59 protein-coding genes, 1 tRNA gene and 1 pseudogene (1 of these 61 cut by a window edge) are annotated in these 55489 nt (G+C 59.2%); 33 read left to right on the forward strand and 28 right to left on the reverse strand.

Features of this window, described 5'->3' with window-relative positions:
• Positions 1-348 (reverse strand): annotated as a pseudogene (locus JK202_RS12240) (hypothetical protein); the annotation flags it as partial.
• 177 nt (positions 349-525) lie between these two features.
• Between JK202_RS12240 and JK202_RS12245 the strand changes: the two are divergent.
• Positions 526-1203, forward strand: a complete 678-nt coding sequence (locus tag JK202_RS12245) for an ATP-dependent Clp protease proteolytic subunit (protein WP_211561465.1) — start codon at positions 526-528, stop codon at positions 1201-1203.
• Between the two features lie 55 nt (positions 1204-1258).
• Positions 1259-2233 (forward strand): ferritin-like domain-containing protein, encoded by a 975-nt coding sequence (locus JK202_RS12250; protein WP_211561466.1) that lies wholly within the window; start codon positions 1259-1261, stop codon positions 2231-2233.
• 66 nt (positions 2234-2299) lie between these two features.
• Here JK202_RS12250 and recA read toward each other — a convergent pair whose 3' ends face one another.
• From recA to JK202_RS12290, 8 genes are all read right to left on the reverse strand, one after another.
• Positions 2300-3337 (reverse strand): recombinase RecA, encoded by a 1038-nt coding sequence (gene recA / locus JK202_RS12255; RefSeq protein WP_211561467.1) that lies wholly within the window; start codon positions 3335-3337, stop codon positions 2300-2302.
• Between the two features lie 204 nt (positions 3338-3541).
• On the reverse strand, positions 3542-4618 hold the full coding sequence (locus JK202_RS12260) for a flagellar biosynthesis protein FlhB (protein ID WP_211561468.1): 1077 nt from the start codon (positions 4616-4618) through the stop codon (positions 3542-3544).
• Between the two features lie 3 nt (positions 4619-4621).
• Positions 4622-5476: a flagellar biosynthetic protein FliR gene (locus JK202_RS12265; RefSeq protein WP_211561470.1), complete on the reverse strand. Its 855-nt coding sequence runs from the start codon at positions 5474-5476 to the stop codon at positions 4622-4624.
• Between the two features lie 73 nt (positions 5477-5549).
• Entirely contained in the window at positions 5550-5822 is a 273-nt protein-coding gene (locus JK202_RS12270) for a flagellar biosynthetic protein FliQ (RefSeq protein ID WP_211561472.1), read from the reverse strand.
• Between the two features lie 2 nt (positions 5823-5824).
• Positions 5825-6172, reverse strand: coding sequence for a flagellar hook-basal body complex protein FliE (gene fliE / locus JK202_RS12275; RefSeq protein ID WP_211561474.1), 348 nt, complete (start codon positions 6170-6172; stop codon positions 5825-5827).
• Between the two features lie 5 nt (positions 6173-6177).
• Complete coding sequence (gene flgC / locus JK202_RS12280; protein WP_211561475.1) at positions 6178-6585, reverse strand: flagellar basal body rod protein FlgC; 408 nt, start codon at positions 6583-6585, stop codon at positions 6178-6180.
• A gap of 12 nt (positions 6586-6597) precedes the next feature.
• Entirely contained in the window at positions 6598-6990 is a 393-nt protein-coding gene (locus JK202_RS12285) for a flagellar basal body protein (protein WP_211561477.1), read from the reverse strand.
• 124 nt (positions 6991-7114) lie between these two features.
• A complete protein-coding gene (locus JK202_RS12290) occupies positions 7115-8035 on the reverse strand; it encodes a GIY-YIG nuclease family protein (RefSeq protein ID WP_211561479.1) in 921 nt (306 codons plus the stop codon).
• Between the two features lie 170 nt (positions 8036-8205).
• Between JK202_RS12290 and JK202_RS12295 the strand changes: the two genes are divergently transcribed.
• Together JK202_RS12295 and fliP are read left to right on the forward strand one after the other, a co-directional pair.
• Positions 8206-8511 (forward strand): flagellar biosynthetic protein FliO, encoded by a 306-nt coding sequence (locus JK202_RS12295; protein WP_211561481.1) that lies wholly within the window; start codon positions 8206-8208, stop codon positions 8509-8511.
• 14 nt (positions 8512-8525) lie between these two features.
• Positions 8526-9275, forward strand: a complete 750-nt coding sequence (gene fliP / locus JK202_RS12300; protein ID WP_211561567.1) for a flagellar type III secretion system pore protein FliP — start codon at positions 8526-8528, stop codon at positions 9273-9275.
• A 52-nt stretch (positions 9276-9327) separates the two neighbouring features.
• Here fliP and JK202_RS12305 read toward each other — a convergent pair whose 3' ends face one another.
• On the reverse strand, positions 9328-10746 hold the full coding sequence (locus JK202_RS12305; RefSeq protein ID WP_211561483.1) for a gamma-glutamyltransferase: 1419 nt from the start codon (positions 10744-10746) through the stop codon (positions 9328-9330).
• A 232-nt stretch (positions 10747-10978) separates the two neighbouring features.
• Here JK202_RS12305 and JK202_RS12310 point away from each other — a divergent pair, with 232 nt between their 5' ends.
• Positions 10979-11737, forward strand: coding sequence for a DsbA family protein (locus JK202_RS12310; protein WP_249200038.1), 759 nt, complete (start codon positions 10979-10981; stop codon positions 11735-11737).
• A 20-nt stretch (positions 11738-11757) separates the two neighbouring features.
• Here the strand turns inward: JK202_RS12310 and JK202_RS12315 are convergent, their stop codons facing one another.
• Positions 11758-12108 carry a hypothetical protein gene (locus tag JK202_RS12315; protein ID WP_211561493.1) on the reverse strand — a complete coding sequence of 117 codons (351 nt, stop codon included), beginning with the start codon at positions 12106-12108 and terminating at the stop codon, positions 11758-11760.
• A gap of 130 nt (positions 12109-12238) precedes the next feature.
• Between JK202_RS12315 and folP the strand changes: the two genes are divergently transcribed.
• The 7 genes from folP to JK202_RS12350 all read left to right on the forward strand — a co-directional run bounded on the left by folP (position 12239) and on the right by JK202_RS12350 (position 17821).
• On the forward strand, positions 12239-13036 hold the full coding sequence (gene folP / locus JK202_RS12320; RefSeq protein ID WP_249200040.1) for a dihydropteroate synthase: 798 nt from the start codon (positions 12239-12241) through the stop codon (positions 13034-13036).
• On the forward strand, positions 13033-13932 hold the full coding sequence (folK, locus tag JK202_RS12325; RefSeq protein ID WP_211561495.1) for a 2-amino-4-hydroxy-6-hydroxymethyldihydropteridine diphosphokinase: 900 nt from the start codon (positions 13033-13035) through the stop codon (positions 13930-13932). The genes folP and folK overlap by 4 nt, the downstream gene beginning before the upstream one ends.
• Complete coding sequence (gene folE, locus JK202_RS12330; RefSeq protein WP_080691937.1) at positions 13929-14603, forward strand: GTP cyclohydrolase I FolE; 675 nt, start codon at positions 13929-13931, stop codon at positions 14601-14603. The genes folK and folE overlap by 4 nt, the downstream gene beginning before the upstream one ends.
• 119 nt (positions 14604-14722) lie before the next feature.
• Positions 14723-15265: an Rrf2 family transcriptional regulator gene (locus tag JK202_RS12335; RefSeq protein ID WP_211561496.1), complete on the forward strand. Its 543-nt coding sequence runs from the start codon at positions 14723-14725 to the stop codon at positions 15263-15265.
• A 36-nt stretch (positions 15266-15301) separates the two neighbouring features.
• The gene (locus JK202_RS12340) at positions 15302-15691 is read left to right on the forward strand and encodes a cupin domain-containing protein (RefSeq protein WP_211561498.1); all 390 of its coding nucleotides are present in this window, start codon (positions 15302-15304) and stop codon (positions 15689-15691) included.
• Between the two features lie 19 nt (positions 15692-15710).
• Positions 15711-16619: an NAD(P)-dependent oxidoreductase gene (locus tag JK202_RS12345; RefSeq protein ID WP_211561500.1), complete on the forward strand. Its 909-nt coding sequence runs from the start codon at positions 15711-15713 to the stop codon at positions 16617-16619.
• A gap of 170 nt (positions 16620-16789) precedes the next feature.
• A complete protein-coding gene (locus JK202_RS12350; protein WP_211561501.1) occupies positions 16790-17821 on the forward strand; it encodes a fatty acid desaturase in 1032 nt (343 codons plus the stop codon).
• A gap of 43 nt (positions 17822-17864) precedes the next feature.
• Here the strand turns inward: JK202_RS12350 and JK202_RS12355 are convergent, their stop codons facing one another.
• Positions 17865-18707, reverse strand: coding sequence for an SDR family oxidoreductase (locus tag JK202_RS12355; RefSeq protein WP_211561502.1), 843 nt, complete (start codon positions 18705-18707; stop codon positions 17865-17867).
• Between the two features lie 105 nt (positions 18708-18812).
• Here JK202_RS12355 and JK202_RS12360 point away from each other — a divergent pair, with 105 nt between their 5' ends.
• Positions 18813-19424 (forward strand): CatB-related O-acetyltransferase, encoded by a 612-nt coding sequence (locus tag JK202_RS12360; protein WP_211561503.1) that lies wholly within the window; start codon positions 18813-18815, stop codon positions 19422-19424.
• 185 nt (positions 19425-19609) lie between these two features.
• The gene (locus tag JK202_RS12365; protein ID WP_211561504.1) at positions 19610-20509 is read left to right on the forward strand and encodes a fructose bisphosphate aldolase; all 900 of its coding nucleotides are present in this window, start codon (positions 19610-19612) and stop codon (positions 20507-20509) included.
• Positions 20510-20524: 15 nt separating this feature from the next.
• On the opposite strand, the gene JK202_RS12370 is transcribed toward JK202_RS12365, so the two are convergent.
• From JK202_RS12370 to queE, 3 genes are read right to left on the reverse strand one after another with little or no spacing between them, the layout of a single operon-like run.
• The gene (locus tag JK202_RS12370) at positions 20525-21052 is read right to left on the reverse strand and encodes a 6-carboxytetrahydropterin synthase (RefSeq protein WP_211561505.1); all 528 of its coding nucleotides are present in this window, start codon (positions 21050-21052) and stop codon (positions 20525-20527) included.
• Complete coding sequence (gene queC / locus JK202_RS12375) at positions 21049-21780, reverse strand: 7-cyano-7-deazaguanine synthase QueC (protein ID WP_211561507.1); 732 nt, start codon at positions 21778-21780, stop codon at positions 21049-21051. Before queC ends, JK202_RS12370 begins: the two co-directional genes overlap by 4 nt.
• 2 nt (positions 21781-21782) lie before the next feature.
• The gene (queE, locus tag JK202_RS12380) at positions 21783-22424 is read right to left on the reverse strand and encodes a 7-carboxy-7-deazaguanine synthase (RefSeq protein ID WP_211561510.1); all 642 of its coding nucleotides are present in this window, start codon (positions 22422-22424) and stop codon (positions 21783-21785) included.
• A gap of 133 nt (positions 22425-22557) precedes the next feature.
• Here queE and JK202_RS12385 point away from each other — a divergent pair, with 133 nt between their 5' ends.
• A complete protein-coding gene (locus JK202_RS12385; protein ID WP_211561511.1) occupies positions 22558-23397 on the forward strand; it encodes an ABC transporter permease in 840 nt (279 codons plus the stop codon).
• A 4-nt stretch (positions 23398-23401) separates the two neighbouring features.
• Entirely contained in the window at positions 23402-24172 is a 771-nt protein-coding gene (locus tag JK202_RS12390; protein ID WP_211561512.1) for an ABC transporter ATP-binding protein, read from the forward strand.
• 8 nt (positions 24173-24180) lie between these two features.
• Here the strand turns inward: JK202_RS12390 and JK202_RS12395 are convergent, their stop codons facing one another.
• Together JK202_RS12395 and JK202_RS12400 are read right to left on the reverse strand one after the other, a co-directional pair.
• Positions 24181-24531 carry a DUF3147 family protein gene (locus JK202_RS12395; protein WP_211561513.1) on the reverse strand — a complete coding sequence of 117 codons (351 nt, stop codon included), beginning with the start codon at positions 24529-24531 and terminating at the stop codon, positions 24181-24183.
• Between the two features lie 72 nt (positions 24532-24603).
• Positions 24604-24680 (reverse strand) — tRNA-Asp (locus JK202_RS12400).
• Between the two features lie 203 nt (positions 24681-24883).
• Between JK202_RS12400 and JK202_RS12405 the strand changes: the two genes are divergently transcribed.
• The 10 genes from JK202_RS12405 to JK202_RS12450 all read left to right on the forward strand — a co-directional run bounded on the left by JK202_RS12405 (position 24884) and on the right by JK202_RS12450 (position 33135).
• Positions 24884-25813: a retroviral-like aspartic protease family protein gene (locus JK202_RS12405; RefSeq protein WP_211561514.1), complete on the forward strand. Its 930-nt coding sequence runs from the start codon at positions 24884-24886 to the stop codon at positions 25811-25813.
• A gap of 116 nt (positions 25814-25929) precedes the next feature.
• Positions 25930-27402, forward strand: coding sequence for a methyl-accepting chemotaxis protein (locus tag JK202_RS12410; RefSeq protein ID WP_211561516.1), 1473 nt, complete (start codon positions 25930-25932; stop codon positions 27400-27402).
• Positions 27402-27671, forward strand: a complete 270-nt coding sequence (locus JK202_RS12415) for an STAS domain-containing protein (RefSeq protein WP_211561518.1) — start codon at positions 27402-27404, stop codon at positions 27669-27671. The genes JK202_RS12410 and JK202_RS12415 overlap by 1 nt, the downstream gene beginning before the upstream one ends.
• A complete protein-coding gene (locus JK202_RS12420) occupies positions 27668-28027 on the forward strand; it encodes a response regulator (RefSeq protein ID WP_211561519.1) in 360 nt (119 codons plus the stop codon). Before JK202_RS12415 ends, JK202_RS12420 begins: the two co-directional genes overlap by 4 nt.
• Positions 28028-28050: 23 nt before the next feature.
• Positions 28051-30075 carry a chemotaxis protein CheA gene (locus JK202_RS12425; RefSeq protein ID WP_249200045.1) on the forward strand — a complete coding sequence of 675 codons (2025 nt, stop codon included), beginning with the start codon at positions 28051-28053 and terminating at the stop codon, positions 30073-30075.
• A 2-nt stretch (positions 30076-30077) separates the two neighbouring features.
• Positions 30078-30500 carry a chemotaxis protein CheW gene (locus JK202_RS12430; protein ID WP_211561521.1) on the forward strand — a complete coding sequence of 141 codons (423 nt, stop codon included), beginning with the start codon at positions 30078-30080 and terminating at the stop codon, positions 30498-30500.
• Entirely contained in the window at positions 30497-31354 is an 858-nt protein-coding gene (locus tag JK202_RS12435; RefSeq protein ID WP_211561524.1) for a protein-glutamate O-methyltransferase CheR, read from the forward strand. Before JK202_RS12430 ends, JK202_RS12435 begins: the two co-directional genes overlap by 4 nt.
• Complete coding sequence (locus tag JK202_RS12440; protein ID WP_211561528.1) at positions 31351-32412, forward strand: chemotaxis response regulator protein-glutamate methylesterase; 1062 nt, start codon at positions 31351-31353, stop codon at positions 32410-32412. Before JK202_RS12435 ends, JK202_RS12440 begins: the two co-directional genes overlap by 4 nt.
• Positions 32409-32804 carry a response regulator gene (locus JK202_RS12445; protein ID WP_211561529.1) on the forward strand — a complete coding sequence of 132 codons (396 nt, stop codon included), beginning with the start codon at positions 32409-32411 and terminating at the stop codon, positions 32802-32804. The genes JK202_RS12440 and JK202_RS12445 overlap by 4 nt, the downstream gene beginning before the upstream one ends.
• Before the next feature lies 1 nt (position 32805).
• Positions 32806-33135: a hypothetical protein gene (locus tag JK202_RS12450; RefSeq protein WP_211561531.1), complete on the forward strand. Its 330-nt coding sequence runs from the start codon at positions 32806-32808 to the stop codon at positions 33133-33135.
• 18 nt (positions 33136-33153) lie between these two features.
• On the opposite strand, the gene JK202_RS12455 is transcribed toward JK202_RS12450, so the two are convergent.
• From JK202_RS12455 to JK202_RS12465, 3 genes are read right to left on the reverse strand one after another with little or no spacing between them, the layout of a single operon-like run.
• Positions 33154-33534 carry a hypothetical protein gene (locus JK202_RS12455; protein ID WP_211561569.1) on the reverse strand — a complete coding sequence of 127 codons (381 nt, stop codon included), beginning with the start codon at positions 33532-33534 and terminating at the stop codon, positions 33154-33156.
• A 47-nt stretch (positions 33535-33581) separates the two neighbouring features.
• Complete coding sequence (locus JK202_RS12460; protein WP_211561532.1) at positions 33582-34538, reverse strand: 4-(cytidine 5'-diphospho)-2-C-methyl-D-erythritol kinase; 957 nt, start codon at positions 34536-34538, stop codon at positions 33582-33584.
• Positions 34535-36310, reverse strand: a complete 1776-nt coding sequence (locus JK202_RS12465) for a tetratricopeptide repeat protein (protein ID WP_211561534.1) — start codon at positions 36308-36310, stop codon at positions 34535-34537. Before JK202_RS12465 ends, JK202_RS12460 begins: the two co-directional genes overlap by 4 nt.
• Before the next feature lie 99 nt (positions 36311-36409).
• Between JK202_RS12465 and JK202_RS12470 the strand changes: the two genes are divergently transcribed.
• Both JK202_RS12470 and JK202_RS12475 read left to right on the forward strand, forming a co-directional pair.
• Positions 36410-37252 (forward strand): uracil-DNA glycosylase, encoded by an 843-nt coding sequence (locus JK202_RS12470; protein WP_211561536.1) that lies wholly within the window; start codon positions 36410-36412, stop codon positions 37250-37252.
• 182 nt (positions 37253-37434) lie between these two features.
• Entirely contained in the window at positions 37435-39399 is a 1965-nt protein-coding gene (locus JK202_RS12475) for a transglycosylase SLT domain-containing protein (RefSeq protein WP_211561538.1), read from the forward strand.
• A gap of 133 nt (positions 39400-39532) precedes the next feature.
• On the opposite strand, the gene JK202_RS12480 is transcribed toward JK202_RS12475, so the two are convergent.
• Together JK202_RS12480 and JK202_RS12485 are read right to left on the reverse strand one after the other, a co-directional pair.
• Positions 39533-41365 carry a Hint domain-containing protein gene (locus tag JK202_RS12480; RefSeq protein ID WP_211561540.1) on the reverse strand — a complete coding sequence of 611 codons (1833 nt, stop codon included), beginning with the start codon at positions 41363-41365 and terminating at the stop codon, positions 39533-39535.
• A 448-nt stretch (positions 41366-41813) separates the two neighbouring features.
• Complete coding sequence (locus tag JK202_RS12485; RefSeq protein ID WP_211561541.1) at positions 41814-42392, reverse strand: YqaA family protein; 579 nt, start codon at positions 42390-42392, stop codon at positions 41814-41816.
• A gap of 145 nt (positions 42393-42537) precedes the next feature.
• Between JK202_RS12485 and JK202_RS12490 the strand changes: the two genes are divergently transcribed.
• Positions 42538-43086: a cytochrome b gene (locus tag JK202_RS12490; RefSeq protein WP_211561542.1), complete on the forward strand. Its 549-nt coding sequence runs from the start codon at positions 42538-42540 to the stop codon at positions 43084-43086.
• Positions 43087-43161: 75 nt separating this feature from the next.
• On the opposite strand, the gene JK202_RS12495 is transcribed toward JK202_RS12490, so the two are convergent.
• From JK202_RS12495 to ccmA, 3 genes are all read right to left on the reverse strand, one after another.
• A complete protein-coding gene (locus JK202_RS12495; RefSeq protein WP_211561543.1) occupies positions 43162-46476 on the reverse strand; it encodes a S41 family peptidase in 3315 nt (1104 codons plus the stop codon).
• 103 nt (positions 46477-46579) lie between these two features.
• Positions 46580-47245, reverse strand: a complete 666-nt coding sequence (gene ccmB, locus JK202_RS12500; protein WP_211561544.1) for a heme exporter protein CcmB — start codon at positions 47243-47245, stop codon at positions 46580-46582.
• The gene (gene ccmA, locus JK202_RS12505; protein ID WP_211561545.1) at positions 47242-47877 is read right to left on the reverse strand and encodes a heme ABC exporter ATP-binding protein CcmA; all 636 of its coding nucleotides are present in this window, start codon (positions 47875-47877) and stop codon (positions 47242-47244) included. Before ccmA ends, ccmB begins: the two co-directional genes overlap by 4 nt.
• Before the next feature lie 201 nt (positions 47878-48078).
• Between ccmA and JK202_RS12510 the strand changes: the two genes are divergently transcribed.
• Both JK202_RS12510 and JK202_RS12515 read left to right on the forward strand, forming a co-directional pair.
• On the forward strand, positions 48079-48873 hold the full coding sequence (locus tag JK202_RS12510) for an amino acid ABC transporter ATP-binding protein (RefSeq protein WP_408872157.1): 795 nt from the start codon (positions 48079-48081) through the stop codon (positions 48871-48873).
• Positions 48873-50405 carry an ABC transporter substrate-binding protein/permease gene (locus tag JK202_RS12515; protein ID WP_211561546.1) on the forward strand — a complete coding sequence of 511 codons (1533 nt, stop codon included), beginning with the start codon at positions 48873-48875 and terminating at the stop codon, positions 50403-50405. The genes JK202_RS12510 and JK202_RS12515 overlap by 1 nt, the downstream gene beginning before the upstream one ends.
• Before the next feature lie 18 nt (positions 50406-50423).
• On the opposite strand, the gene JK202_RS12520 is transcribed toward JK202_RS12515, so the two are convergent.
• From JK202_RS12520 to JK202_RS12530, 3 genes are read right to left on the reverse strand one after another with little or no spacing between them, the layout of a single operon-like run.
• Entirely contained in the window at positions 50424-51368 is a 945-nt protein-coding gene (locus JK202_RS12520) for a hypothetical protein (RefSeq protein WP_211561548.1), read from the reverse strand.
• A gap of 3 nt (positions 51369-51371) precedes the next feature.
• A complete protein-coding gene (locus tag JK202_RS12525; protein WP_211561574.1) occupies positions 51372-52625 on the reverse strand; it encodes an AAA family ATPase in 1254 nt (417 codons plus the stop codon).
• Between the two features lie 32 nt (positions 52626-52657).
• Positions 52658-53269 (reverse strand): hypothetical protein, encoded by a 612-nt coding sequence (locus JK202_RS12530; RefSeq protein ID WP_211561549.1) that lies wholly within the window; start codon positions 53267-53269, stop codon positions 52658-52660.
• Positions 53270-53485: 216 nt separating this feature from the next.
• Between JK202_RS12530 and rimP the strand changes: the two genes are divergently transcribed.
• Both rimP and nusA read left to right on the forward strand, forming a co-directional pair.
• Positions 53486-54097, forward strand: coding sequence for a ribosome maturation factor RimP (gene rimP, locus JK202_RS12535; RefSeq protein WP_211561551.1), 612 nt, complete (start codon positions 53486-53488; stop codon positions 54095-54097).
• Between the two features lie 34 nt (positions 54098-54131).
• Positions 54132-55489, forward strand: partial view of a transcription termination factor NusA gene (nusA, locus tag JK202_RS12540; RefSeq protein ID WP_211561553.1) — the 5' portion only. Its footprint extends 196 nt past the window's final position; 1358 of the gene's 1554 nt are visible here — the first part of the coding sequence; the start codon lies at positions 54132-54134; its stop codon lies off the right edge, out of view.

The following is a 55489-nucleotide window of genomic DNA, read 5'->3' on the forward strand; positions in this document are numbered from 1 at the left end:
GGCCGGGGCGGGTTTGGGCGGCGGCGGGATGGTCGGCAGGGCGCCCTGGGCGGCACTTTCGCGCTGGGCGAGGTTCCGTTGTGCTTCAAGCTGGGTCGTCAGGGACAGGCGTGCTTCGGGTGTCGGCAGGTCCGGGGCCTTCGTCGGAGTGCGGCCGACATGAGGGTAACGCAGGTTTTCGCCCGGCGGGGGCGCACGCAGTTTCGCAATTTCGCCGCCTTCAAAGCCATGCCACCAGCCGGTTACGGTATCCGTCGCGTCCTGGTGCTGGCAGGATGCCAGCAGCGGGGCGGTCATCAGCAGGAGGAATGGGATTTTTCCCGTAATCCTGCGTGTTGCCGCTGTCATGGGCTGCGTGCTGTTCCCTGGGACCACTGTGCCGTTCCTGCCGTCTGTAAAATGTCCAAACGCGGCGGAGACTAGCGGTTCGTGAGTGGGATGGCGAGAGTTCCTGTCGGGCCTGATCAGAAGTCCGATCCGAAGGAGGACTTGGCACCGACGAAAACGAAGCGCAGGATAGGGGGTATGAAGATGCATGCTGGATCTGGAAACGATATGGATATCACCAGAATGACCCCGACCCGCCTGGACGACGAGCCGGATGCTCCGGAGCCCGAAACCCGCGAGGAAGACAACAAGACGCTGAACAGCCCGATCAGCGAGCTTGAAGGCCGCCTGTTCGATCAGCGGAAAGTTCTGATTTTCGGCGGTATCAACGACAAGATCGCCCGTGATGTCACCGGTCGCCTGCTGGCGCTGGCGGGAACGTCCGACAAGCCGATCGATGTGTATGTGAATTCGCCGGGCGGTCATGTGGAGAGTGGCGACACCATCCATGACATGATCCGCTTTGTGGATTCGATTGCCCCGATCAACATGATCGGAACCGGCTGGGTCGCTTCTGCCGGTGCGCTGATCTATGCAGCCGGCCGTCCGGAGCGTCGCGTCTGCCTGCCGAACACGCGCTTCCTGCTGCATCAGCCGATGGGTGGCGTTCGTGGTCCGGCAACGGATATCGACATCGAGGCCCGCGAAATCATCAAGATGCGCGAGCGTCTGAACCGGATTTTCGCGAAAGAGACCGGGCAGACCTATGAGAAGGTCGCCAAGGATACGGACCGCAACTACTGGATGTCGGCCAATGAAGCCATTGCGTATGGCCTCGTGAACCGCGTCATCCATTCGGCAACCGACCTCAAGTAAAAACTGCAAGCTCCAAGGGGCACGGCGTGCCTTCAGGCACGCCGCGAAGACCATTATGAAAAGCCTGGCTGAAATCTATTCCCATCTTCCCGACGCACCGTCGGAGAAGACGCTTGAGCGCGTTGATTACGAAGCGCGCCACTGGAGCAGCCCGATCCAGGGCCCGCTCAAGCCTGGTACGGAAGAGCACAAGCAGGCTGTCGCAGCGATGTTCCGCGAGACGTTCAATCCGTACAAGCCGTCTGTCATCGACTGGCCCGAGCTGGATCCGGAGACGCTGCATCGCATCACGTCCCTGCCGATCTGGGATATTGCGGTCCAGACCGAAGGCAAGGCGCGTCTGCGCATGGCCGCTTATGCGGACATGATTACTGACCCGGACATGAAGGATGCGCTTTCGCGTAATGCGTGGGAAGAGAACCGGCACAAGGAGGTTCTGTCCAAGCTGGTTGCGGCCTACAATATTCCGATGGCGCCGGAGCCTCCGTACATTACGCCCAAAGATACGGAATGGGCCTATCTGGTTACGGGTTTTTCGGAATGTGTGGACAGCTTCTTTGCGTTCGGACTGTTCGCCCTTGCCGAGCGCGCTGGTCTGTTTCCGCAGGAGCTGATTGAGACGTTCGAGCCTGTGATGCAGGAAGAATGCCGTCACATCCTGCTGTTCGCGAACTGGCTGGCCTGGCACCGTGCGACCATGCCGTTCTGGAAGCGGCCCTGGTTCGAGATGCGTGTTATCGGGGTCTGGCTGTTCCTGGCCTATGAACGCATGGGACTGGCCCGCTCCATCGACGAGAACGGCGAAGAGCACACGCAGGATAACAATTTCACCGTCACCGGCGCCAAAGACATGACGGCGATGGATATCAAGATCCCGGATCTCATGCAGCTTTGCCTGGACGAGAATGACCGCCGGTTTTCAGGGTATGATCCGCGTTTGCTTCGGCCTACGACGACACCGGCGATTGCCCGTGTGCTTATCAAGGGTGCGAAGATCTGGGATCGGGTACGCAGCCGGGCTGTTGCCTGAGCGAACTCATTTTCAAAATCTGCAGGTCATAAAAAAAAGGGCTCCTTTCGGAGCCCTTCTTCAGTTTCAGTCTTCCGGAGTGCCGTCTGCGTCGGGCTCGGGATTTGTCATCAGAGCGTCAGCGAGAACGCCGGCTTCGGCACGGATGCGCCGCTCGATTTCAGACGCCATTTCCTGATGGTCGCGCAGGAACTGCTTGGCGTTTTCACGACCCTGTCCGATCCGCTGGCTGTCGAAAGAGAACCATGCGCCGGATTTCTCGACGATGTTGCCCTTCACGCCCAGATCGAGCAGTTCGCCCATCTTGCTGATGCCTTCGCCATACATGATGTCGAACTCGACCTGACGGAACGGGGGCGCCATCTTGTTCTTGACGACCTTGACGCGGGTCTGGTTGCCGACGACCTCGTCCTTGTCCTTGATGGACCCGATGCGGCGGATATCGAGGCGGATGGACGAGTAGAACTTCAGCGCATTGCCGCCTGTCGTCGTTTCTGGATTGCCGAACATCACGCCGATCTTCATGCGGATCTGGTTCAGGAAGATCACGAGCGTGTTGGACCGCGAAACCGTTCCTGTCAGCTTGCGCAGGGCCTGGCTCATGAGGCGGGCATGCAGACCGACATGGCTGTCGCCCATGTCACCTTCAAGCTCGGCGCGGGGGACGAGGGCCGCCACGGAATCCACGACCAGCACGTCGACGGCACCGGAACGGACCAGTGTGTCGGCAATTTCCAGAGCCTGTTCACCGGCATCCGGCTGGCTCAGGAGAAGGTCGTCGATATTCACGCCAAGCTTGCGGGCATAACCGGGGTCGAGCGCATGTTCTGCATCGATGAAGGCGACTGTGCCGCCTTTTTTCTGGGCTTCGGCCAGAACGTGGAGCGCCAGCGTGGTTTTGCCGGAGCTTTCCGGTCCGTAGATTTCCACGATACGGCCGCGCGGCATGCCGCCGATCCCAAGCGCAATGTCCAGCCCGATGGAGCCGGTCGAAATCACATTGGCTTCCACTTTCGGCCGTTGGCCCATGCGCATGATCGAGCCCTTGCCGAAGGCACGCTCAATCTGGCTGAGTGCGCCTTCAAGCGCCTTGGTCTTGTCCATTCAATCCTCGCAATAGGTTCGGGCTGACGTTTACAGGACACGATAGACCGGGCAGCCACTCTCGCAAAGAGCGGTGATTTCCACCATGCCCGGCGTCCTGTGTTCGCAAAATGTTCTCGTGACAGACATATCATGTCTTTCCCCCATCACGCCAAGGGGGATGAGGGCGTTAGCAGAAGATTTTTTCAGAGCCCGTCGTCTTGTTTATCTCAGGGATGCAGAACGGCTGGCAGGACGTTTGAGTTTCCAGACATACGCAATGATGGCGGCGACCACTTTGAAATGTTCCGCCGGAATTTCACTGTCGAGAGGAAGCGTGAAAAGTGCGCGTGCCAGAGGTGGATTGGCGACGATGGGGATACGATTATCCTGCGCAATTTCCCTGATGCGGGCTGCGACGTCATCCATGCCTTTGGCGACAACTTTCGGTGCGCCGCCTCCGCCTTTTTCGTAGGCGAGGGCAATAGCATAATGTGTCGGATTGGTGACGACGACTGTTGCCGTCTTTACCGCGGCCATCATGCGCTGCTTGGCGGCTTTTGCGCGCAAGGCCTTTTGACGGCCTTTCACATGTGGGTCGCCTTCGCTGTTCTTGTATTCGTCCTTGAGGTCTTCACGGCTCATTTTCAATTTGGAAACATGCCGGAAGCGCATCCAGAAAATATCGAAGCCTGCGATTACCAACTGGGCCATGATCATGGCGGCGGCGGCATGAAAGCCCAGATCGGACATCATTTTCAGAAGGGGCCCAGGTTCCAGTCCGACCATCCGTGATGCTGTTGGAATGGCGCCCTTTGAGATATTCCACAGAACTGCGGCAAAGATCGCAAATTTTGCCAGCGCCTTGAATGTATCCGGCAGTGTGCCTCCTCCCGCGATACGCTTGAACCCGGCCAGCGGTGAGACGCGCTCGAACTTCGGGAGGAGTGATTCAGGGTGGATGAGAAAGCCCGTTTGTAGAAATCCTGCTGCGAGACAGAATGCGGCTACGGTTGCAGCGACGGGAACAGCCAGCGACAGGCCTGCCTCAATGGCGTGATTGGTGCTGCTGAGAAGGCCTCCCTGCGCCATCGGCACCGTGCCTGCATTAGCCATGAGAGCCCGCATGCTGCGAACGAAATCTGACACGAGATAGGGCAGGACCATGAAAATTCCTGCAAAGCCGCCGAGAAGGGCCACAAAACTCATGGCCTCACGCGACATGACGATTTGCCCGTCATCACGCGCTTTTTGAAGGCGTTGGGCAGACGGGGCTTCTGTTTTGTCGCCGGATTCAGACATCGTTCAGAGGCCTGGAAGTGCTCGGAGGACATCGAAAGCCTGTCCCTGCCAGATTGCGATCATGGTGCTTAACGTAAGCCCAAGAAGCGCGATTCCTCCGAGAAGCTGTAAGGGACTGGCCGCGTTGTAGATCTGCAGGGTGGGCAGCAGGCGGGTCATGATGCCGAGCATCCCCTGCCAGACGAGCGAGAGGATCAGGAACGGCGCGCTGAGTTCCAGTCCAAGAGCAAAGCTGCGCTCTGTCAGCTGGATGATGCCTTGGGCAGAGTCGCCAAGGATATTCCAGTGAGCATGTGTTGCCGCGAGGAGAAGTGTCCCTCCGGGCGGGATAATGCTGTAACTGCCGAGAATTGCCTGAATGGGCAGAATATATGCGCCGGTTACGAGGAGTACGAGAGGCGCCAGAAGATTCAGGAATCGGGCCGGGGCGGAGCTCCCTGAACCAAGATCAGGATCTGGCTGAAGCACGCTGGAAATGCCCATGCAAACTGCGATGATCTGTCCCGCAATAGGCAACGCCATGCAGATCAGACGGGCCATCCATCCGATCAGGACACCCGCGAAAAGCTCGACCGCGATCATGCCGGCCAGGGCTACTGGTGCAAGAGCATCCAGATGGGCCTGCATCAGAAGGGGAGCGACAAGCGGAAGCAGCAGGGCTGTGAGGGTGATGGCGCATCCTGCGCGGATCATCATGGGCATGGACTGCTCGCCTGGGCCTGGCATGACCATGACGACTGCTCCGGTGCGCGAGAGGACCAGAACGAAGGTAAGAGCCCAGACGCTCAGAACCGGGCCGCTGAGGTCCAGCCCTTGTAAGGCAGATACTCCAGCGGTTTCACCAACACCCGTATTCACAGGAGTGTATCTTTCAGAACGGACACTCTGCGTACGGTCATGTCAGTCAACTCAGGATCTGAAAGAAAAGATGTCAGGTGGTGCCGACGAGAATGAGCTGGTCGAAGAGATGTCGGGTAAAGCCGACAAGTGTCGCGGTCATGAAAGACCCGGCCATAACCATGACGGCGCCGATGGCCAGAACTTTCGGTACGAAGGACAGCGTGGCTTCGTTGAGCTGGGTGACAGCCTGTACAAGGGAGACCAGAAGGCCGACCCCGAGCGCAGTCAGGAGTGCAGGCGCGCTTAATTTGAGGGCGACAATGAATGTCTGCTCGAGGATGGCGCCGAGATCGATGGCCTGCATGGTCAGATCGTCATTTTCATAACGTCCTGATACGCCTGAACCATTCGGTCGCGGATCACGGTCGTGGTCTGAAGAGCAAGCTGGGCATTGGAGACCGCCGTCACGATCTGGGTCATGTCGCCGCCGCCTGTCAGTCCCTGTGCTGCCTCGGCTTCGGCATCATGGCCACTGTCGATGACGCTGCTGACGGACTGCGAGAGAACGGACCCGAAGTCCGTCCCTGAGACGCTGTTGCCTGTTGCTGCTGACGACTGAAACCCGTCATCGACATTGTCCGTGACGCCCTGAAGGCGGCTCTGGAGGCTCTGGACGGCGTAGGCATTATGGGCCTGGGAGAGAGATGTGAGCATCTGGATTACTTTAGCAGGTCGAGCGTGCGGGACAGCATGGTCCGGGTGCTCGACAAGGCATTGAGGTTGGCTTCATAGGAGCGTTCGGCTTCGCGCATGTCCATCATTTCGGTCATGGAATCCACATTGGAAACCTTGACGTAGCCGCGCTCGTCAGCGGCAGGATGGGATGGGTCATAACGGGTGTCGAAGTCGGACATGTCCTGCCCGACGTTCTGGACGCCGACGGTGGATGCGCCGCTTTCGTTATCGACCTGCTCGGCGAAGGTGATGGTCTTGCGGCGATAGGGGTCTGCGCCCGGTTGGGAGCCGGTCGTATCCTGGTTGGCGAGATTTTCCGCGACGATGCGCAGGCGCTGGGACTGTGCATCCATGCCGCTTGCGGAAATGCCGATGGTTGTGGACAGGTTCATCCGTCAGCGTCCTTACTTGCCGAGTGCCGTCTGGAACATGCTCAGATATTTGGAATAGACGTTCACTGCGAGATGCTGCTGGTCGTTCACATCCGCGACCTGTTCCATCTGCTGGTCCAGAGAGATTTCGTTTCCGTCGAGAGACTGTTCGGACGTGGTTTCGATGGTATGGGCACCCGAGGCGCTGTAGCCGATATGATCGGGCTGCGTAACGGTCGGCGTGATGTCGAATTCGCCCATTGCCGCCTCAAAAGGGGAGACGTCTTTCGCCTGGTAATCGGGTGTATCCGAGTTGGCGATATTGCCGGCCAGCACCTGCTGGCGCGCCTGAAGCCAGTTCATGCGGTCACGGCCCAGAGAGAAAAGGTCGGTGCCGCCTGCGCTGGTTGGATCGATGTTACGCATCGAGACAGTCTCCGTCATGCAGGAGCCGGAAAAATCCCGGCGAAGGGCATGATGGCGTGAAATCTTTAATAAATGGTTGCCTGAGCCGTCGATTCTGCTGCGGGAAGGGCGTGAGGGGACTTCGTCAGGCCTCGCAGTCGTTATTGGGCGTAGAGCGATCCATAGCCTCTTCTAAGGTTCTTCCGGTGCTGTCTTTCCACTTCGTCCAGCCGTTAACTGAATGGCGCAGCAGGGCGGTGGCCGCAGGGCTTGGGGCTTTGAACAGCACATCGCGGGTGAAATAGATGCGGTCGCCTTCAATGCGTAGAAGACCTTGCTCCAGCATGGTCTGTCGCTTCTGAGCATAATTAAAACTGTTAGAAACTTCAGTGCGGCCATAGGAGCCTGCCAGTACCACCAGGCCTTCTTGCGTATACTGGGCGCGTCCGTCCACGCCGGATGCATGACAATAAAATTCGGTTGAGATGGGCTGTTTCTGTGAATCCAGAACGGATTCAGTCGTCAGAGTGACAGCGACAGGATTTCGGTTGCGAATGAGGGGTTCGAAAATTGGGTACCCCAGGGTCGTCAGCAGGATATCGATTGTTTCGAAGACTTCGCGGCACTCTGCTTCCAGCGCGGGGAGGGTGTGGGGTCTTGTTCCGCTTGTGCCATTGTCCATTTCAAAGCGCTGGGTCTGTGTGGCGTGGCTTAGGGCCAGCCATTCCAGATAGTGCGCGTGTGTGACGGTCAGGCTTTGGGTGAGCGAGAAGGCGACGACGGCGCGGTTCCACCAGAGGCCCTTCTTTTCATTGTGGCGCTTCAGGCGGTTTCCGAAATTTCCGGTCTGTCCGACATAGGCGCGTGGCCGCTCCGTTTCGTCATTTTCACCGAACAGAATGTAGATGCCGACCGAGTTGGCTTCGGGCCGGGCCAGAAACTCGTCCAGGCGCAGGCGGGGGATTTCGACAACCTGTACGATCCGGGTGGTGATGGAGGCGATCCGGATTCCCTGCGGATCGCCGGAAGGAAGGAAAATCTGGATCGTTTTGGGGTGGGCATTCACGACGTCTGGTCCTGTGCAGAAACATTCAGAAAAATATCTGTGACAGGGACAGGACGCTCAGGACAGGGGCTTTCTGCCTTTTGGGCAGCATCTTCGGCAGAACTGGCAGTCAATTAAGCAGTCATTAACTGATCTTGGGCATCATGCCGGGGAATGAGGATGACTGACCTATGACCCTGCATGAGTGCGTGAATGCGATTGCCGCTCTGATTTTCATTATCGTGCTGATTTTCTGCACCCGGCCGTTACTGCGTTTGCTGGAGCAGAAAAAAAGCGGGGCACGGGGGGGGCAGGCCGGGCTGTCGCTTGTGGGGCAGATGGCGCTGGACCGGACGCGGCGTCTATCGGTTGTGCGGTATGGCGCGCGTGAGGTTCTGGTTCTGACAGGTGGCAATCGGGACATCCTGATGGACTGGACGGAGCGGGAGACGTTTGCTTCGGCGCTGGATGATTCCGGTACGGAGGACGTGGCGTGAGGGCGATCCTGCCGATGCTTCGGGCTCTGCTCCCGTTTTGTATGCTGGTGCTGTGTCTGGGGATGCCGCATCTGGCTCATGCGCAGGCTGTGAGCATTGATCTGGGGCAGAATGGTGCGGCTGGCGGTGCGGGGACGACCAGTCGTCTGGTGCAGCTGACGGCGCTGATTACCGTTCTGTCGCTGGCGCCGAGCCTGCTGGTGATGATTACGGCGTTTACGCGGATTGTGATTGTGCTGTCGTTGTTGCGCAGTGCGCTGGGCGCGCAGGGCACGCCGCCGAATACGGTTCTGATCGGGCTGGCGCTGTTCCTGACGCTGTTCGTGATGCAGCCGACGCTTCAGAAATCCTGGGATGGGGGGGTTGAGCCAATGATGTCAGGGCGTGTCGGAGAAATGGAAGGTCTGACTGCGGCGGCCCAGCCGTTCCATGACTTCATGGCAGTGACGGCGCGTCCTGCGGATGTGGCGACGTTCCTGAATATTGCGCATGAGAAGCCGCCCGCGAAGATTGGCGATACGCCCTGGCGCGTGCTGGTTCCGGCGTTCATGATCGGGGAACTGCGCCGCGGTTTCGAGATGGGTTTTCTGCTCTATCTGCCGTTTCTGGTCATCGATCTGGTGGTGTCCAGCGTGTTGATGAGCCTTGGCATGATGATGCTGCCGCCCAGTACTGTCTCGCTTCCGTTCAAGCTGATCTTTTTCGTGGTCGTTGACGGATGGTCACTGGTGGCGGGAAGTCTGGTGCGAAGTTTTACCGGGTAGGCCCGGATATGAAAAAAGCCCCGCCGATCAAGCGATTGGCGGGGCTTTTTTATTAGTGAGCGCTGTCGTTTGTGGTTCCGGCTGCGAGGCCTGCGGCACGGGGGTCTGTCACGCCGCGGCACGAATCGTTGCCGTGGCAGATGATGGCGTTGATGCGACCGGCCCCTTCATGCGGGATTGGCGCATCATGTGCGGCGGCGCGTGCGGCGTCTCCGACAGCGTCTGCGGCTTCGTTCTGGCCGGAGGCGGCCATCACCGCGCGCAGGCTGTTCTGGTCACGCAGGACAGAAGCCGAAAGCAGGGGCTGAGGTGTGCGGGCCGGAGACGCGCCGAGAACGACACCGGTGCTGCCAGCCATGCGGCCCGTTCCGAACAGATTGTTTTCGCTCAGGGCGCAGGCTACGGCCATGCCGGAATGATCTGTCACGACGAAGGACGTTGACGCCGGCAGTGCGGGCAGGCTGCCCCCACCGGAGCGGCCGCTTGCAAGAGCAGCCTGTGCGGCGGCGAGCGTTGTGTTGCCCGAGGCGCGCCATGCGGCGATGGTACCCTGTGCGGAGGCGCCGGTCGTGTATCGAACGGCTGCGCCCAGGCCGCCATCGGCTGGCGGGGCCAGGAAGGACGCATCCAGGCCACCCTGACGGGTCGTGAGAGCGTCGGTCTGGACCGGGAGGGTCTGACGCATGTCGTCGTCGTTCAGACCGGCGCCTGCTTTCTGCGCTGCGGTAATATAAACGTCGGCGAGTGCACCGTTATAGAGATCACCCACGCCTGCGACGCGGATGCGTTCGAGGAAGCCCGCAAGGCGCGGCTGGGCGAGGCTGTCGCCCGCGGCGAGCGTCGCGGCTTCGCCGCGCCCAAAGATGGTGCGGGCGCTTTCATCGGCCAGAAGCGCCGGACGGACTGCAGCCAGATCGGCGGCGAGCGCGCGGCTGACCGTGATGCCGGTGCTGGCGAGGTTCAGGGCCGGGGCGATGAGATCGTTGAAATCGACCGTGCCGTAATGAAGCTGCATCAGATACAGACCGCGGAGGCTCGCGGCTGTGCCAGCCGGTCGGTCTCCGCCCTTGCTCGTACCGGGGTGCGGCAGGAAGGTGATGGACTGGGCCGTTTCGCCGGGGCGGCTGATCAGGCAGGCGCCACCGCCGCCGAAGGAGGCGCGGGAGGGAAGCGTGACGCCGAGGGCCAGTGCCGTGGCGGTTGCCGCATCGGCTGCATTGCCGCCGCGGGCAAGGACGTCATGACCCACCAGAGCGGCCTGTGGCTCGTCGGCGACAACCGTGCCGATGCTGCCACCTGCGGGGGCGGAGGTTTCGCTGATGCCAACGAAATGGGATCCCGGGATCCACGAACAGGCACCCAGCAGCAGCCCTGAGGCGATCGAGGCCGTCAGTGAGGCCGGGAGGCGGGAAGAGACGCGACGGGCCTGTGTGGCGTCCGGGGTGGAAATCTGGTGCTGACGATGCGCCACCTGGCGTTTCTCCAATGTCTGGTCACGACTGTCCGGCCTCGTGGCCTTTGCGGCTGACGGGGACGGGCAGACGGGTCTGCGCCGTGGGTCCCGGTCCGGCTGTTGTTCCCTCATAACGGTAATCTGCTGTTTGTGGGAGGGGCCAGTTGGTGTCTTCTCTTTGCCACGGACGTTCTTTATGGCGTATGGACCTGACGTTCTGTTTTTCTTCCAGCTGATCCGGAGCTTTCCGTTGAGACACCATCTGCTTGCCACGGCCTCTGCCGTTGTTGCCGGAATGGCCTTTCTTGTGGGTGGCCAGGCTCTGGCGGCTCCGGCAACGTCCTTCACTCCGGCCCAGCGGGCCGAGATTGTCGGCATCATGCGGGATGCGTTGCAAAACGATCCGAGCATTCTGACCGATGCGATCCGTTCAATCCGTGAGAAGGCGGAAGAACAGAAGCAGGATTCGACGCTGGCGGCTGTAAAGGCGCACCAGTCCGAGCTTCAGGCTGCGCCCGACTTTGCGATCCGGGGCAATCCGCACGGCAAGATTACGGTCGTGGAATTCTACGATCCGCGCTGTTCTTACTGCCGGTCCATGATGGGGGAGGTGGACAGTTTCCTCAGCCGCCATCCGGATGTTCGGCTTGTCGAGAAGGTCGTGCCGGTTCTGGGGAGCAACAGTGTGCTGGATACGCGGGCCATCTTTGCGGCGAGCGTACAGGGCAAGTATGACGTCATGCGCAAGGCGCTGATGGAAGATACCACAAAGCCCAGCATGGAGCGGATTGTCGCTCTCGCGCAGGCGAACGGTATTGATGCGAAGAAACTGACGGCTGACATGAGTTCCGCGCAGACCGTGGCCCTGATTACCACCAATCTGGATCAGGGCCGCTCTGTAGGGCTGGACGGGACGCCGACATTCATTTTCGGCACTGCCGCAGTCGCTCCGGGCGCGCTTGAACCGGATCAGATGGATGCGTTTCTGGAGCGTGCCCGCAAGGCGTAAGCTTTAGCCAGTCCCTAGGTTCAGCGCTTCTGGCTGTCTGCGCCTGAGCCGTCCGCGTCCCCGTTTCCATCGAGAATGCCTGCGCGGGAGGGCGCGTCCGCACCTGGTTGAACCGTGCGGGTAATTGCTGCGACCTCTTCGTCCGAAGCGGGGGGCGGTGTTGTGTGGTTCGGGGAGCGGCTGGCGGGGCTGTCGCGTTGCAGGACATTGGCCAGTGCTTCGGGATCTGTGCGTTCCGCTTCGTTCAGAAGGCGTTCGGCCAGGGCATCATCCCCGATCTGACGGGCCCGCAAGGCAGCTTCTGCCTGTTCTGTCGCAACGCGGTACTTGCGGTCTTCGCCTTCGAAGGGGGTGTCATCAATGATGGACATAAGGGGATCCTTCTTCCTGTGGCCGAAATTCAAGATGTGGCAGAACTGAAAACACGATGCTGCTGCCGGGGTTCCCCCTGGGTGCGTTGAGGATCTCTGTGCGATGAAGCCACGGGTGGGAGGAAGTCGGATGACATTGTCTGGAAACGGGCATGTGGCAGTGATGGGAATCGTGAATGTCACGCCCGATTCCTTTTCCGATGGGGGGCGGTTCCTCCGTCCGGAGGATGCGCTGAAGCATGGGCGGATGTTGCTGGCGGATGGGGCGGATCTGCTGGATCTGGGGGCGGAGTCCACGCGGCCGGGCTTTCAGCCGGTGCCGGCAGAAGAGGAATGGGCTCGGCTTTCCCCTGTGGTGGGAACGCTGGTTGCTGACGGAGCCGTCGTTTCCGTGGATACGACCAAAGCGTTTGTTGCGAGGCAGGCGCTTGCTGCCGGTGCCACGGTCATCAACGATGTCTGGGGGTTGCAGGCCGATCCGGACATGGCGTTTGTGGTGGCGGATTCGGATGCGACGGTTGTTGTGATGCACAACCGCCATGAGGTGGATGAGGCGCTGGATCTGCGGGCGGACTGGCGACGCTTCTTTGACCATTCGCTGGGGCTGGCGGAAAAGGCCGGGCTCGCGCGGGATCGGATCGTGCTGGATCCGGGTGTGGGGTTCGGTAAGACGCAGGTGCAGAATGTGGAGGCGGTGGCGCGGCTGGGCGATCTGCGGGCCGAATATGGGCTGCCGGTTCTGCTGGGGGTGTCGCGCAAGTCCATGTTCGGGCATTTTCTGGGGCGTGCGGCGTCCGAGCGGCTGGCGGGGACGCTGGCGACCCATTTGTACGGGGTGGAGCAGGGTGCTGCGATCCTGAGGGTGCATGACGTGCGCGAGCATGTGGATGCCCTGAAAATCCGCCAGATTCTGAAGGATGTCCGATGATCGTACCTGCCCTGACCTCCGTTTTTGTGCGGGATCTGTGCCTGTTTGGCTATCACGGCGTTCTGCCGGAAGAGACGCGGATCGGGCAGCGTTTCGTGGTGGATATCGAGATCCGCGCGGATCTGTCTGGCGCGATTGCAGGCGATGATTACGAACGGGCGGTCTGTTACGGGACGCTGTGCGATATCGCTTCGGCAATCGTGACAGGGCCGCCGCTTCAGCTCATCGAGACGGTTGCGGGGCGGATTGCTGAGGCCGTGCTGGCGAAACTGGAGCGCGTGGAGTGGGTGCGGATCGAGGTTCGTAAGCCGTCCGCGCCAGTGCCATATGCGGTGTCGGGAACGGCGGTGGCCGTGGAGCAGCCCCGGGTTCATGAGGTCGCGTTCTCACTGGGGAGCAATCTGGGGGAGCGCGAGGCTGTCCTGGCGGCGGCGGTGGATCGACTGTCGCTCGTGGACGGGCTGGAGATCCTGAATGTATCGTCGCTGTATGACAGCGCGCCCTGGGGTGGGGTGGAGCAGCCGGCATTCGTGAATATCTGCGCCACCGGGCGGACGACGCTGGAGCCTCATGCGCTTCTGCGGGTCTGCAAGGCGATCGAGGCGGATCTGGGGCGTGTGCCGGGTGTGCGTTGGGGCGCGCGGGCTGTGGATGCCGATGTGCTCTATTATGGTGTGCGGGAAGTCCGGGATCGGGTTCTGACCCTGCCGCATGCCTGTCTGTTCGAGCGTGCTTTTGTGCTGGAGCCTCTTGCAGAAATTGATCCAGATCACGTCATTGGTGGACGTCGCGTGCGGGACGCGCTAGCAGTCCTGCCGCGGAGCCCGGGGGATGTGACCCGGCGCGCCCCTGACGGCACGGGTCGTTGGGGCATAAAGGAGCATGAACCCGCATGACCAATCTGAACGCCACGATCATGACCGCCGCATCGGCACGTCTGTCGGACAGTCAGGACAGCCTCTCTTCCGAGGAACTGCGCCCGATGGGAGCGTTGCCGCTGCCTGCGGATGCGGAAGTTCGGATTGCGGGCGCCGTGCGGGAAATCCTTGAGGCTCTGGGTGAAAATCCGGAGCGCGAGGGACTGCTTGATACGCCGCAGCGCGTGGCGAAGATGTATCTCGAAGTGTTCAGCGGTCTGCATCAGGATCCGCGGGATCATCTGAAGACGCAGTTTTCGGCGGACCGGCATCATGGGGCGGTGATCGTCAAGGACATCCGCTTCCATTCGATGTGCGAGCATCATCTGCTGCCGGTTTATGGCAAGGCGCATGTGGCCTATCTGCCGGCGGGTGGGCGTCTGACGGGCTTGAGCAAGATTGCGCGGCTGGTTGAAGGCTTTGCGCGTCGACCGCAGCTTCAGGAGCGTCTGACGGATCAGATCGCGCAGGGCATGGAAGATGTTCTGGCGCCGGAAGCCGTTCTGGTCGTGATTGAAGCCGAGCATATGTGCATGAGCATGCGCGGTGTGCGCTCGCCCGGTTCCACGACCGTGACGTCCATCGCACGTGGAACCTGGCTGCGTGACAGTGCGGCGCGAATGGAGATCATGTCGCTTCTGCGGGGCTGATCCGCGCCGGGCGGCGTGTAAAACTTTAGAAAAACAGATGACGTTTCGGGGCTTCTGACGCCCGCGTTTTTGCGCGTCGATGTCTTGCGAATCAAAACGCGGACTTATATGGTCCGCGTATGGCACTTTATGGCGCAAGCACCGAATACGTCCTGCACAGTCTGCTGTGGCTCGTGGATCATCCCGGGCCGGTCAGTAGTCTGGATCTGGCGGAGCTTCAGGATATTCCGGCGGCCTTTATCGCCAAGCAGCTTCCAAAGCTGGAAAAGGCCGGGATTCTTGCGGCTTCCGAAGGGCTGAAGGGCGGCTACAGGCTGGCCCGTCCGCCGGCGCAGATCAGTGTGCTGGACGTCGTGGATGCAGCGGAAGGCCGCAAAAACCTCTTCAACTGTCAGGAAATTCGTGGGCGTTGCGTGCTGTTCGACGACACGCCGCCGCAATGGGCCACGAAGGGCGTGTGCAGCATTCATGCGACCATGCTGCGGGCCGAGCAGGCCATGCGCGAGGAACTGGCGCGGACGTCTCTGGCCGATCTGGCAGGGTCCGTTCGGGACAAGGCGCCGCCTGCTTTTCTGGGGGAAGCTCAGGGGTGGTTTGATAACCGCACCCAGACACGCCGGACCAGCAGGGTCAGGCAGCGGCGAAACCCGGACACGGTCTAAATTTCTCTTTCACATCCAGTATCAGGAAACAGGATTATGCGTCATTTCGTAACGCTTGCCGCCATGGCTTTGTGCGCCTGCACGTCTTCCCTTCATGCTGCGACGAAAGTTACGCCGCTCTTGGCGCATGACCTGCCGGGTATTCCCGGAAAAGAGGGCGCCATGCTGACCGTGGATTATCCGCCCGGGGGTTCGGACCCGATCCATCGGCATAATGCCTCGGTGTTTGTTTATGTGCTGAAGGGCAGTGTTGTTATGCAGGTCCGGGGTGGACAGGCGGTAACCCTGCATCCGGGGCAGACGTTCTTTGAGGGACCGGACGATGTGCATCTGGTCGGGCGCAATGCCAGCCAGACCGAGCCTGCGCAGTTCCTGGCGTTTTTCATCAAGGACAAGGCCGCGCCGTTTGTCCTCCCGTCGAAGTGACTGCTGAAGGACAGAGACCATGAAAATTCTGCTGGCCGGGGCGAGTGGCGCTGTGGGGCGTCCGCTGATCGCGCGTTTGCTGAGGGAGGGGCATGAGGTCTGGGGTATGGTGCGCCGTGCTGAAAATCTGCCCGTTATTCAGGAGCTTGGCGCACATGCTGTTGAGGGCGATGCGCTGGATCGAGCCGGGATTTTTGCTCTTCTGGAGCAGGTGCGTCCGGATGTTGTGATTGATCAGTTGACGTCTCTGCCGGCCAGTCCGTTCGAGCTGGCCCAGAGGCTGCCTGCGGATCGGGTGCTGCGTCTGGAAGGTGGGGGGAATCTTCACGATGCTGCGCGGGCTGTGGGTGTTCGGCGGTATCTCCAGCAGTCTTGCGGGTTTTATCTCGATGGTGGAGGGGCTCTGGCGACTGAAGAATCCCCTTTGCGGGCAGGTGCTCCCGGCGGGATCGGGGAGAGTGCGCGGATGTATGAAGCGCTGGAAAAGCGCGCTCTGAGTGATGCGGATATGGAGGGTGTGGCCCTGAGATACGGGTTTTTCTATGGGCCACGGACCTGGTACTGGTCGGATGGTGCGTTCAGTCTTCATGTCCGAAAGGGGGAGGTCCCCGTGATTGGAGCGGGACGCGGCACGTTCTCCTTCATCCACGTAGATGATGCGGCGCAGGCTACAGCGGCGGCTCTGCACGCGCCTGCTGGGCGTTATAATGTGCTTGATGATCAGCCGACTGAGCTGTCCCGGTGGTTGCCAGCCTATGCGAAATGGGTCGGAGCGGCAGTGCCTGCGCATCTGGATGAGGCAGATGCTACCCGGCAGATGGGGCAGGAGGGCGTGTATTATCAGAACAGCCTGAGCGGGGCGTCCAATCGCAAAGCCAGAATGTTTCTGGGGCTGACGCCGGGACGGGTACCATGGCTGCAGGACTGATCGAAACAGAGCCTGACTTCAAAGGGTTAGGTAATGGAAACAAGATCCGGAACTGTAATATTATGTATTATTAAATAAGTATTACATGTTACAAATCTTAAATTCGTGAGGCATTGATAATATTACGATTATGTTTTACTGAAAATATCCAGAATAATTCATGGAATATCATGACGCTTTTCGCCGAAAACCAGCAGGAAGGGTCGGGATACTCCGATGAGACCGCGCGATCGGTCCGGAAATATCAGGGCTCCCATTTCTGGACCAGCCTGTTTCAGGTTGTCTCGACCATCAGTCTTCTTCTGCTCTGTTACGTCCTGATTTATGCGGGGCTGATGCGGGGCTGGTGGTGGTCTCTGGTCCTGACGCCGCTTGCGGCGGGTCTTTCCATCCGGACATTCGTTCTTCAGCATGACTGTGGACATGGATCTCTGTTCCGCAAACGGTGGGCCAATGATGGTATTGGCTGGCTGTGTTCGCTGCTGACCCTGACGCCGTATGATCACTGGAAGAAGCATCATGGGCTTCATCACGGGTCCTGGAACAACATGGACACGCGCGGCCGCCTGTCGGATCTGTATTCTGACTGCATAACTGTTGCCGAATACCGGAAAATGACGCGGTTCAAGCGGTTCCTGTACCGGATGAGCAAGAATCCGGTTCTGACGGTTTTTCTGATGCCGCCCGTTATTTTTTTCGTTGTCTATCGGTTTGCATTCGACACGCCGCGCCACTGGATCCGCGAGCGGGCTGGTGTTTATGCGACCAATCTGTGTCTGGTGGCGATGTTTGGGGGGCTGTCCTGGCTTGTTGGATGGAAGCTCGTGCTGCTTGTCAGCTTCCTGGTGATTTATCCGGCTGCCGTGACTGGCGTCTGGCTGTTTCTTGTCCAGCACAAGTTCGAAGGTGTGCACTGGGCCGAGCACCCTGAGTGGAACAGTTATGATGCCGCTGTGACAGGCTGTTCTTTCCTGCGTTTTTCACGCGTCATGCGCTGGTTTACGGGCGATATCGGAACACACCACATCCACCATATGGCACCGGGTATTCCGAATTATCGGCTGCTGGCCTGTCATGATGCCCATCCGGTTTTTCAGGACGTGAAGATCCTGAACTGGCGCGATGGCGTTCGGGAAGCTCGGACCAACGTGCTGTGGGATGAAGACATGCAGACGATGGTTGATCTGCGCTCGGTCACGTAACAGGCGGGGAAGACGGCAGCATATCCGTCTTCCCGTTTTTTGGTCAGACTGGAGTGCCGGGCTTGATGTCGTAGGCTTTCTGTACAAGTTCGGCCCGTGTTCCCAGTCCTTCGGTGGTCTTCCTGCTCCAGACAGCATCAAGCTGCTGTCGCTGCTGGGGGATGATTTCTTTCGGCTCGACATTGCGATAGGTGTCGATTGTGCCGGTCAGGACACCAATCGTCGTTTCGAAGACGGGCTCCGGATCGTACTGCTCGTGCGGGAAGGCGATTTTGCTGTAATCGAACAGGCGTTTGGATGGGTCATCCTGCCAGCTTGTCCAGGTTTCGAACATGCGGTCGTTGAAGCCGGTCAGGAATGGTCCGGGATTGACGGTGGCGACTTCGATTCCGAACTCCTGTACTTCCTGGCTCAGGGCGGACGCGATGGCCTCGATGGCGTGTTTGGAAGACGAATAGGCACCGGCGAACGGGTCTGTGGTCAGACCGGCGACCGAGGACATGAAGACGATCCGGCCCTTCTTTTTTGCCACCATTTTCTTCAGCACGAGCTGAGTGAGCATGACGGGGCCGATGATGTTGACCTCGTATTGTCGGCGCAGGTTTTGGGCCGGGATATCGGCGATGGAGCCGCCTTCGGAAATACCTGCATTGTTGAGCAGGATGTCCACGTCCCAGTCGGCCGCCTTCTGGCGGTCACCTTCGCAGGTGACGTCGAGTTTTTCCACACGCAGTGAGACGCCACGTTTTCTGGCGTCTTCCGATATGGCGTGGATCTGGGCGGCGATTTCCACGCCCGCGATGACATCATAGCCCTTTGCAGCCAGCCTGAGCGCCACTTCATGGCCGAAGCCCGTGCCAGCGCCCGTGATGAGGATGGTTTTCATGCTGTTCTTTCCCGGCCTGAGGAGTCTACGCTCGCCACAACGCGCCGGTCCGTCCCGGCGTTCCGCTGATCTCTGTCGGGCAGCAGAATGAAGGAGTGCACCCGCATGTCGTTTGGTGACCGCGTTTTCCAGGCCCTGACGCGTTATGCGCTGGCGTATCAGATTGATGAATGGGGCTGGGAGATCGGCCCGCATACCTATGGCACACCGACTGTTCTGGAGGTGGGAGAGGCTGGCCTCCGGATGGGCGATTACTGTTCGATCGGGCCGGATGTCACGATTATCCTGGGCAATCATCGTGCGGATCTGGTGAGTACCTATCCGTTCAGAACGCTCTCGCATTTCTGGCCAGCGGCTGAAGACGGGCAGGCCGATCATTCCAGCAATGGTGACGTCGTGATTGGCAATGACGTCTGGATCGGAGCGCGTGCGACGATCATGTCCGGCGTAACGATTGGCGATGGCGCTGTGGTCGCGGCGCAGGCGCTCGTCACGAAATCGGTCCCTCCGTATGCGATTGTTGGAGGTAATCCGGCAAAAGTGATCCGGTACCGTTTCTCTGAAACAGCCATCGCGCGTCTGCTGGCGCTGGCATGGTGGGAATGGCCGGAAACGCTCGTGAAAGAACGCTGCGGGGGCCTGATGAGCGACGATATCGAGGCGTTTCTGGCTCTTTATGAAAATGCCCGGTACGGGGAGGAGGATGGCTCATCCTGATTTGGTGACCGGCGCGCGCCTTCATAGGTGTACAGGCTTGCGGTACGGTTTCTTGTAGCTGCCGTGCAGGAACCTCCCGGGTGCCCGTGCGATTGGGCTGTGTCGGGAAACGCGCTGCGACATGAGGGGATCGGTGAGGTCCCTCGGAAGTGGTGGCGGCTTTCCTTGTATCGAAGGGGATCTTGATGAGCACCGCAGAAACGATGATGTCGCAGATGGCGGAAAAAGGTGGATTTATTGCTGCTCTGGATCAGAGCGGAGGGTCTACGCCTGGAGCGCTCAAGCAGTATGGCATTTCTGAGAGCGATTACTCTGGTGAGAGCGAGATGTTCGCGCTCATGCACGAGATGCGGGTGCGGATCATCACGGCACCGTCTTTTACCGGGGAAAAGGTGATCGGCGCCATTCTGTTCGAGCGCACGATGGATGGGGACGTGAACGGCGAGCCTGTTCCGGCCTATTTATGGCGCGAGCGCGGCGTTGTGCCGTTCGTGAAGATCGACAAGGGTCTGGAGGCGGAAGCGGACGGCGTTCAGCTTATGAAGCCGATGCCTGATCTGGATGCCCTGCTGGCGCGTGCGGCGAAGCTGGGCGTCTACGGGACGAAGGAACGCTCCACGATCCGCCTGCCGTCTGAGAGCGGAATCCGCGCCATCGTGCAGCAGCAGTTTAAGGTGGCCGAGCAGGTCTGCAAGCATGGGCTGGTGCCCATTCTGGAGCCGGAGGTGTTGATCAAGAGTCCGGACAAGGCGGGTTGTGAGCAGCTTCTCCATGATTATGTTCTTGAAGAACTGCAAAAGCTGCCCGAAGACGCGCGGATCATGCTGAAGGTAACGATCCCGGAAGTAGCAAATCTGTATGACGATATTGCACGTGACCCGCGGATGGTTCGGGTTGTAGCGCTGTCAGGGGGCTATCCGCTGGATCAGGCCTGCGAGAAGCTGCGCCATAATCACCGGATGATTGCGAGTTTCTCCCGTGCCCTGATTGGGGATCTGCGGCACCAGATGGATGAGGCGCAGTTTGATGCAACACTGGGGCAGGTGATCGATAAAATTTACGATGCCTCGGTCCATAAGGTCTGAAGCAGGCTTCGGACGTCAGGCGATGCTGGCGTCCGGTCTGTTCCACCAGCACTGTTCTGGCGTGCGGGACACGGCGGGCAGGTAGTGCTGCGGGTTGCCGCCGAGACGGACGGTGTTGGTGGGTGTTTCTTCCAGCTCGATCTCGTGCACGCGCAGGATGTCGCCCTGATCCGCGAGGATGGCGGTCAGTTTGGCGAGCATAAGGGCCGCAAGCAGTTCCGTTGTCGGGTCGCCGGGCGTGACGACGATGCGCTTGGCGCGTTCGGGTTCGTTGGCGCGGAACCAGTCGAGCAGCGGGTCCGTTTCCGAAAGCTGGAGCGCGTGATCGAGGCTGTTGTCCACGAAATGGTGCCAGCGTGTCTTGGCTTCGGCGAATGGCAGGATCATGTTGGCGTGGCCATCCAGCCGGGTCTGTTTGGCGGGACGCAGCGTCACGCGGACATATTCGTTATGGCCGTGCGGGATGGCGCAGCGTTCGCTGGCGCCCGTAATGAGCCGGTGCCCCATGCAGAAGCGCCGGGTGAAGACGAGTTCAGCGGTCATGCGGCGCCTCCGTGAGAGCGGCTCTGCTGGTAGCGGCGCCATCCGTCGGCGCGCAGGTTGCAGGCCGGGCAGGTGCCGCAGCCATAGCCCCAGTCATGCTGGTGCGTGCGGTCGCCCATATAGCAGGAATGGCTGTCCCGGTTGATGACGTCCACGAGCTTCTGGCCGCCAAGTTCTTCGGTCAGGTCCCAGGTCTGTGCCTTGTCGATCCACATCAGGGGCGTGTGCAGCACGAAACGCTGGTCCATGCCGAGATTCAGGGCGACCTGAAGGGCCTTGATCGTGTCGTCGCGGCAATCGGGATAGCCGGAATAGTCGGTTTCGCAGACGCCGGTGACGATATGGCGCGCATTGCGGCGGACGGCGAGAGCGGCTGCGAAGGTCAGAAAGATGATGTTGCGGCCCGGCACGAACGTGTTGGGGAGGCCGTTTTCGCTCAGTCCGATTTCGGCCTCGCGGGTCAGGGCCGTTTCGGACAGGGCGCCGAGGGAGGCGAGATCGATCGTATGATCTTCGCCAAGACGCGCTTTCCAGTCCGGCGAGAAAGCGGCCATTTGCTCGCGCAGGGTGTCGCGGCATTCGAGCTCGATGGCGTGGCGTTGCCCGTACGCATAACCGACTGTCTCGACACGATCGAAACGGGAGAGGGCCCAGGCGAGGCAGGTTGCGGAATCCTGCCCGCCGGAGAACAGGACAAGAGCGGTGTTGCTGCTGATGGTCGTGCTCATGGTCAGGGGATTCCGATCAGCTTGTGCGTCTGAAGCGACAGGCGCCAGCGTGGGTGGCGCAGGCAGTAAGCAACGGCGGCCTCTGTGTTGGCGATGCGGTCGGGGCCGTCCATCGGCTGGAGCCAGAAATGCTGGAAGGAGAGCTGTTCAAACAGTTCGGGGGGGAGTTCGGGCTGGGGGTAGACCAGCTTGAGTTCCGCACCTTCGGTCTGGACGCGTGTGCTGTTCGGTTTGGGGCTGACGCAGACCCAGTCGATTCCCGCAGGGGCTGCGATCGTACCGTTGGTTTCCACTGCGATTTCAAAGCCCTGGGCCTTTACGGCTGCGATCAGCGCGGCATCGAGCTGGAGCAGGGGTTCGCCCCCTGTAAAGACGACATAGCGACGGCCGCTCTCATCGGCTGTGCCGGTCCAGCAGGCCGCGATGGTGGACGCCAGTGCTTCGGCCGTCTCGAAACGGCCGCCGCCTTCGCCGTCCGTGCCAATGAAATCGGTATCGCAGAATGTACAGGCGGCCGTGGCGCGATCCTGCTCGCGGCCCGACCACAGGTTGCATCCCGCGAACCGGCAGAACACCGACGCACGCCCTGTCTGTGCACCCTCGCCCTGGAGGGTCACGAACATTTCCTTCACAGCATATGACATGACCGCAGCATGTCGGCGAGGTTGGCGCAGGATGCAAGGGAAATCATCAATTCAGGCTGTCGTCATGTCGGGAGTAGGATGTTTCAGCAGCAGGGGGGATGGGCAGGGGCCGCTTTCATGGTAGGGAGAGCGCATGGAAGACATGAATGCCCGTTCTCCTGTTCTGACGCTTGAGCCCCTGCGCGGGTGGGGACTTGTCCGCGCCGCCTGGAGCGACCTGAGGGCGGGGCTGCGGCTGTTGCCGCTTGCCGTGACGCTTGGCTGGCTGGATATCAAAATGCGGTATCGCGGCTCCATTCTGGGGCCGCTGTGGCTGACGCTGTCCACGGCCGTCATGATCGGTGCGATGGGGGTTGTTTACGGCTATCTCTTTCACATGGATCTGAGGGCCTATCTGCCGTTCCTGTCGCTTTCGATCGTTTTGTGGGGATATGGCGGGACGGTCATCAATGATGCGGGGACGGTCTTTACGCAGAACACGTCCCTGTTTCACTCGATGCGGATTCCGGTCAGCCTGCCTGTGATGCAGGTGATTGTCAGGAATCTGCTGATCCTGCTTCACAATATGGTCGTGGTCGTCGCTGTCTTTGCGGTTTTCCATATCTGGCCGCAGCAGATCTGGAGCCTGCTGTTGAGTCTGCCGATCTGGATTGTGGACAGTTTCTGCGTCATTTTGCTGATCGGGATGCTGGGTGCGCGGTTTCGTGACATTGCGCCCATCGTGGCATCTCTGATGCAGATTTTCTTTTTCGTGACGCCGGTGATCTGGAAGCCTGAACTGATCACGGCCGGGCGGAAATATCTTCTGCTTGATCCGTTCTATCCGCTTCTTGAAATCGTGCGTGCGCCTCTTCTGGGGCAGACGGTTGCTCCCGTCGTATGGGAAGCGGCCTTAGGGCATAGTGTTCTTCTGTGGCTTCTGGCGACCATTCTCTTCTGCCGGATGCGTTCGCGTATTCCTTACTGGATCTGATGTGATGCCCGGTATTGTTGTTGACCGCCTCTGTATCGATTTTCCGCTGTATCATGGTCAGAGCCGCTCGCTGAAACGTCAGGTTGGCAAGACGCTGGCGCGCTTTGCACCGTCGTCGCCTTCGGCTCATCTGATGCATGATATGCGGGAACGCACGATCGTCAGTGTGTTGCGGGAAATCAGCTTTACGCTGCGCTCGGGTGAGAGGCTGGGGCTGATTGGCAGTAATGGCGCGGGTAAGACCACGCTGTTGCGGGCGCTGGCGGGAATATATGAGCCGGTTGCCGGTCAGGTCCGACTGCAGGGTACGATGCGGACATTGCTGGACAGCAGTCTGGGCATGAACCCGGAGTTGACGGGGCGCGAAAATATCCGCCTCAAGGGTCGGTATGAAGGGCTCTCGCGCCAGAAAATCGATCTGATCGAGCAGGATGTACAGGACTTCGCTGAGCTCGGGCCATATATGGATATGCCGCTCAAGGTCTATAGCGCGGGTATGAGTGTCCGGCTGGCGTTTGGGCTGGCGACGGCGTCTTCTCCGCAGATCCTGCTGATGGATGAGTGGTTTCTGGCGGGAGATGGGGTCTTTATGAACAAGGCCCGTGCCAGGCTGGAAGATCTTGTGCAGCAGGCGGAAATTCTGGTGCTTTCTACCCACCAGCCCAAAATCATGAGGCAGTGGTGTACGCGCGTTTTGTGGCTCGAAAACGGGCATATCCGGATGGATGGTGCGCCCGACGATGTTCTGGACGTTTATCTGGAAGAAGCTGGCTGAGGACGGTATCAGCCGCCTGAGCCAAAACGGGCTAAGGCCCATGTCGTGCCGAGATACAGGCCTATTGTGAGCGCGCAGCCAGCGGCCAGTGCAATCCAGAATGGCAGGCCTGCGCGCAGTAGCTTTGGGATCAGCAGAAACATCGGCAGGGACGGAAGCACATACCAGAATGTCGCTTCGGAGTGATGGCTCATCACAATGCGGTCAGGCTTTTCCAGCCATAGCCAGATCATCCCCAGAACCGATACCAGCGGCAGGGAGGCAATCAGGGCCCCGGCTCCTGGATAGCGCCGTGCGACACCTGAAGCCGCAGCGATCAGAAGCCCGGAGACGATGCATTTCAGAATGAAGAAAACCATATACTTACCTAAAGGTAAGAACACGATTTCTGAATTGTTTTTCTGGGATTGTGGCCAACTCCAAGAGAGGAGTGGCGCGAGTGACGGGGCTCGAACCCGCGACCTCCGGCGTGACAGGCCGGCGCTCTAACCAACTGAGCTACACCCGCAAAGCTGCTTTTCAGCACCTTGGGACCTTCCGTTCCGGAAGCTGTTTGGCTTCCTCTCGGTCGGTGGCGGTGATTTATCAGCCTCCCCGGGGGGTGGCAAGAGGGTTTTCCGAAAAAAAAGCCTTTTCGGATCAAAAAACTGCCTTGCCCGGCATGAAGCGGACGTGTCCTGTGTAACAGATCGATACAGGTGGGAGGGCCTAATGACGCTGAAACGACTGGGTGCGCTGCTGTTCATGGGGGTCGCTCTTGCCGGATGTGAGAGCGGTCCGCACCAGTGCAAGCTGATTACAAGCGGCGACATGCTCATTCTGAATGATTGGGGCAGTCCTGTTGTACGTGCCGCGATCAATGGGCATCCTGCCGCTCTTGTTATTGATACAGGCGCATTTTCCACGATAGTTGGGCAACGGTTTGTCGATCCGCTGGGACTGCATGACACGGGAACGACCGTTCTTGTTCATGGTGTCGGAGGCGAGGATTATGCGCGTGTCATGACGATCGACACACTGGATATGGGAAGCTCCAAGGCAACCAATGTTCTTGTTGCGGGGACGGGGAAGTTCGGCGGAGAAGTGGCTGGCCTAACGATTGTGGGCTTGTTCGGACGCGATTTCCTCGGGCGTTACGATACGATCGTGGATATGCCTGGCCATCTGGTCAAACTGGTTGAAACCGAAGATTGCGAAACGCAGACGCCAGGATGGACAGGGCGTATCCATGCCGTTCCGATCAGCCATCCTTACAATGGGGGGCAAACGACCACGCTGGACATCCGGCTTAATGGCCACAGTGTCGACGCTCTTCTTGATACGGGCGCCGCATCGACCGTGGTCAGTCTGGAGGCTGCAAGAGCAGCGGGCGTAACGCGTGCCATGCTGGAAAAGGATCCGGTTAGCATCGGGTATGGAATTACGCATGACCCGGTCAAGAATTACCGGCATCACTTCGATACCCTTCAGGTGGGAGACATTGTCTTTCGGGATGTCGTGCTGAGAGTTGGAGGGGGGCTGTTAGATACGGAAGCCCTGCTTGGGGCCGATATTCTCAAACATTACAGGATCTGGATTCCTCGAGACGGGAGCAAGCTGTTTGTCCAGCATGATGCTGATATTCCAGATCCCTCGCACTGAAGAAGTCTGAAGGCTCATTAACGGAGTTTCAATCAACTGTTCTCTAGGAAGGAAGGCGTCTGGTTGGCTGTAGGTGGCTGGCGAGATGTGATCTGTGTTTCTGGAGGCAGCCTGGCATGTCCGACATACGCTCTGTTCCCATGCAAGGGAGCTCCCTGTTGCGCAGGCGCTTGCTTCTGGCATTTGCCATTCCTGTGCTTGTCTGTGTCTGTGGGCTTGCATGGGAGCTGACGGCAACCGGCGCATATGTCGAAAGCATCCGGCAGTCGCTTTATCCGGAAATGGTAGTCCTTGGACTGTTAGTTGGGGCTGGGATTTTTGCATTCACCCAGGTTGCGGCCTGGGGGGATGATCTGACGGGGGCAGTGAGGCAACTCGCTGCAAAGGGAACGCTTCCACAAAATGTCCGTGAGGCAAGTCTGATCCGATTGCAGGTCATGCTTGGCGAAGCACGTACGAACTCCGATCGAAGTGAAACTCTGGCATCGCAGGCACAGGCTGCTCTGGCTGCTGTCCGGATTGAAGCGGAAGACGCCCGTCAGGCTGCCAAAGACGAAGCGGCCGAACATGAAAGGGTGATCGAGGTTGTTGGGAGCGCAATGGCCAGTCTGCGCGATGGCGAACTGGGTTTTCGTCTCGAGGAGGCCCTTCCAACTCGATATGACCGGCTGCGGCAGGACTTCAATGATACGGCGGCGACGCTGCAGAAAGTCATGGTTTCGCTGAATGACAGCATCTCCACCATTTCGTCAGGCTCCGCTGAAATTGCTTCGGCAGCAGATGATCTGGCCCGTCGAACAGAGCTGCAGGTCGCCCGGCTTGAAGAAACCACGGTTTCTGTAGGGAATGTGACGGAGACCGTCCGCAAAACAGCCGCGGCATCCATTCATGCAAGCGAGGTTGCAAGTCAGACGCGTGATCGTGCGGAGCGATCGGGAGAAGTCATGATGGCGGCTACGGCTGCCATGCAGGATATCCAGCAGTCTTCCATCCATATCGCCCAGATTCTGGGTCTGATTGATGACATTGCATTCCAGACCAATCTTCTGGCCCTGAATGCCGGTGTTGAAGCTGCCCGAGCGGGCGACGCGGGCAAGGGGTTTGCTGTCGTCGCAGCTGAAGTCCGGGCTCTGGCACAGCGCTCGGCTGATGCTGCGAAGGAAATCAAGGGGCTCATCACGTCAAGCACGCAGCAGGTCAGTCGAGGGAGTTCACTGGTCGAAGAGACAGGTGTTGCGATGAAATCCATCGTGGGAAATGTCAGTGAAATCAGCGTTCTGATTGGTGAAATCGCGACCGCAGCGCGGAGCCAGGCTAATGACCTGTCGGAAATCAGCGTTGCGGTCAGTCAGATGGATCAGAACACCCAGCAAAACGCTGCGATGGTCGAAGAGGCAACAGCAGCCAGTCATAACCTGAGTGCAGAGGCCAGGGAGCTCGTAGGAAGTTTGCAGCGGTTTCATTTGCAGGGAGACCGTGAAGAAGCTGATCCGTTCTTTGAAAAGACGACGTCCGAACCGGCTTCTTCTCCACAATGGGGAAGTGGGTCCTTCCAGACTTCGGATGAAGGGTGGGAGGAGTTCCGCTGATGGGCGTTCTGATTCTGCCTGAGGTTCTGGACACGAAATATGCGGACTCGTTTCTGGAACTCCTCAAAAGCGAGCGGGACAGCATTCTCCTTGATGGAAGCTACGTCAGCCGGGTGGGCGGTCTCTGCTTTCAGCTCATTGTTTCTGCATATCGCACAGCGCATGCGCAAAATATCAGCTTCGAAATCAGAAATATTTCTGATGCGATGAAGGAAAATCTTTCGCTGATGGGTGGAGACTTCCTGCTGCTGTCAGGGGATGAGGCGTGAATATTCTGGTCGTTGATGACTCTCGTACCATGAGAGATCTTGTCAGTCGGGAGCTTCGCAAGGCCAGCTACGACGTAGAGACAGCGGAAGATGGCGTTGATGCATTGGAAAAAGTCAGCATCTTCTCGCCTGCCGTTATTATAACGGATCTGAACATGCCGCGTATGAACGGCCTGGAATTGACGCAGGCTCTGCGTGCACACGCGGAAACAAAATACGTCCCGATCATTTTTCTGACGACGGAATCCGGAGAAGAGCTTCGTCGCGCAGCCCGTGAGGCCGGCGCAACGGGCTGGATCGTCAAGCCGTTTGATGGCCCCAAACTTCTCGCAGCAGTGAGGCGTGTCAGTTCATGAGTACAGAGGAGTTCACGGATGACATGGATGCCATCCGGCAGATTTTCTTTGACGAATGTGATGAACAGCTCGCGCTTCTTGAAGAAGAACTGACTACGCTCGGAGATGAGCCGGAAGACAGCGAAAAGATCAATACGATTTTTCGCTGCGTTCATTCCATCAAAGGCGGGGCCGCTGCCTTCGGAATGGAAGATCTGGTCAAATTTTCCCATCTTTTTGAAAGTGTTCTTGACCGGTTTCGATCAGGTGCGCTGCCCGTTAATGCAGAGAGCGTCACGACCTTTCTCAAGTGCAAGGATACGTTGTTCGATATTGTTGCAGGCTTTAAAAACGGTCAGGGAGCCTATGAGGTCGCTCCGGAGACGGTTTCCGAGCTTGAGCAATATCTTCATTCCGAAATGTCCGAACCAGAGCAGGCATCTGAAGATGTCGATATGGATGATATTTTCGGGATGTCATTCGCCCCGGTTAAAATTGAAATTGATGTCCCAACCGAGCAGGCTTTTTCGATTGTTCTGACCGTTTCGTCAGCGTTTTATGAACGCGGCGATGACATTCGTAATATTCTGGTCGCACTGGAAAGCCTTGGGAAAATTCAGGCTGAAATCGATATCAATTCCGTCCCTTTGCTTGCTGACATTCTACCATGCGAAAATTATCTGACATGGCAGCTCCAGCTGACAACGCAAAAATCACGCGCTGATATTGACGAGGTTTTTGAATGGTCTGGCGATGATCTGCGGGTAGACATTACGCCAGTTCGTGAAGAAGAAACTGAAAAACCGGTCGTGCCTTCAGCTCCTGACATGGAGGTGAAAGCAGACCCTCAAGTCAAAAAAGCAGTTGAACGCAAGGATTCTGCAAGTGTTCGGGTCGATATACAGCGTATCGACAAACTGGTGGATCTGATTGGCGAATTGGTGATCAATCAGGGAGCTATCCAATCTCAGATGCGCCGTAACAAAATTCATGGAGACTCATTCCTGGGAAACGTAGTGACGGCGCAGGAACAGCTGATCCATGAATTACAGGAAAACGTCATTACGATGCGGGCTTATCCGATCAAGACCGTTTTCCAGAAGCTGGGTCGTGTTGTGCGCGAGACGGCGAGACTGACCGAGAAGCAGGTTCGGCTCGTACTGGAGGGGGAAGATACGGAAGTTGACCGATCCATTCTCGAGAGGTTGTCAGATCCTCTGACGCATATGGTCCGAAATGCGATTGATCACGGCATCGAAAGTCAGGAAGTCAGGGCCCAGGCTGGGAAAGATCCAGAGGGGCTGCTCAGACTTAGAGCTTTTCAGAGGTCTGGCCGGATTATTGTAGAAATTCAGGATGATGGTGCCGGTCTGGATCCAGACAGGATTTACGAAAAAGCCATTGAGAAAAAAATAATTGAAAGAGGCCAGAGGCTGGATCGGGAAGAAATTTATTCCCTGATTTTTGAGCCCGGTTTTTCTACCGTTGTGGAAGTAACCGATGTCTCGGGCCGTGGCGTGGGAATGGACGTCGTCAAGCAAAGTCTCCAGCAGATTAACGGTAGAATTTTCATTAATTCAGCGAAAGGGAAGGGGACGACCTTTTCGATTTCCTTACCTTTCACGTTGTCCGTTATTGAAGGAATTATTTTCAAAGCCGAGGGGCAGGATTTTGTTATTCCGGTCAATAACGTCTCCGAGACAATAATTTTCGATACCAGGAAGGCCTTTCATATTGGGGAAGGAAAATACGGGTATCCCTATCGGGATGGGTATCTGTCCGTAATTTATGCTGCCGATCTGCTTGGGTGTTCTTCGAATAAAGCAGGACAGAAAATATGCTTTGTTATCGAAAACGAAAATGAAGAAAAGATGGCATTTATTGTCGATAAGATTATTGATCACTCCAGGTTTGTCGTAAAAAACCTTGAAGATAACTATAGAAAAATTGCCTGTTTTTCGACGGCCACCATCCTGGGAGATGGAAATGTGGCTTTCATTCTGGATGTCGAATTTCTCTTTGGAGAACTTTTGAAGAAAAGAGAAAGTTCATTGGAGGAGAGAGTATGATCATGGAAAAGGCGCTGGTTTTTTCCTTGGGAAACCAGGAATTCTCTGTCCGGATTTCTGCCGTTAAGGAAATCAAGAGCTGGGCCAAGGCCACGCCTTTTCCAGCTGCTCCGCCATTTGTGGAAGGAGTAGTGAATGTTCGCGGGTCAGTGATCCCGCTCGTGGACATGGCACAGATGATGGGTGTGTCAGAAGGAAGTAATGAAAAGAAGGCCATTATATTCCTGAAAGATGGCAGCAAGATTATTGGATTTTCAGTTTCAAATGTCACCGATATTTCAGATGTTGAGGAAGGGGAGTTCAAGTCTCTTCCAGAGCTCTCAAGTGATAAACTGAAATATTATTCAAATGGAATTCAGTCTCTTGGAGACCGACTGGTTTTCTCTGTAAATGTATCCTCTCTTTTTGAAGGGAGCCTGCAATGACTGTTATGGATGTGCAGGAAAAAGAAACGATATCAGACGAAAATTTCAGAATTATCGCAGGGATTGCTAAAAGCTCTGCGGGAATTGCGTTGTCTGTCACGAAGAAGAGTCTTGTTTACTCCCGAATTTCACGACGGGTCCGACAGGAAGGATTTTCTTCCTTCAACGAATATTGTGCCTTTCTGGTAAGCCCGGCTGGCGTTGAAGAGCGGCAGCATCTCGTCTCGGCATTGACCACAAATGTCACCAGCTTTTATCGCGAAAAACATCATTTTGCGTATCTGGAGCAGCTGCTTCGCCAGAGACTCTATTCCCGTTTCGAGCAAGGAGAAGAACTCAGGATATGGTCCGCGGCCTGCTCGAGCGGTGAGGAAGCTTATTCAATTGCCATGACGGTCCTGAAGTGTCTGTCGGCAGTGTCCAATCTAAAGGTCAAAATTCTGGCGACGGATATTGATTCGGATATTCTACAGCAGGCCAAGCAGGGAAGTTATGCTTCTGTGGAAGCAGAGGCCCTGTTTGAAGATGGGCTGCTGTCATTTTGCCGACTTGAAGGCAGCCAGGTCGTCATGTCTGAAAAAATCCGGAATATGATTCGTTTCAGGCGCCTCAATCTGGTTGAGCCCTGGCCGTTTTCGTCGCGTTTCCATGCAATTTTCTGCCGGAATGTGGCTATTTATTTTGATCGGGACACACAGGACAATCTTTGGCGCAATCTCTCTGAACGGATTTTCCCGGGTGGTGAGCTTTATCTGGGCCATTCAGAGCGTATTGCGCACCCCGAGCGCTTTGGAATGGAGAGTATCGGCTACAATGCCTACCGCAAAATTTCCTCTGTGGAGATGCGGTCGTGAGTGGGACGAAACCTCTGACCGTGGTGGTTGTCGATGACTCACTGACGACGCGTGCCCTGATTGCTGCGGCGCTCAAGCGTGATCCCAGAGTGAAGGTTGTTGGAACCGCAGGCACACCCTTCGAGGCACGAGACCTGATTATACGACAGAACCCGGATGTGCTGACGCTTGATTTCGAGATGCCGTCCATGAACGGGCTGCAGTTTCTTGAAAAGATCATGAGGTTGCGCCCGATGCCTGTGGTGATGGTCTCGGGCCATCTTTCCAGTCATCAGGGGCTGGTGGAACAGGCCCTGAGAATGGGAGCGGCCGAGTGGTATTCAAAAATGGCTCTGGGAAGCGGAGAAGAGCCGTTTGCGGGGCTTGGGGACGCGATTGTTCGTGCTGCGACGACAAAGCCGCCGCTTCCAGTTTCTACAGGGGCGGTTGCGACAGCGAAGGTCGTTTGTGCTCCGCAGACAGGGACGATTGTCGGGATCGGAGCATCGACCGGGGGCGTGGAAGCCTTAACTGAAGTGCTGGAGCATTTCCCGGTCACCTGTCCGGCAACCGTCATTGTGCAGCACATGCCGCGGCAGTTTTCAGAAAGTTTTGCGCGGCGTCTGGACCGGATCGTGAAACCGGATGTCAGACTTGCTGAAGAAGGGGACGTTCTGAAACCGGGCACAGTGTATGTCGCGTCGGGTGGAGAGCGTCATTTGCGCGTTCGGCACGGCGCAAAGGCCGGGGAGTATGTCTGCCAGTTGGTGGCGGCCCCTCCGACTAACGGCCACCGGCCTTCGGTGGACGAGTTATTCTATTCTCTTGCGACTACTGTTGGAAAAAATGCTGTGGGGATCATCCTGACTGGCATGGAGTGTGATGGCGCCCAGGGGCTGTTGGCCATGCGTCACGCTGGCGCCTCTACGATCGGTCAGGATCGGGCAAGTTCCGTCATCTACGGCATGCCGCGGGCAGCCTTCGAACTGGGCGCTGTAGAAAGACAGTTGCCGCTGTCTGCCATTGGCCCCGCCATTCTCAATCTTTGTGAACGCCGTTCTCTGGAGACGTATCCATGATTTCCGCATCTTCCATGTCTGTGCTTCTTGTGGACGATCAGACATCCATCCGTTCGATCCTGCGCAATACTCTCGCCCAGATTGGCTTTGTCCAGATCTCCGGGGTCCGGAACGGGGTTGAAGCTCTGGAGCACCTCAAAGGCAATTCGGTCCATCTGATCATTTCCGATTTCAATATGCCGGATATGGATGGACTGGAGTTGCTGAAGGCGGTCAGGAGCAATGAGCGGACTGCAAAAACCGGCTTTATCATGCTGACAGGGCAGGCCAGCAAGGAGCTGGTGCAGCAGGCTATCGCAGCGGGCGTGAATAATTTTCTGGCCAAACCTTTTACGGCCAGTTCGCTCAAATCCCGTATCGAGGCTGTGTTTGGGCCGATCTGCAGTGCATGAGGTGCCAAACACACTTCCTTTGCGGCAGATCCTTGTAGGAGTGAGTGCACAGCTTACGGCCACTTTTCAGGATCTGCGGAGGCTGGAGGCGATTTGTCTGGAAAGCATCCCGCATGAGAAAGCCGAAGGCCTGCAGGATTTTGATCGGATCATGCAGGTTGTCGGGCAACTGGCGCAATGTTGCGGGGAACTGGGCCTTGAGGCCAGCACAGGGAACGTACGGATCGCACGTTCCGTGATGGAGCACGTGACACTGGGTGAGCTTCGTCAGCGTTTGCTGGCGGAGAGTTCTACAGCGTCTGCGGGATCAGGGGATGTCGATCTTTTCTGAAGTCCTGAAAGTGTTGTGTCAGCTGGGTTGGCTTGCATCATTGGGATTGGAGCGGATCATCGTGCGTTGTTTCTGCAGGCCGCGGATGATCTGTTCAACATCCTGAGGGCCGAAAACGACACCCACCGGACCGTAAGCCGGGTGCTGGAAAGCGAGCATTGAGCCTTCGGTCAGAGCGTCGATCTGAAGTGCCCAGTTTGTGGTGTAGACCGGCGTAAAGCGTGCCCCTGCGATCGGTGGTGGTGGGCGTTTTTCGACGAGGTTGGCGTGCGCCAGACCAAGACTTGTAATCAACTGGGACAACTGCGTTTCATCCAGAGAGATGCTGCCGGAAACGCCACTGCCTTCGAGGAAGGACAGGATGATCGTCTCGTCGTCTTCTGAACGTGTGACCTGCATGCGTGGGGTTGTCATGACGTTCGACTCCCTACCCGGTTGTATTCTGATCAGGTTGAAGATCCAGTGTGATGGAAGCCGCCTGCCCATGTCCACCAACCCAGACGTGCGCTTTGTGCATTCAGGATTCTGGCAGCACTGATAGCGCTATCGGGGTTCGGAAAAATACCGAAGCAGGTAGCGCCCGAGCCGCTCATGCGGCTGAGCAGACAATCGGGGAGGCTTCCGATTGAGGCCAGAACTGTGCCGATCACGGGACACTGGGACAGGGCTGGTGCCTGAAGATCGTTCCCTGTGGCATTCAGGTCGGCGACCATGTCGTGCGCGGTGTTCCAACGGTCTGGGAGGAAAGGCTCCGGGCGCTCGATGATGCCGCCGCCAGCCGCAAAGGCACGGAAGACGTCCGGCGTTGAGACACCGACACCGGGATTGACGAGCAGGAGACCTGCGTCGGGAAGTGCCGGAGCCGGGGCGAGGATTTCTCCAATTCCCTGCATCCGCGCGGGACGCTGGGCGAGGCAGACGGGAACGTCGGCACCTAGCTTTTCGGCAATTGGAAAGAGCGTTGCCGGATCGACATCCCATTCTCGGGCCAGCAGGCGCAGCGTTGCTGCGGCATCCGCCGAGCCACCACCGATACCGGAGGAGACGGGAAGGTTCTTTTCCAGTTCCAGATGAAAGGACTGGGTCAGGCCGTTGAATGTGGTGCCAGACTGTTCCTGAAGGACGCGTGCGGCGCGCAGCACTAGGTTCTGGTCGTCCGCTTCAAGTCCTTGTCCGAACGGGCCGTCGATCTTGAGGGACATGGTGTCGCTGGGGCCCGTGAGCGTGACGCAGTCTGCGGCGCCTGCGAAAACCGCCAGACTGTCCAGCAGGTGGTAACCGTCAGCCCGGCGGCCTGTGATGTGGAGGAACAGGTTGATCTTGGCGTGCGCGCTGTCCTGCATCGTGGTCTGGGAGGAGGCAGATGCCGGAGCTGCGGAATAGGTCGTGTCTGAAAAGGTCATTGTTTCTGTTCGAAAGCTGCGAGATGGGGGCCGCCGTTCTGGAGCGCCTGCATCAGAAGAGCGCGGTCCTGCGGCTGGGGGCTGTCGTCAAGGGACTGGTTCCACTGGTCCTGTGCCTCGGTATGGCGTCCGAGATACCAGTAGGCAACGCCGAGATGGTAGCCAATTTCGGCGTCGCTGGGTGAATGTTCGGCAGCCTGCACGAGGATGGGCAGCGCGGTCTTGAGATCGGCGCGGTATTTGAGCAGGGCCCAGGCGTAGCTGTCCTGAATGGACGCATCGGCGGGCTGGAGATCGACGGCCTTTTTCAGCATGGCCAGAGCCTGCGCCTGATCGGCGTTATGCTCGATATTGGCGTAACCGACGAAATTGAGCACTTCGGGCTGATCTGGCGCAAGTTCGAGCGCGTGTTTCATGTCGTCCTGCACCATCGGCCAGTTGCCACTTTCTTCTGCGGCCATCGCACGGCCGAGCAGAATGGGCCACAGGATCTCCTTGCGGGGTGGGGAGGCCTTCAGCGCGCGGGTATAGAGATCGACGGCCTGCGTATGGTGGCCGCGCTGATCTTCGACCTCGGCCAGCTGGATCAGGAATTCGGGGTTGTCAGGACGCAGAACGAGGGCGCGGTGCAGGGCATCGGCTTCCTGCTCCAGATCGCCTGACCGCAGTGCAAGATTGATGCGCTCCTGGGCGGCAAGTGCGGCGAGGGGATCGGAAGCCGGAATGTTATCCAGTTCGGTCAGGCCGCTGGTGATCTGGTTGGCTTCACGGAATGTGTCGGCCAGGAAGATGCGCGCGATTGTCAGGCCGGGATCGAGAAAGATGGCCTGTTGCAGGGCGATGATGGCCGGATCACGCGGGATCCCGTCCTGCTGGATGGCATCCGTAACCATGAGAGCGATCTGCAGGTTAAGGACTGCGCCGCCCAGAGCCGTGGTTGGGCTTTTCAGTTTAGGGAGGTTCTGCTGGATCGGGCCGATGACAAGGGCGGCCAGTGGGGATGTTACACCAAGAGCCGCGACTGTATCGCTGGCCTCCTTGTGATGGCCGTGTCGTTCGAGCCAGCCGCTGTAAAGCTGGGCATAGAGGATCTGGAGTGTCAGCGGATCCCCGGATGCGTTTCCTGTGCGGTGGTAGAGTTGTCCCGCCAGTAACGGCGTCGGGAGACGTTCCGCGATCATGGCCGCGTGCAGCAGATAGAGCCGGCGGGTCGAAGGCTGGGCCGCGGCTGCGGCGAGCAGGTTCAGGGCCTTGTCGGTATGGCCTTCTGCGGCGAGGCTCCATGCCATGAGGGCCGGCGCAGCAATCGCGACAAGCGGGCCGTGATGAGGATTGCGGGTGAGGATGAGGCGCAGCCCGGCCCAGTCCCGTCGGGCAAAGGCATCCTGGGCAAGAATGAGTGTGCCGACGTCGCTGCCAGAGTCCCGGTCGGGAAGGCTATTGGCGAGCTTGATGGCTTCGGCCTGATGGCCGCCCATGGCGGCGTAGCGCAGAGCGTCCTGCTGCAGCTGCAGGTTATGCGGTGCGAGCGGCAACGCGTGCGAGAGAGCCAGATTGGCCGCCGGGACATCCCCGCGCTCCATCATGACGGTTGCGGCCATGAGCCAGCCGGTCAGGGAGTTTTCCGGATTGACGGACGGTTTCATGGGGGCGGGAATGGCGGCATTGGCGCCCCCCGTGAGGCAGCTGCCCAGCGCGAGGGCAGGGAGCGCCAGACGGAGCGGGCGGGAAAAATCCTCGAATGATCTGGGCCAGCCGCGTGTGATCTGCATAATGGGCCAAACTCTAGCCCTCTTGAGGCCTTACGCCAACCGGCATCCCCTCGGGGCCGTATGGTGGTGGGGCGAGAGGCAACCAGAACGGATGGATCCATGACGCCCCAGCCAGTTGTGAGCCGGGCAGAACTTCTGGCCGCGCTCCAGCTCCAGTATGAGTGGGGAGCCGATGAGGCTCTGTGCGAAATGCCAGTGGACCGTCTTTCCGAGGAAGTGCCACAGCTCCCTCCGCGTGTCGAAAATGTCCGGGTTGAGCCCGCTCGTCATCCAGTGGACGTGCCTGTGGGCGGGGAGGGAAGGCGCGCGCCCATCTCAAAGGCGGGAGGGGCCGCAACGGGGCGGCTTTCCCGGCGTGCGGTGGAGGAGGCCCCTGATCTGCCGACGCTGATGCGGTTGACCGAAGCGCCGGATGATCTCTTTCTGGCGCGGACGGCTACGCATCGACTGGAACCGGTCTTTGTGGAGGGCGCGCCTTTCATGCTGATCGGTGAGGCGCCTGACGCTGATGAAGATCGGTCCGGAACGCTTTTTGCAGGTGATGCGGGGGCGCTCTTGGAGAAGATGCTGCGTTCGGCGGGGTTGGACCGCAAGCAGATTTCGATGGCACCGGCTCTGCCATGGCGGCCTCCCGGGGGCCGGACTCCGAGCGATGCGGAAATGCAGGCCTGCCATCCGCTGCTGCTTCGGACGATTGCCCTGTGTCAGCCGGGATTTCTGGTGACGATGGGGGTGACGCCGCTGAAGATGCTGCTGGGGCCGGATGTGGTCGTCGGAAGGGTACGTGGCCGATGGACGGAAGTCTCCATCCCCGGGCTTGCGACTCCGTTGCCGCTGCTACCGATGCGACACCCGCTTCAGCTGCGGGCCAGTGCGGCTGCGCGGCGGAATGCGTGGCAGGATCTCCTGATTCTGATGGAGAAACTGGCTCCCGAGGAATGAGGACTGAAGGGGTACAAGTCGTCAGGCTAAAAAACTTCGGGAAAACGTAAAAAAACGCGCGAAGACAGGTGTTTGCCACTGGATTGTTTTGGGGTTGGGTTATATCATTGCCCAGTCCAAGGTTGTACGAACCTTAACAAGTTCTTGCCAACAGCAGGCAAAGCGGGTAGCAACCCGCTGCTATGCGAAGGACACCCCCTTTCATTTCCGCCAGTAACGCACGGGCTCTGCTCGTCAGTGTACTGATTCTTGCCGGTGGCTCACTGTCCCCGGCGCGTGCGGAAAGCACACGAAACCTCCCTCCCCAGCCGGAGCCGGTGGGGGATGAGACTGCTTTTGCCGAAGCCCGACCCTCCCTAGGGGGCGATGGCGTCGTTTCTCTCCCTCATCCGCTGACCGCTGCAATGGCCAACCGGTATCGTCTGATCTTTCAGGCGCAGCGGGAAGGCAATATGCGGAGTCTTCAGGACCAGATGCGTCTGCTGACTGATGGCGTCCTGCTGCCGGATGTGCTGGCAGAGCGCTATCTGGCGCCGGGTGCTCACCCGGCAGCCGAACAGTTGCGGGAATGGCTCCACGACTATGCGTCCCAGCCGGACGCTGCGAATATTCAGGCACTCCTTCTGAAGATCGCGCTTCCGGGCACCGTGCAGGCGCAGTCGTTCATTCGGCCGCTTGCTGCGGATGCCCGCGCTGACGATATAAAGGGTCCTGTCGCGCCCGCTGACCCCCTCGTTCATGCATTCGTGCGCAATCCGCTGCTGGACCGTACGGTTCAGGAGCGGGTGTTGACGGGTGTGCATGGTGCGGAAAGCGCGCTGCATCTGATCAACATTACTCCTGGCATGACCGCACCCTATGCCGCCCAGCTTTACGGTGAGGTTGCGCTGGGGCTGCTGTCACAGGGAGAGGCCCTGCTGGCCCTGCGGCATGGAAGCGCCGGATTTGGTCGTGGAAACAGCCAGGTTGGGCTACCGGCTTACGTCGCGGGGCTTGCTGCCTGGCGCGAAGGTCATATCGAAGCGGCTTACGATCTGTTCCAGTCTGCTGCGAATGCGCCTGTTACGGCGGTTGAGCTTCGGGCTGCGGCGGCTTTCTGGGCGGCGCGCGCCGAAGGGCGGCGTCATGATATGGTGGGGTATGTGAAGTGGCTGCATCGCGCCGCCATTCATCACGAGACATTCTACGGCATGCTGGCTTCCCAGACCCTTGAGCTCGGACGACACGGTCATGCGCGTCTGCCGGGTGCAGGGATTGAGGTCACTCTGCACGAGCCCGTGCCGGTTCTGGCAGAAATTGATGTCGAGGCTATCGGTGCGCTTCCCCAGGGGCGTCAGCTTTTTGCGCTGCTGCAGGTGGGCGAGCGGATGCGGGCTGAAAACCTGATCCGGAGTATGTGGATGGATGTTGCTGCCGACAGTGCGCGGTCACGCTCGCTTCAACTCGTGGCGCAGGCTGCTGGCTACGAAGATCTTTCCGAGCAGCTTGCGTCTCTCATCATGCATCAGGAAGCGCAGGTGACGAAGCCGACGCTGCTGCCGCTGCCCTCCCTGAAGCCCAGCCATGGGTTCCGGATGAATCCGGCGCTGGTTTATGCGCTGACGCGGGTTGAATCGAATTTCGATCCTGCTGCGACGTCCGGTGCCGGGGCGCATGGCCTCATGCAGATCCGCCCTGTCACGGCGAGTTTCGTGACCACGTCGCATATGACGTATGATGCGCATGGGGTCGCGGTTATCCCGGTTGCTCCGGATATGGTCAGTCGGCTGCATAACCCGTCATCCAATCTGGAGATCGGGCAGCTTTATGTGCTGTATCTGGCGAACCAGTCGAGCCGCCTTGCGACGGTTGCGCCTCCCGAAGGGGGAGATCTGGTGCGGGTTCTGGCGTCCTACAATGCCGGGCCGGGTGCGATTGCCCGGTGGGAAGGCACCCAGAAGGCGGATATGCATGATCCGCTGTTCTTTATGGAAACGCTCCCCAACGGGGAGACGCGCGATTATGTCCATCGTGCTCTGACCTACACATGGCTTTATGCGCATCGCATGGGATTGCCATCTCCGTCGCTGAAGGCGCTGACCCGTTCGGAATGGCCTTCTTTCGGCGAAGAGCAGGCCATGGCGCATGAGCGAATGGCGTTGAACTGAGCTGTCTGAATCAACAAAAAACCCCGGCCGGTGCCGGGGTTTTTTGTTGGTCTGTTCTGGTGGACTTCAAGTGTGGAAACATGGATCCGCTCACGGCCCCAAGGTAAGCCGTGAGCGGACTTTCCTGAGGGCTTCAGGCCCGCAGGGCAATTGTTTCCTGTGCTATGGCGCCGTCGAGGAAATAGGTGCCTGTCGCCAGAATGGTGATGGAAAGAACGCCGAAATGAAGTGGTGCGCGCTCTCCAAGCGGAATAACAGCGTTGCCGGTTGTCCAGCGGCAGCGGGTGTTTTCCGGTCCGGACCAGCCTTCGAGAGGCTGATGTTCCAGATGGGTTTCGATGTCCGTGGTGGTTCCTGAATCGAAGAATACGATGTCTCCGACCAGAACGCCGAGGTTGCGGCGGTCATCGACGAAAGGTCCGATAGTGTCACACGGACGCGAGGCGTGAGACATGAGCGTCACCGAAGTGATGCCCGGCGGAATCATGAACAGGGTCCGGTCTTTCACCTGTCGCATCGGACGGATGATCTGCCCATCTGAGGCAACAAGATGCAGGTCGGGATCTTCTGTAGTCTGGAGCGCGTGAATGCCTTCGGCCGCTGGCGGAAGCTGCTGCTGGATGGCGCGGGATTCGATCTGCCGATAGAGAGGCTCGACAAAGTCCCGGCTTACTTCCAGCGGGGCTGCGGCGTCAGCCCAGGTTTTGTGTTGACCACCGATGGCAAGGATTTTTCCATCCTGCCGGAAGGTGTGCCGGTTGCCGGTATCAAGATAGCTTTCGGTCAGCATGCCATCCGCCATGATGACGGCGTGATCTCTGGTCTCGATATGGAAGTATTCATAAGAGGTCAGGGATCGGTCGTAGAAGATTGAATGGCCATTGACGAGCATCCGGGCGGGGATGAAGCGTCCATTCATGAACAGGCAGTGTTCTGCGGTAATCAGCATGTCCTTGTGAGGAACATTTTCCGCAATGGCATTGGCGAGGACGCGGACGGGATAGCCGGCCTGGTCATCTGGAAGGGCCGGGTTGGTGGTGGTCTGGCGCCGGCCGGTCCAGATGACCTTGCGGGCAGAAGGTGCTCCCTCATGCCATGCCAGGACTTCATCTCCTGTGCGGAGATCCTGGATCGGGGTTTCACCCGAGGGTGTGCGGATCATGGAGTCAGCAAGGAAGCAGACGCCAATATATGTATTGCCGTTGGAATAGGTGATCTTGAGCGGGTTATTGCTTGCGCTCAGGGCATTATAAGTCCCGGCCGCGAGTGTGGCGCCGCTTGCGAGCGTAACAGTATAAGTCGCGATCTGTGTATTGTTGTTACCACCGAAGAGCGTCACGGTACGCGATGATCCGGTACCAGAGACTGTATACCCACTGATTTCGGTAACGGTATTCTGTAGCTCGATAGTATCTTTGGCTGGATTGTAGTTGGTGATGCTTGTTCCGCTCAGGTTAATGAGTGTTCCGCCGCCGTTCAGGATCAGCGTTCCGCCACCGGCGCCAAAACTGATTGTGGAGCCTGTCAGAACGCTGGCGAGGTTTGAGCCGGAAACGTAGGTTCCACCTTCGCTGATATTAATGGTGGAGCCCTGAAGTGCGCTGGCGAGGAGGCCGCTTGAAAAAGTCAGCTGGCCGCCCACGACATTCATTGTCAGTCCAGAGACTGCACTGACGCCCAGAGAGACTGTTGTGTCGCCACCAATATAGAAATTGACGGAACTCAGGGCATTCAGAAGAATATTGATGTCGCCTGTTGAGCCGGGAACACTGACATAAGTTCCGCTCAGTAAACTTGCGAGGACGTTTACTGAACTCGAGCCAGTGATGATATTTCCCGAGGGGACACCAGAAAGAGTATAAAGGGTAGTGCCTGAGTTGTCCTGAATGGTCACTGTGTTTGTGAGGCCAAGAAAACCAGACTGCGTGACGGTATAAGTAGCATTAGCATCGCTATACGAAGTCATGCCAATTCCCCTGCGTTAGGATTGCACTAACATATTGCCCTGCTTCTGTCGGGTAGGTGTTGGCCATTTAGAAACAGGACTTAGTTACTTGCGACCTTGCTGCGATTCTAATCAATAAAAAATTAACTCAAATATAAGTTACTCAAGAATTATTTTTGGATGAAATATTATGATTGTGTTTTACAAACAGAATATTTCAATGTTGATTGTGAATCTATTTACAGTATCGGGCAGATAAATTTCCACGATTGTCTTAATCTCTTGCTGAGACTAACCGATTGATTATCAGTAATTTTTTGACATGTTTCCGTTATCGGAAAATTAACATTTTTCCTGATATTTTTTCGATATTTATTTTTTGGGTTTGCCCTGTTTCTGGCCGGGCGCGCGCCGGATGGGGCGGAAAGTGCCCCGAAATTAACGGCAATTCCGTATATTAAAATAATGTTTAGAGAAGCTCGATTAACGCGATTCCGAAAGCGATGAGAATCAGTGCGCCCAGAAGAACCAGGGCCAGCCGCTTTTCGATGAAGTTTCGGATGGGCTCGCCAAAGGTGCGGAGCAGGGCTGCTTCCAGAAAGAAACGTGCCCCGCGGGTGACGATACTGGCGGCGATGAACGGCAGCAGGGAGAAATGTGCCGCACCGGCGGCAAGTGTTACGAACTTGTAGGGGAGTGGTGTGAAACCCTTGGCAAGAATGATCCAGACCCCGTAACGGCGGAACATGGCTTCGAGATTCAGGATGCGCTGATCGGCATGATAGAAATGTGCGATCGGCATGCCGACATGTTCCATCAGGAACGCACCGAGAAGCCAGCCGATCAGTCCACCCGCAACGCTGGCCATCGTGCAGACAAATGCCAGAAACCAGGCGCGTTCCCGATTGGCGAGCAGCATGGGTACGAGCATCAGGTCTACGGGGAGGGGGAAGACCGACGCCTCCGCCATGGCCACGACGATCAGCCACCAGACAGCGCGCGGTGAGGCAGCCAGTTCGGTGATGCGGGTGTACAGCAGTGTCAGCATGGCGATCGGGTGTTCCTGTAAGAGCGTGCGTGCTGTCCTACCTGTCCTGTCGCGGCTTGAAAATCCGTAACCTTGTGCAATGTGTGTTTCGGTGCAGGAACGGGTTATAGGAAGCGGAACCGTTCTTCCGGAGTAGTGCCGTTTCATGGACAAGACCCTTCCGCCGTTCCAGCGTTATTCCCTTGTGGCCAGAATGTTTCACTGGAGCATGGCGGCGATCATTATTCCCCTGTGGCTTCTGGGATTTTATGTGGGGCGGATCATGCCGCATGCAGCAACGCCTCAGAAGGCGCTTTTGCTGCTGATCCACAAGGAGATCGGACCGTTCATCATCATCCTGATGGTTCTGCGGCTTGTCTGGCGGGCGACGCATCGGCCGCCCGCAATGTCTTCGGATATTCCCGAGGAAGAGCGTCTGGCAGTGCAGGTCGGGCATTTCGGGCTGTATGTGATGATGCTGGTCGTACCGCTGACGGGGTGGGTGCGGAGTTCCGTTCACGGGCTGCCGATCCCGATGATGTGGGTCGTGAATCTGCCACCACTGGCGCATAAGGCGCCGGTTTTCGTGCCGCTGGTAAATGTGTTGCACCAGTTTTCGTCGTGGATACTGGGTGTGTTGATCGCCGGGCATGTGATCGCGGCGCTGCTGCATCGTTATGGCCGCAAGGACCGGGTCATGGACCGGATGCTTTGAAAACTCGGCTCCTCATGAAAAAGCCCCTGCACGAACTGGCGTGCAGGGGCTTTTTTGTGTGGATAGAGCTCTCGCTTATTTAGGCGCGGCAGGCTGCTGGGCCTGGAAGGCTTCGGGCTTGAGGTCCGGACGGGGGTGATCGGCCATGTCCTTGCGGAGCCAGGTGATGGCGGCGTCGAGCTGCTGGTCCTGTCCATTGAACGTGGCGACCGGCATGTTCTCGACTTCAATATCCGGGGAGACGCCCTTGTTCTCGACCAGCCAGTGGCCGTTCAGGTCGAAATAGGGGTTCTCTGCCGTGCGGGCATTGCCGTTGTCGATCAGGACATCGCCGTCGGAGAGCCAGACGCCTGCGCCTGCTGTACGTTCGCCAAGCAGCGGGGCAATATGCAGGGATTTGATGCCCTGAGCGAAGGTTTCACCGTCAGAATAGGTCATCTCGTCAGACAGGACGATCAGGCGCCCCTGAAAGGACTGTTGCATGTTGACTGAAGACGCATTGCCGTAGCGGCCCCAGAACATCCACGGGCGCCGCATGAGCTGAGTGAGGACCCAGCTGTCGATGTTGCCGCCGACATTGCCGCGGACATCCACGATCAGTCCATCGCGATCGATGTTGGCATAGAATTCGCGCGCGAAAGCTTCCATGTCTTCGCCCATCATCGCCTGCAGATGCAGATAGCCGATGCGGCCGTGACTGGCGCGGTCGACGGTATCCGCACGGCTGACTTCCCAGTCGCGCGCGCGGAGATCACGGTCCTTTATGTAAGACACGGGTGTCACAATGATTTTGTGGTCTTTCCCGGAGCGGGAGAGTGTCAGGAGAACCTGCTTTCCGGCCTGGTCGGCAAGGAATGCGCCCAGGTCGGGCTGCCCGGCCGTGGGCTGTCCGTTGACAGCGGTAATCAGGTCACCGTCATGGGCATCCACGCCGGGGGCAGCCAGAGGGGACTGCTGGTCGGGCAGGTCGCGGTCGCCCTGATAGATGTGATCGATGCGGAAGCCGTTGTCTTCATGCGTCAGATGCGCGCCGAGGCCCGCGATGAGGCTGAAGGCGGGGTGATCGACGGTCGTGGGCGCGTGGAGCTGCGAGTGCATGGCGCCGATTTCTGCCACCATCTGGCCGAGCAGATCGTCCAGATCCGCACGGTCGCCAAGCCGGTTTACGAAGGGGGCAAAATGCGCGCGCACGGTTTTCCAGTCAACGCTTTGCAGATCGCGGTCATAGTAATGGTCGCGGTGCAGACGCCAGGCGTCCACGAATTCGTCCGACCATTCCTGTCCGGGGTCGATCCGCAGGCGCAGACGGTCGAGTTCGATCTTTTTGCCAGCCAGCTCTTTGGGCTGCTTCTCACCTGCCGGGGTCAGGAGCAGGTCCGGGGCATTCTTTTCACCGAGGCCAATGGTCAGGAGGGTCTTGCCGTCAGGCGTGATATCGAAGCCTGAGATCTTGGAAGCGTAGGTTTCGATCTTGTGCTCATTGTTGTCGATATGGATTGATTTCAGGGTGCCATCGCCTGAACCGGAATTGTCGATGGTGAAGAGATACTCATCAGAGACGCCGAGCCCCGCGTAGTCTCCTGCCGGAACGGGGGCCTGATAAAGGCGTGTGGCGAGACCCGCCCATGTGATGGCGGGAAGGGCCTTCTTTTTGTCGCCGTCCTTCTTCTTGTCATCCTTATGATCGGCGTCGGGTTTCTTGTCCGCCGGGTCCAGCTCCGTTGCGGGCTGGAACGGGAAGTGCTCGCCAGACTGGAGGGCGAGGGCGTAAATGCCGGTCCGCTTCGGGAAGGCCGGGCCGATATTGCGGTCCCCCCAGGGGGAACCATTGGACAGCGAGAAGGTGCGGTCCGAGAGGAACCACAGCCATTTGCCGTCCGGGGAAAAGCCGGGTGTATAGGATTCGTAGCGTCCGTCCGTAACCCAGTTCGTCTGGCCGGTGGCGGGGACGTAAAGCGCGATCTGACGCCGCAGGTTTGCACCTCGTGTGCGTACAAAGGCCAGGACGTGCCCGTCCGAAGACCATGACAGGGAGTCGAAAATATTCGTGCCGTCCCGTGTGGCATTGTCGACGAGCTTGTCAGCCTTTGTGGACAGGTCCGTCAGCCACAGGCGCCCCAGAAGATCGGTATGGGCGGCGTATTTTCCGTCTGGCGAAAGCGACAGGATGACGGGTTCGGTCGGAGACGGCTGGCTGATGGCTTCACCCTTGCCGCTGCCATCGGCGGGAAAGCGCCACAGGGCGGAATCGCCGTTGACGTCGCTGAAGGCGATGACGGATTTGCCGTCCGGTGTGATCTGGGCGAGGCGCAGGCGGACGTTGTCAGGTGTTGCGAGGACGACGACGCGGCGGGGCGATGCGCCTGCGACCACGACATGGCCGCGCATGGTGAAGGCTGCGGTCTCGCCCTTCGGGGAAATGGTCGAGGATGTCAGGAAGCGCGTCGGCTTCTCCAGCCAGTACGGGCTGCGGGGGAGGTTGTCGGAGGTCAGGTCCACCTTGATGGGGGTTGTCGCGCCATTCGCCAGATTGAAATCGAACAGGTCCGCACCCTTGCGCAGGACGATATGGTCTCCAGAAATGGACGCTTCGAGGACGCTGTAATCCGTGAAATGGGTGAGCTGTTTCGCGTCCGAGCCGTCGGTGGCGAGGCTCCACAGATTATAGCGGCCGTCTTCGTCGGAAACGACGATCAGCCGGTCGCGCCAGAGCATCGGGCGGATCAGGTTGGCGTTATGCGTGCCGATGCGCTCGGCTTCCTTGCCGTTCTGAAGATCGAAGCGCCAGAGCTGGGACAGCGCACCACCACGGTAGGCGCGCATGTGATCGCCGGTCGTGGCGAGACCGAAGCGGACGGCATAGAGCCAGTGTCCGTCGGGGCTGAGGGCAGCATCATTGACGGCGGAGAGCGGGAAGACGCGCGTGACGCTGGTCTTTGGGTCAATGGCGGTAATGGTCTGGGTGTAATAGGGGCCTGTTGCGGCCGGGGCGGCATAGAGAATACCGGCATGAGCGTCCCAGCCGATGATCTTCAGACGGGCGACGTTCTCGAACGTCAGGCGTCGGGGCGTCCCGCCGCTGCGGGGCATGACGTAGATTTCGGTCGGGCCGTCGAAATTGGCGGCAAATGCGATCTGGGTGCCGTCCGGGGAAATGGCCGGGTGCGGATCGATGGCGTTGGCACCCTGCGGCACGGTTGTCAGGCGCTGGGCCTGCCCTCCCGAGAGCGGAACGCTCCAGACGGACTGTTCGGCGTTGAACAGGACGGTCTGGCCGGAAATCGAGGGTTCGCGCAGATAGCCCGACTCTGCCTGCGCGACACTGAAGCTCAGGCCCAGCAGGGCTGCGCAGGACAGGAGAGAGCTTCTGAGTGTCGGACGTGAAGGCATTATGATGATCTCGATATGAAACGAATGTGGCCCAGTCGTTTCACAAAGGGGTCATGTCGTCAAAGGCCTCAGGATGACATCCTGTTAAGGTAAAAAACCTGCTTCAGCCCACGGCGGCTTTCAAACCCTGGCCGGCGGCGAGAGGGCACAGCGGGAGACAGGCGAAGAGGCAGGCTCCCAGCAGATCCAGACTGGCCGCTGGGGATGTCGCAAGCTGTCCGGCATAGGACGAGGCCGCACCGAAGATCAGGACGGGCGTTGCGAGCGGCAGCACCAGAAGCGGGAGCAGGACGCCGCCCCGACGCGCGCCAAGAACAATCGAAGCCGCCATGCCGCCCAGAAGCGAGAGGGACATCGTGCCCATCGCAAGTCCGAACAGCAGGAGTGGTAATTCAGAACCCTTGACGCCGAGCATGATGCCAAGCGGCATGCTGGCGATCAGCAGCGGCAGGCCGGTCGTCAGCCAGTGGGCGGCCATTTTGGCAAAAGCCACGGCGGCCGGGGCTGGTCCGGTCAGCATCAGCAGGTCAAGCGACCCGTCTTCGAGTTCCGCCCCGAACAGGCGGTCCAGCGGTAGAAGGCAGGCGAGCAGGGCGCAGACCCAGATGATGCCTGGCCCCATATGCCTCAAAAGGTCTGGCGAGGGGCCGAGCGCCAGCGGGAACAGGCTGCCGCATAATATAAAGAACAACAGAGAGGCCAGTGTGTCGGCACCGAAGCGGAAGGCCAGACGGAGGTCACGGTCGATCAGGGCAAGAAAAGCGGTCATGACAGCCAGAAGGATTCCACATGCGCGAGCGACGGCAGTTCGTGCGAGCGGGTGTTGTCGAGGGGGAGGGCCACATGCGTTGTGACAATCATGGCCCCGCCCTTGGCGCGGTGGGCGGCCATGACGGCGCCGAGGCGCTCGATACTGGCGACATCCAGCCCGACGGTCGGCTCGTCCAGCAGCCACAGTGGAGCCCCGGAAAGCATGACGCGGGCAAAGGCCGCGCGGCGCTTCTGTCCCGAGGACAGCAGGCGGGCCGGAAGATCGGTCAGATGGGTGAGATCCAGCGCATCCAGCGCGTCAGGCAGACTGTTCGTGCCAAGTTTTTCAGCCAGAGCCAGGTTCTGCGCCAGCGTCAGTCCGGGCTTGAGTGCGTCTTGATGGCCGAGCCACGCAAGGTCGCCATAGCGGATGACCTCGCCTGAATCGGGACGGCGCAGGCCTGAAATGGTGCGCAGGAGCGTGGATTTTCCCGCACCGTTCGGCCCTGTCAGGATCATGGCGTCCCCCGCATCCAGCGTCAGCGACACGCCATCAAGCACCAGCCGGTCTCCGCGGAACACCGTAACGTCCTCGACATCGAGCAGGCGTCCGGGAACAGGGGGCGTGGGGAAGTCAGACGGGGTGGTCATCAAAGGGTCTCATGCGCGGGTTCGGCTCTGTCCCGGTGTGTGTCTTTCTGTTTTAGAGACCCTGCGGACGTCCTTCGCAAGGGCTGGCGTAAGAGCCGGGCTCCGGAGGAGCGGAATATGATGATCGTATGAATTGTGCCACGAGCTGTATTAAGGTCTCGATACGCTGGCGCAGGTCCGTTATGAGGGCTGCGCGGTCATGTGATCGTGCGTCTCTTTTTTCGAGGGTTTCCGGAACTGGCTGATCTGGTGCTGCAGGCGAGTGGTATCGCCAAGTCCTTTGGTGGGAACGAGGTTCTGAAGGGCCTGTCGCTCGATGTGGAGCGCGGTGAGCTGATCTCGATGATCGGGCCTTCGGGATGTGGCAAGTCCACGTTCCTGCGCTGCCTCAATTTTCTGGAACATCCGGATGCGGGCTCTGTCCGGATCGAGGACGTGACGGTCGCTTGTACGGGAAAGCACTGGAGCCGCGCCAATGAGGCCGAGGCGCATAAGCTGCGGTCGCATGTTGGCATGGTCTTTCAGGCCTTCAATCTGTTTCCCCATCGCACGGTGCTGGACAACGTCATGATGGCGCCGATCCAGGTCAAGAAAATGTCGCGTGACGAGGCGCAGTCCATTGCGTGCGAACTTCTTGCAAAGGTTGGCCTTGCAGCCGTCAAGGATCGGTATCCCGACAGTCTTTCGGGTGGTCAGAAGCAGCGTGCGGCGATTGCTCGCGCGCTCGCGATGAAGCCGTCCGTGATGCTGTATGACGAGCCGACGTCGGCGCTGGACCCCGAGCTGTCAGAGGAAGTCCTGTCTGTCATGCGGGCGCTGGATGATGATGGCATGACGCAGCTTGTCGTGACGCATGACATGCGTTTCGCGCGTGCGGCCTCGGACCGCGTTCTGTTTGTCGAGGGCGGGGAAATCGTTGAGAGCGGTGATCCGGACCTGATGTTCGCCAACCCCCGGGAGGGACGGACACGCCGGTTCCTGCGGACGCTGCTGTGATGAAGAAAATTCTTGCGCTTGTGCTGGCTCTCGCGGTTAGCCCCGTTTCTGTCGCGCTGGCGGATGCACCGTCTTCTGCGCCGCAGGAACTGCTTTGGGCGTCGGACGGTGAGGCGAACGTGCCTTACGTCTTCCATGACCCGGCTCATGAATCCCGGATGACCGGCTTCGAATACGAACTGGCCGATGCCATCGCGCAGCGTCTGCACCGCAAGGCGACATTTATCCAGAACGACTGGGACGGTCTGATCCCCGGCCTGTCGCGCGGACTGTACGGTATGGTGCTGGACGGCATCGAAATGACGCCGGAGCACAAGGCGGCCGTTCTGTTTTCGCGTCCGTATTATGTGACGAGCGAGCGGATTATCGTTCGGCATGACCAGAACGGTCTGGACACGATGGAGGCTCTTAAGGGCCACACTGTTGGGACGATCAAGGACACGACAGCCGAGCGGATGCTGCGCCGGCAGGGTGGCTCGAACGTGCGGTCCTATGAAGAAGAGACGAATGCGTTCTCTGATCTGCGGAACGGACGACTGGACGCGATCCTGCTCGATGCGCCGATTGCGCTGTATTATGGCAGCATCTCGCCGGACATGAAGCTCGTGGGCGAGCCGATTGGTAGCATGGAATACGGGATCGCGTTTTCGCCGGAAAACCGGGAGTTGCGCGACCAGGTGGATGCGGCGCTCGGCGAAATCATCAAGGACGGGACGCTGCATCGCATTCTGGCACGCTGGAACTTGTGGACGCCGCTGATGGCGAATTATACAGGCGATAACAGCCAGCCGGATATCGCGCCGACCGAATGGGACCATTACCGGCAGGCCATGGCGAACACGACCGGCAGCGGTTGGCATGTTCTGGCGCGGCGTTATGTGAGTTTTCTGCCCCTGATCGGGCAGGCCGCGCTCATGACGCTGGCGGTTTCGGCGCTGGCCATGGTTCTGGCCGTGGCACTGGGGCTTCTGCTCGCGCTGTCCCGGCATTATGGCGGGGCGCCGCTGCGGTTTGTTGCGGGGATCTATGTCGAGGTCGTGCGCGGGACGCCGCTTCTGATTCAGGTGCTGTTCATTTTCTATGGACTGCCAGCTTTTGGCATTCGTCTGTCGCCCTTCATGGCGGGTGTGCTCTCGCTTGGCCTGAACTATGCGGCCTATGAAGCGGAAAACTACCGCGCCGGTTTACTGTCTGTGGCGCGTGGCCAGATGGAAGCGGCGATTGCGCTGAACATGACGCACTGGCAGGCGCTGCGGCTCGTGATCGTGCCGCAGGCGTTCCGGACGGTTGTGCCGGTCATGACCAATGACTTCATTTCGCTGCTCAAGGACAGTTCGCTCGTCTCCGTCATTACGCTGACGGAGCTGAGCCAGACCTATGTGCGGCTGTCTTCCACTTATTACGATTATTTTGGAACGGGGATCATGGTCGGTCTGGCATATCTGCTGCTCGGACTGCCGTTCGTACGGCTGGCACGCATGGCGGAGCGGCGGCTGGGCCGGGGTTTTTCGGCAGGTGCCGGGCACCATTGAATATGGTGCCCGGTCTTTTCAGGCCGGCTGCGGTGCGGACGGGTCGTTGATAAGCGGTGGCACGAGGGTGGCTGTGTCCAGCGTTCCGTCAAATCCCTGACGCAGGGCGCGTGACCAGCCGATCATCCAGCGATCCAGAGAGTCAATGAACTGGGCAGCATCGGGGTTTTTGTGAACCGAGGCCTTGTTCCAGTATTCCGGCGGCGCCAGAAGCTGGCGTGATCCATGTTCGATCGGGGCGACGAGCGTCTCCACCGTTTCGATATGGGCGGTGTTCTTGCCCGCTGCGGCCGCATGATACCAGCCGACATTGATCATCAGGCTCGGGACAGGGAAGCCGAGCGTATGCATCCGTGAAAATGCGGCCGTAATGAATGGATCCGTGCTGACGCTCTGGTTTTCGAGAACAGCGTTGCTGGTGTAGCTGCATTCCTGCGACACGCCCGGTTTGTCTGAAATATGGGCGGCGTAGTCGCGGTCATCATGGCATGGCGTTTCGAGCTGCTCCGCGAGATCTGCCGGGACGGGCTGCTGCGTGGCACGGACGACAATCACGCCGGAAACGACGCCGCGATCGGTGCGGGCCAGGATCTGCTGGGACAGTTCACCATGTGCGCCGCTGCGGGCCGTCAGGATCGGATGCCAGTCTCCGGCCGGAAGCGGAAGCGTGCGCCCCGCGATCGTGATGCTTCCATGCTGGGTGATGCCGGGATCAGGAACGCCGATCTGGTCTCCGAGACCGGGCGCTCCGCCGGGCTGGGCGGCCTGTTGCGCACCCGGCTGAGAGTCGCCCGAGCCCGCATTAGAGGGCATGGCACCCGGCAGATGTCCCGGAAGCCACGGCATGGCCTTTTTGAGCGCCGGGGTGGGATAGAAGGCGGCCATACCGAGCGCGCCAACCGTTACGATCACGCTCGTGCGCCAGAGCGGCGCGCGTCGCCAGAGCCGTCCGAATGCCGTCATGGATCAGTGGCTCACCCGGCCGAGCTGGGCTTCGGCATCGTTGGCGATTTCCGTGATGACGGTGCCGTTCTCCTGCGTGACGAGGCGGACGCGCTTGGCGCCCTGCTGGCGCGCGACGATCAGGCTTTCGCTGACCATGTCCTCGATGGAGCGGACAAGATCGCGTGCGCTGGCGCCGCTACCGAGGTTCTTCTGTTTCATCATGACCTGGAACAGGACCCCGGCGTCGATACCGCCGGTTTCCACATGCAGACCATAGCCTTCGATCATGGCCTCGATTTCCAGTGCGGCGACACGGGCGAGATCCAGTCCACGCAGGGCGCGGAAAATGAAAATCCGGTCCAGACGGTTGAGGACTTCGGGGGCGAAGCCGGATTTGAGAAGCGCCTCGACCGACTCGGCACGCATTTTCTCAGGCTCGTTGACGAGGCGGTCGGCAATTTCGGTCAGGGCTTCGGTGGCGACGTTCGATGTCAGCATGAAGATCGCACGCGTGGTCGAGACCTGCTCTCCTGTGGAGGCCTCCGTGACGTGACCGTCGTTCCAGGCGGTGAGGAATTTCTTGAAGACGTCCGGATGGGCCTTCTCGATCTCGTCGAGCAGGACCACGGCGTCGGGCTTGTCCTTGAGGCCACCGGTCAGCTTGCCGAATGTGTCAGAGCCAACATAGCCCTTGGGCGAGCCGAAAAGCTGGGTGGCGGCATGGGCGCTGGACATCTGCGTCATGTCAAAATTCAGCAGGGGGCGTTCCATCTGCTTGGCCATCTGCTTGGCAAGATAGGTTTTTCCAGTACCCGGCGGCCCTGCGAGCAGGAAAATGCCCACGGGCTTGCCACGGACCTGAAGCGCCAGGCGGCGGCGCATCTGCTGGGCGATGTCCTCGCAGACCTGGTCCTGTCCGATGACGCGGGCACGCAGGGATGCGGCCAGTTCGTCGGCGTCGAGGACGGTTTCGCGCTGTTCGCGGGCCATGAGCTCTTCAAGGGCTCCGCGGTTCGTCAGACGGCTGAGAACATCCATGATGAGACCTTTCCTGCGGCGCAGTCCGCGACGCGCCAGTTTTTCGGCTGATGTTTCATACGCCAGCCCCGTGACTGCCAGAAGGGCGCTGATGCCTGCCAGCGGAAGATAGAAACGCCGTCCCCATTCGATGGCGGCCCACAGCCCGTTCAGCGACAGGTGTAGCATGACCGCGACCTGAATGACCGCCAGAATAAGGAAGGCGGCCATCATCAGCGGCATGGCCCGGTTGAGCATGGGAACGAGAGACTTGAACACCGGGCTGTTCCTTACTGGACGATCACGTTGAGCAGGACGCGCTGGTCGAGCGTCGTCAGGGCGGGCAGGGCTTCAGGGCCAAGTGCTGTCAGGGCGCCGACGATCAGGGCCGGGGCATGTGGCATGCTGACAGGAGCAATGAGGATCTGTCCGGCTTCGACAATGGGAATGACCAGATGCTGGAACTTGCCCGTCAGGACAATACGCTGTGTCAGGCCCGAGACCGTCACGTCAATGCTCTGGCCGACTGCGCCCGACGCATCCAGAACCGGCATTTCCACAAGGCGCATCTTACCGTCTTTTACGGCGGCCAGAATGCGCGCACGGTCGGCAGGACTGAAGCCGCTTTTTGCGAGGGCGGCCGGTGCTTTCGCAGGAGGAAGCATGGAGAGCTGGACCGCGGCTGTCTGGGCAGCAGGGACAGCCGGAGTGCTCTGGGACGGTGGGGCAACAGCGGGCGCTGGCGGCGTGGTCGTATTATGAGTGTAGAAGAAAGCGCCAGCTCCGACGGTCAGGGCCGCGATCAGGCCACCTCCGCCCCACAGCGCCCGGCTCCGGGACGCGGGTTCGGAAAGCAGCGGCTGCGGGCGCGGTTCGGGACGGGGCTCGGGCTGGGACGTCATTTCAGAACCATCTCACTCCCGACGGCGTCCGAAGACAAGGGCTTTCGAGGCATCGGAATGTAAACAAATCTTTCGACTCGCCTAATGGATAAGCGCTTCAGGAACAAAGGGATTTGCGTTCCTCTTGCGTCTTGAGAGGAGGTGACTTACATAAGGCACATTCCATTCATCTTCCGCTCATTTGGGGGGTGGCCCTGACGGGCCGCCTTTTTTGTCTTGTCTCAGCAGAACGCCTCTTCCGATATCGAACTGCCCCATCTCACGGGGCTGGAAGCCCGCATTGCGGAGCGGATCGCACCGACGCTGGCCGATCTGGGCTATGAGCTCGTGCGTCTTTCCGTGCTGGGACGCGATACCCCGACGATCCAGATCATGGCGGACCGTGCGAACGGTTCCCTGATCTCGGTGGAAGACTGCGAACAGATCAGTCATGCTGCCGGCGCCATTCTGGACGTTGACGATCCGATCCCCGGTGCGTGGATGCTGGAAGTGTCGTCCTCGGGGATCGACCGTCCGCTGACGCGTGCCAAGGACTGGGAGCGATTCGCCGGTCATCTGGCGAAGGCCGAGCTGGACGTTCCTCTGAATGGCCGCCGCCGCTTTTCGGGCACCGTTATGGGGGCACGGGACGGTAATGCCATCATCCGTCTGGATGACGGGACTGAAGCCGTTCTGCCGCTGGTGGATATTCGCAAGGCCCGTCTGGTCCTGACCGATGCGCTGATCGAGGCGAGTGCGGCCCTTGCAGGCCTTAATCCTGAAGGGGAAGATGGCGAAGAAACGCGCCAGGCGCCCAAACTGAATCCGAAGAAGCCGGGGAAGAAGTGATGACCCGTCTCATGCTGGCTGGAGGTCCGATCTGATGGACACGTCTGTTACACGTCCCGAACTGCTGCTGGTTGCCGATGCAGTATCCCGCGAGAAGAACATCGACCGCGAGGAAGTGCTGGAAGCCATGGAGCAGGCCATCCAGAAGGCTGGCCGCGCGAAGTACGGGCATGAAAAGGACATCCGTGCGACGATCGACCGCAAGAGCGGCGAAGTCCGTCTGAGCCGCTGGACCGAAGCCGTCGAGCAGGTCGAGAACGAGGATACGCAGATCCCGCTGCACATCGCCCGGAAGTTCCAGCCGGAAATCCAGGCTGGTGAGCATCTGGTCGATCCGCTGCCGCCGATCGATTTCGGACGTATCGCAGCACAGACGGCCAAGCAGGTCATCGTGCAGCGTGTTCGTGAGTACGAGCGCAAGCGCCAGTACAACGAGTTCAAGGACCGCGTGGGCGAGATCGTCAACGGCACCGTCAAGCGGACCGAGTACGGCAATCTCATGGTCGAGATCGGCCATACGGAAGCCCTACTGCGTCGTGACGAGCTGATTCCCCGCGAATCCTTCCGCAATTCCGACCGCGTCCGCGCCTACATCTATGATGTGCGTGACGAGCCGCGCGGCCCGCAGATCTTCCTGTCACGCACGCATCCGGCCTTCCTGGCCAAGCTGTTTGCGCAGGAAGTTCCGGAAATCTACGACGGTATCATCGAGATCAAGGCCGTGTCCCGTGATCCGGGATCGCGCGCCAAGATGGCTGTGATTTCCCGCGATGCGGCGATCGACCCGGTCGGTGCCTGCGTTGGTATGCGTGGCTCCCGCGTTCAGGCCGTCGTGGCCGAACTGCAGGGTGAAAAGATCGACATCATTCCCTGGAGCCCGCAGGCCGCGACATTCGTCGTCAATGCGCTGGCGCCCGCTGAAGTCAGCAAGGTGGTGATGGATGAGGAAGCGGGTCGCGTTGAAGTCGTGGTGCCGGATGAGCAGCTTTCGCTGGCCATCGGTCGCCGTGGGCAGAACGTGCGTCTCGCCAGCCAGCTGACGCGCTGGGACATCGACATCCTGACGGAGGCCGAGGAATCGGAGCGTCGTCAGGAAGAGTTCCGCAAGCGCTCCTCGCAGTTCGTGGATGCGCTGGACGTTGATGACGTGATTGCAGGTCTGCTGGTAACGGAAGGCTTCCACACGATCGAGGAACTGGCCTATACCGACCCGGTCGAGCTGAACGATATCGAAGGTTTTGACGAGAGCGTGGCTGAAGAGCTCATGCATCGCGCCAATGATTATCTGGCCAGCAAGGAACAGGCCCTGGATGACCAGCGCAAGGCGCTGGGTGTCACGGACGATGTGGCCGAGCTGGGGACCTTTACGAACCAGATGCTGGTGACGCTGGG

Origin of the sequence: Gluconobacter sp. Dm-62, from assembly GCF_018256155.1 — a bacterium.
Taxonomy (GTDB): Bacteria; Pseudomonadota; Alphaproteobacteria; order Acetobacterales; family Acetobacteraceae; genus Gluconobacter.

Coding starts and splice junctions, on each gene's coding strand:
- JK202_RS12395 (WP_211561513.1), bottom strand. CDS start 24,531: ATGGTTTTCTTCATTCTGAAATGCATCGTCTCCGGGCTTCTGATCGCT.
- JK202_RS12335 (WP_211561496.1), top strand. CDS start 14,723: ATGGCACTTTATGGCGCAAGCACCGAATACGTCCTGCACAGTCTGCTG.
- JK202_RS12260 (WP_211561468.1), bottom strand. CDS start 4,618: ATGTCTGAATCCGGCGACAAAACAGAAGCCCCGTCTGCCCAACGCCTT.
- JK202_RS12425 (WP_249200045.1), top strand. CDS start 28,051: ATGGATGCCATCCGGCAGATTTTCTTTGACGAATGTGATGAACAGCTC.
- JK202_RS12385 (WP_211561511.1), top strand. CDS start 22,558: ATGGAAGACATGAATGCCCGTTCTCCTGTTCTGACGCTTGAGCCCCTG.
- JK202_RS12485 (WP_211561541.1), bottom strand. CDS start 42,392: ATGCTGACACTGCTGTACACCCGCATCACCGAACTGGCTGCCTCACCG.
- JK202_RS12250 (WP_211561466.1), top strand. CDS start 1,259: ATGAAAAGCCTGGCTGAAATCTATTCCCATCTTCCCGACGCACCGTCG.
- JK202_RS12270 (WP_211561472.1), bottom strand. CDS start 5,822: ATGCAGGCCATCGATCTCGGCGCCATCCTCGAGCAGACATTCATTGTC.
- JK202_RS12490 (WP_211561542.1), top strand. CDS start 42,538: ATGGACAAGACCCTTCCGCCGTTCCAGCGTTATTCCCTTGTGGCCAGA.
- JK202_RS12405 (WP_211561514.1), top strand. CDS start 24,884: ATGACGCTGAAACGACTGGGTGCGCTGCTGTTCATGGGGGTCGCTCTT.
- folP (WP_249200040.1), top strand. CDS start 12,239: ATGACATTGTCTGGAAACGGGCATGTGGCAGTGATGGGAATCGTGAAT.
- JK202_RS12295 (WP_211561481.1), top strand. CDS start 8,206: ATGACCCTGCATGAGTGCGTGAATGCGATTGCCGCTCTGATTTTCATT.
- JK202_RS12460 (WP_211561532.1), bottom strand. CDS start 34,538: ATGACCTTTTCAGACACGACCTATTCCGCAGCTCCGGCATCTGCCTCC.
- JK202_RS12445 (WP_211561529.1), top strand. CDS start 32,409: ATGATTTCCGCATCTTCCATGTCTGTGCTTCTTGTGGACGATCAGACA.
- JK202_RS12495 (WP_211561543.1), bottom strand. CDS start 46,476: ATGCCTTCACGTCCGACACTCAGAAGCTCTCTCCTGTCCTGCGCAGCC.
- JK202_RS12455 (WP_211561569.1), bottom strand. CDS start 33,534: ATGCAGGTCACACGTTCAGAAGACGACGAGACGATCATCCTGTCCTTC.
- JK202_RS12465 (WP_211561534.1), bottom strand. CDS start 36,310: ATGCAGATCACACGCGGCTGGCCCAGATCATTCGAGGATTTTTCCCGC.
- folK (WP_211561495.1), top strand. CDS start 13,033: ATGATCGTACCTGCCCTGACCTCCGTTTTTGTGCGGGATCTGTGCCTG.
- fliP (WP_211561567.1), top strand. CDS start 8,526: ATGCTTCGGGCTCTGCTCCCGTTTTGTATGCTGGTGCTGTGTCTGGGG.
- JK202_RS12285 (WP_211561477.1), bottom strand. CDS start 6,990: ATGCGTAACATCGATCCAACCAGCGCAGGCGGCACCGACCTTTTCTCT.
- JK202_RS12430 (WP_211561521.1), top strand. CDS start 30,078: ATGGAAAAGGCGCTGGTTTTTTCCTTGGGAAACCAGGAATTCTCTGTC.
- queE (WP_211561510.1), bottom strand. CDS start 22,424: ATGTCATATGCTGTGAAGGAAATGTTCGTGACCCTCCAGGGCGAGGGT.
- JK202_RS12365 (WP_211561504.1), top strand. CDS start 19,610: ATGAGCACCGCAGAAACGATGATGTCGCAGATGGCGGAAAAAGGTGGA.
- queC (WP_211561507.1), bottom strand. CDS start 21,780: ATGAGCACGACCATCAGCAGCAACACCGCTCTTGTCCTGTTCTCCGGC.
- folE (WP_080691937.1), top strand. CDS start 13,929: ATGACCAATCTGAACGCCACGATCATGACCGCCGCATCGGCACGTCTG.
- JK202_RS12435 (WP_211561524.1), top strand. CDS start 30,497: ATGACTGTTATGGATGTGCAGGAAAAAGAAACGATATCAGACGAAAAT.
- JK202_RS12470 (WP_211561536.1), top strand. CDS start 36,410: ATGACGCCCCAGCCAGTTGTGAGCCGGGCAGAACTTCTGGCCGCGCTC.
- JK202_RS12525 (WP_211561574.1), bottom strand. CDS start 52,625: ATGCTCAACCGGGCCATGCCGCTGATGATGGCCGCCTTCCTTATTCTG.
- ccmA (WP_211561545.1), bottom strand. CDS start 47,877: ATGACCACCCCGTCTGACTTCCCCACGCCCCCTGTTCCCGGACGCCTG.
- JK202_RS12475 (WP_211561538.1), top strand. CDS start 37,435: ATGCGAAGGACACCCCCTTTCATTTCCGCCAGTAACGCACGGGCTCTG.
- JK202_RS12415 (WP_211561518.1), top strand. CDS start 27,402: ATGGGCGTTCTGATTCTGCCTGAGGTTCTGGACACGAAATATGCGGAC.
- flgC (WP_211561475.1), bottom strand. CDS start 6,585: ATGAACCTGTCCACAACCATCGGCATTTCCGCAAGCGGCATGGATGCA.
- JK202_RS12350 (WP_211561501.1), top strand. CDS start 16,790: ATGACGCTTTTCGCCGAAAACCAGCAGGAAGGGTCGGGATACTCCGAT.
- JK202_RS12520 (WP_211561548.1), bottom strand. CDS start 51,368: ATGACGGCATTCGGACGGCTCTGGCGACGCGCGCCGCTCTGGCGCACG.
- JK202_RS12480 (WP_211561540.1), bottom strand. CDS start 41,365: ATGACTTCGTATAGCGATGCTAATGCTACTTATACCGTCACGCAGTCT.
- JK202_RS12345 (WP_211561500.1), top strand. CDS start 15,711: ATGAAAATTCTGCTGGCCGGGGCGAGTGGCGCTGTGGGGCGTCCGCTG.
- JK202_RS12370 (WP_211561505.1), bottom strand. CDS start 21,052: ATGACCGCTGAACTCGTCTTCACCCGGCGCTTCTGCATGGGGCACCGG.
- JK202_RS12530 (WP_211561549.1), bottom strand. CDS start 53,269: ATGACGTCCCAGCCCGAGCCCCGTCCCGAACCGCGCCCGCAGCCGCTG.
- JK202_RS12515 (WP_211561546.1), top strand. CDS start 48,873: ATGAAGAAAATTCTTGCGCTTGTGCTGGCTCTCGCGGTTAGCCCCGTT.
- JK202_RS12245 (WP_211561465.1), top strand. CDS start 526: ATGAAGATGCATGCTGGATCTGGAAACGATATGGATATCACCAGAATG.
- recA (WP_211561467.1), bottom strand. CDS start 3,337: ATGGACAAGACCAAGGCGCTTGAAGGCGCACTCAGCCAGATTGAGCGT.
- JK202_RS12340 (WP_211561498.1), top strand. CDS start 15,302: ATGCGTCATTTCGTAACGCTTGCCGCCATGGCTTTGTGCGCCTGCACG.
- fliE (WP_211561474.1), bottom strand. CDS start 6,172: ATGCTCACATCTCTCTCCCAGGCCCATAATGCCTACGCCGTCCAGAGC.
- JK202_RS12360 (WP_211561503.1), top strand. CDS start 18,813: ATGTCGTTTGGTGACCGCGTTTTCCAGGCCCTGACGCGTTATGCGCTG.
- JK202_RS12410 (WP_211561516.1), top strand. CDS start 25,930: ATGTCCGACATACGCTCTGTTCCCATGCAAGGGAGCTCCCTGTTGCGC.
- JK202_RS12315 (WP_211561493.1), bottom strand. CDS start 12,108: ATGTCCATCATTGATGACACCCCCTTCGAAGGCGAAGACCGCAAGTAC.
- JK202_RS12355 (WP_211561502.1), bottom strand. CDS start 18,707: ATGAAAACCATCCTCATCACGGGCGCTGGCACGGGCTTCGGCCATGAA.
- ccmB (WP_211561544.1), bottom strand. CDS start 47,245: ATGACCGCTTTTCTTGCCCTGATCGACCGTGACCTCCGTCTGGCCTTC.
- JK202_RS12390 (WP_211561512.1), top strand. CDS start 23,402: ATGCCCGGTATTGTTGTTGACCGCCTCTGTATCGATTTTCCGCTGTAT.